This window comes from Citrobacter sp. Cpo069, assembly GCF_030332785.1.
GTDB lineage: Bacteria > Pseudomonadota > Gammaproteobacteria > Enterobacterales > Enterobacteriaceae > Citrobacter > Citrobacter portucalensis.
In genome coordinates this window covers 344,916-401,026 of the sequence record NZ_JAOWHD010000059.1, presented here as the reverse complement: position 1 = coordinate 401,026, position 56,111 = coordinate 344,916, and the positions used below count along the sequence as shown (strand labels likewise).

At 49.6% G+C, this 56,111-nt stretch carries 59 protein-coding genes and 2 pseudogenes (2 of these 61 cut by a window edge); 33 read left to right on the top strand and 28 right to left on the bottom strand.

Features of this window, described 5'->3' with window-relative positions; all coding sequences use genetic code 11:
* On the bottom strand, positions 1-498 hold the beginning of the coding sequence (potA, locus tag OGY08_RS17950) for a spermidine/putrescine ABC transporter ATP-binding protein PotA (protein WP_003832287.1). 639 nt of this gene lie to the left of the window's left edge; 498 of the gene's 1,137 nt are visible here — the first part of the coding sequence; its start codon is at positions 496-498; its stop codon lies off the left edge, out of view.
* 250 nt (positions 499-748) lie between these two features.
* Between potA and pepT the strand changes: the two genes are divergently transcribed.
* A complete protein-coding gene (gene pepT, locus OGY08_RS17945; protein ID WP_048214418.1) occupies positions 749-1,975 on the top strand; it encodes a peptidase T in 1,227 nt (408 codons plus the stop codon).
* Between the two features lie 102 nt (positions 1,976-2,077).
* On the opposite strand, the gene roxA is transcribed toward pepT, so the two are convergent.
* The 9 genes from roxA to rluE all read right to left on the bottom strand — a co-directional run bounded on the left by roxA (position 2,078) and on the right by rluE (position 10,899).
* Positions 2,078-3,199, bottom strand: coding sequence for a [50S ribosomal protein L16]-arginine 3-hydroxylase (roxA, locus tag OGY08_RS17940; RefSeq protein WP_079937922.1), 1,122 nt, complete (start codon positions 3,197-3,199; stop codon positions 2,078-2,080).
* Positions 3,200-3,291: 92 nt separating this feature from the next.
* Positions 3,292-4,755, bottom strand: a complete 1,464-nt coding sequence (gene phoQ / locus OGY08_RS17935) for a two-component system sensor histidine kinase PhoQ (protein WP_003832291.1) — start codon at positions 4,753-4,755, stop codon at positions 3,292-3,294.
* Positions 4,755-5,426, bottom strand: a complete 672-nt coding sequence (phoP, locus tag OGY08_RS17930) for a two-component system response regulator PhoP (protein ID WP_003846709.1) — start codon at positions 5,424-5,426, stop codon at positions 4,755-4,757. Before phoP ends, phoQ begins: the two co-directional genes overlap by 1 nt.
* 195 nt (positions 5,427-5,621) lie before the next feature.
* Complete coding sequence (gene purB, locus OGY08_RS17925; protein ID WP_125362958.1) at positions 5,622-6,992, bottom strand: adenylosuccinate lyase; 1,371 nt, start codon at positions 6,990-6,992, stop codon at positions 5,622-5,624.
* Between the two features lie 3 nt (positions 6,993-6,995).
* Positions 6,996-7,637, bottom strand: a complete 642-nt coding sequence (gene hflD, locus OGY08_RS17920; protein ID WP_003832401.1) for a high frequency lysogenization protein HflD — start codon at positions 7,635-7,637, stop codon at positions 6,996-6,998.
* Positions 7,638-7,671: 34 nt separating this feature from the next.
* Entirely contained in the window at positions 7,672-8,778 is a 1,107-nt protein-coding gene (gene mnmA / locus OGY08_RS17915; RefSeq protein ID WP_125362959.1) for a tRNA 2-thiouridine(34) synthase MnmA, read from the bottom strand.
* 53 nt (positions 8,779-8,831) lie between these two features.
* On the bottom strand, positions 8,832-9,293 hold the full coding sequence (locus OGY08_RS17910) for an NUDIX hydrolase (RefSeq protein WP_125362960.1): 462 nt from the start codon (positions 9,291-9,293) through the stop codon (positions 8,832-8,834).
* Between the two features lie 9 nt (positions 9,294-9,302).
* Complete coding sequence (locus OGY08_RS17905; RefSeq protein ID WP_125362961.1) at positions 9,303-10,241, bottom strand: hypothetical protein; 939 nt, start codon at positions 10,239-10,241, stop codon at positions 9,303-9,305.
* A 34-nt stretch (positions 10,242-10,275) separates the two neighbouring features.
* The gene (gene rluE, locus OGY08_RS17900) at positions 10,276-10,899 is read right to left on the bottom strand and encodes a 23S rRNA pseudouridine(2457) synthase RluE (protein WP_125362962.1); all 624 of its coding nucleotides are present in this window, start codon (positions 10,897-10,899) and stop codon (positions 10,276-10,278) included.
* A gap of 202 nt (positions 10,900-11,101) precedes the next feature.
* On the opposite strand from rluE, the gene icd reads away from it, so the two are divergent.
* The 3 genes from icd (at position 11,102) to OGY08_RS17885 (ending at position 13,625) form a co-directional block, all read left to right on the top strand.
* Positions 11,102-12,352, top strand: a complete 1,251-nt coding sequence (icd, locus tag OGY08_RS17895) for an NADP-dependent isocitrate dehydrogenase (RefSeq protein WP_003841892.1) — start codon at positions 11,102-11,104, stop codon at positions 12,350-12,352.
* Between the two features lie 522 nt (positions 12,353-12,874).
* Complete coding sequence (locus tag OGY08_RS17890; RefSeq protein WP_060683735.1) at positions 12,875-13,360, top strand: outer membrane beta-barrel protein; 486 nt, start codon at positions 12,875-12,877, stop codon at positions 13,358-13,360.
* 10 nt (positions 13,361-13,370) lie between these two features.
* Positions 13,371-13,625 carry a hypothetical protein gene (locus OGY08_RS17885; RefSeq protein ID WP_060682337.1) on the top strand — a complete coding sequence of 85 codons (255 nt, stop codon included), beginning with the start codon at positions 13,371-13,373 and terminating at the stop codon, positions 13,623-13,625.
* Between the two features lie 60 nt (positions 13,626-13,685).
* On the opposite strand, the pseudogene OGY08_RS17880 reads toward OGY08_RS17885, so the two are convergent.
* Positions 13,686-13,808, bottom strand: a pseudogene (locus OGY08_RS17880) (cytochrome b); the annotation flags it as partial.
* 84 nt (positions 13,809-13,892) lie between these two features.
* Complete coding sequence (locus OGY08_RS17875; RefSeq protein ID WP_003832409.1) at positions 13,893-14,165, bottom strand: hypothetical protein; 273 nt, start codon at positions 14,163-14,165, stop codon at positions 13,893-13,895.
* Positions 14,166-14,406: 241 nt separating this feature from the next.
* Here OGY08_RS17875 and pdeG point away from each other — a divergent pair, with 241 nt between their 5' ends.
* Positions 14,407-15,930 carry a cyclic di-3',5'-guanosine monophosphate phosphodiesterase PdeG gene (gene pdeG / locus OGY08_RS17870; RefSeq protein WP_020996464.1) on the top strand — a complete coding sequence of 508 codons (1,524 nt, stop codon included), beginning with the start codon at positions 14,407-14,409 and terminating at the stop codon, positions 15,928-15,930.
* A 169-nt stretch (positions 15,931-16,099) separates the two neighbouring features.
* Positions 16,100-16,297 carry a hypothetical protein gene (locus OGY08_RS17865; RefSeq protein WP_003832412.1) on the top strand — a complete coding sequence of 66 codons (198 nt, stop codon included), beginning with the start codon at positions 16,100-16,102 and terminating at the stop codon, positions 16,295-16,297.
* Positions 16,298-16,413: 116 nt separating this feature from the next.
* Here the strand turns inward: OGY08_RS17865 and OGY08_RS17860 are convergent, their stop codons facing one another.
* Positions 16,414-18,501, bottom strand: a complete 2,088-nt coding sequence (locus tag OGY08_RS17860) for a TonB-dependent receptor (protein ID WP_003832414.1) — start codon at positions 18,499-18,501, stop codon at positions 16,414-16,416.
* A gap of 396 nt (positions 18,502-18,897) precedes the next feature.
* Here OGY08_RS17860 and OGY08_RS17855 point away from each other — a divergent pair, with 396 nt between their 5' ends.
* From OGY08_RS17855 to OGY08_RS17805, 11 genes are all read left to right on the top strand, one after another.
* On the top strand, positions 18,898-20,520 hold the full coding sequence (locus OGY08_RS17855) for an ABC transporter substrate-binding protein (RefSeq protein ID WP_122973783.1): 1,623 nt from the start codon (positions 18,898-18,900) through the stop codon (positions 20,518-20,520).
* The gene (locus OGY08_RS17850) at positions 20,520-21,494 is read left to right on the top strand and encodes an ABC transporter permease (protein ID WP_125362963.1); all 975 of its coding nucleotides are present in this window, start codon (positions 20,520-20,522) and stop codon (positions 21,492-21,494) included. The genes OGY08_RS17855 and OGY08_RS17850 overlap by 1 nt, the downstream gene beginning before the upstream one ends.
* Positions 21,484-22,296, top strand: a complete 813-nt coding sequence (locus tag OGY08_RS17845) for an ABC transporter permease (protein WP_125362964.1) — start codon at positions 21,484-21,486, stop codon at positions 22,294-22,296. Before OGY08_RS17850 ends, OGY08_RS17845 begins: the two co-directional genes overlap by 11 nt.
* Positions 22,290-23,084 (top strand): ATP-binding cassette domain-containing protein, encoded by a 795-nt coding sequence (locus OGY08_RS17840; protein WP_125362965.1) that lies wholly within the window; start codon positions 22,290-22,292, stop codon positions 23,082-23,084. Before OGY08_RS17845 ends, OGY08_RS17840 begins: the two co-directional genes overlap by 7 nt.
* Positions 23,068-23,655, top strand: coding sequence for an ATP-binding cassette domain-containing protein (locus OGY08_RS17835; protein ID WP_008784505.1), 588 nt, complete (start codon positions 23,068-23,070; stop codon positions 23,653-23,655). Before OGY08_RS17840 ends, OGY08_RS17835 begins: the two co-directional genes overlap by 17 nt.
* A gap of 31 nt (positions 23,656-23,686) precedes the next feature.
* Positions 23,687-24,202: a phospholipase D family nuclease gene (locus OGY08_RS17830; RefSeq protein WP_125362966.1), complete on the top strand. Its 516-nt coding sequence runs from the start codon at positions 23,687-23,689 to the stop codon at positions 24,200-24,202.
* A 77-nt stretch (positions 24,203-24,279) separates the two neighbouring features.
* The gene (gene zinT / locus OGY08_RS17825) at positions 24,280-24,930 is read left to right on the top strand and encodes a metal-binding protein ZinT (RefSeq protein ID WP_003832427.1); all 651 of its coding nucleotides are present in this window, start codon (positions 24,280-24,282) and stop codon (positions 24,928-24,930) included.
* A 139-nt stretch (positions 24,931-25,069) separates the two neighbouring features.
* Entirely contained in the window at positions 25,070-25,708 is a 639-nt protein-coding gene (leuE, locus tag OGY08_RS17820) for a leucine efflux protein LeuE (protein ID WP_003832429.1), read from the top strand.
* A 173-nt stretch (positions 25,709-25,881) separates the two neighbouring features.
* Entirely contained in the window at positions 25,882-26,244 is a 363-nt protein-coding gene (yeaR, locus tag OGY08_RS17815) for a DUF1971 domain-containing protein YeaR (RefSeq protein ID WP_003030735.1), read from the top strand.
* 3 nt (positions 26,245-26,247) lie between these two features.
* Complete coding sequence (locus OGY08_RS17810; RefSeq protein WP_003832433.1) at positions 26,248-26,430, top strand: DUF1869 domain-containing protein; 183 nt, start codon at positions 26,248-26,250, stop codon at positions 26,428-26,430.
* 216 nt (positions 26,431-26,646) lie between these two features.
* The gene (locus tag OGY08_RS17805; protein WP_032943096.1) at positions 26,647-27,291 is read left to right on the top strand and encodes a hypothetical protein; all 645 of its coding nucleotides are present in this window, start codon (positions 26,647-26,649) and stop codon (positions 27,289-27,291) included.
* 52 nt (positions 27,292-27,343) lie between these two features.
* Here OGY08_RS17805 and fdhF read toward each other — a convergent pair whose 3' ends face one another.
* On the bottom strand, positions 27,344-29,491 hold the full coding sequence (gene fdhF / locus OGY08_RS17800) for a formate dehydrogenase subunit alpha (RefSeq protein WP_204557702.1): 2,148 nt from the start codon (positions 29,489-29,491) through the stop codon (positions 27,344-27,346).
* A 361-nt stretch (positions 29,492-29,852) separates the two neighbouring features.
* Between fdhF and OGY08_RS17795 the strand changes: the two genes are divergently transcribed.
* Positions 29,853-30,101 (top strand): GlsB/YeaQ/YmgE family stress response membrane protein, encoded by a 249-nt coding sequence (locus OGY08_RS17795; RefSeq protein ID WP_003832440.1) that lies wholly within the window; start codon positions 29,853-29,855, stop codon positions 30,099-30,101.
* Between the two features lie 48 nt (positions 30,102-30,149).
* Here the strand turns inward: OGY08_RS17795 and yoaJ are convergent, their stop codons facing one another.
* The 3 genes from yoaJ to OGY08_RS17780 are packed head-to-tail and all read right to left on the bottom strand — an operon-like array spanning position 30,150 to position 31,398.
* Positions 30,150-30,224 (bottom strand): protein YoaJ, encoded by a 75-nt coding sequence (gene yoaJ / locus OGY08_RS17790; RefSeq protein WP_095533175.1) that lies wholly within the window; start codon positions 30,222-30,224, stop codon positions 30,150-30,152.
* Between the two features lie 2 nt (positions 30,225-30,226).
* Entirely contained in the window at positions 30,227-30,325 is a 99-nt protein-coding gene (locus tag OGY08_RS17785; protein ID WP_032941789.1) for a YoaK family small membrane protein, read from the bottom strand.
* A 47-nt stretch (positions 30,326-30,372) separates the two neighbouring features.
* Positions 30,373-31,398: a sensor domain-containing diguanylate cyclase gene (locus OGY08_RS17780; RefSeq protein WP_057068585.1), complete on the bottom strand. Its 1,026-nt coding sequence runs from the start codon at positions 31,396-31,398 to the stop codon at positions 30,373-30,375.
* 186 nt (positions 31,399-31,584) lie between these two features.
* On the opposite strand from OGY08_RS17780, the gene OGY08_RS17775 reads away from it, so the two are divergent.
* A complete protein-coding gene (locus OGY08_RS17775; protein ID WP_048214378.1) occupies positions 31,585-31,833 on the top strand; it encodes a putative hemolysin in 249 nt (82 codons plus the stop codon).
* A 7-nt stretch (positions 31,834-31,840) separates the two neighbouring features.
* On the opposite strand, the gene OGY08_RS17770 is transcribed toward OGY08_RS17775, so the two are convergent.
* The gene (locus OGY08_RS17770; protein ID WP_003832445.1) at positions 31,841-32,188 is read right to left on the bottom strand and encodes a DUF488 domain-containing protein; all 348 of its coding nucleotides are present in this window, start codon (positions 32,186-32,188) and stop codon (positions 31,841-31,843) included.
* Between the two features lie 198 nt (positions 32,189-32,386).
* Between OGY08_RS17770 and OGY08_RS17765 the strand changes: the two genes are divergently transcribed.
* Positions 32,387-33,094 (top strand): CTP synthase C-terminal region-related (seleno)protein, encoded by a 708-nt coding sequence (locus OGY08_RS17765; RefSeq protein ID WP_020996459.1) that lies wholly within the window; start codon positions 32,387-32,389, stop codon positions 33,092-33,094.
* A 37-nt stretch (positions 33,095-33,131) separates the two neighbouring features.
* Here OGY08_RS17765 and OGY08_RS17760 read toward each other — a convergent pair whose 3' ends face one another.
* Positions 33,132-34,319, bottom strand: a complete 1,188-nt coding sequence (locus OGY08_RS17760; RefSeq protein ID WP_032943103.1) for a CynX/NimT family MFS transporter — start codon at positions 34,317-34,319, stop codon at positions 33,132-33,134.
* Between the two features lie 99 nt (positions 34,320-34,418).
* Here OGY08_RS17760 and OGY08_RS17755 point away from each other — a divergent pair.
* Positions 34,419-35,217, top strand: a pseudogene (locus tag OGY08_RS17755) (AraC family transcriptional regulator).
* Here OGY08_RS17755 and OGY08_RS17750 read toward each other — a convergent pair.
* The 3 genes from OGY08_RS17750 to dgcJ all read right to left on the bottom strand — a co-directional run bounded on the left by OGY08_RS17750 (position 35,194) and on the right by dgcJ (position 37,817).
* Complete coding sequence (locus tag OGY08_RS17750; RefSeq protein WP_003832453.1) at positions 35,194-35,640, bottom strand: DUF441 domain-containing protein; 447 nt, start codon at positions 35,638-35,640, stop codon at positions 35,194-35,196. The pseudogene OGY08_RS17755 and the gene OGY08_RS17750 sit on opposite strands and share 24 nt — an antisense overlap.
* 138 nt (positions 35,641-35,778) lie before the next feature.
* Entirely contained in the window at positions 35,779-36,282 is a 504-nt protein-coding gene (locus tag OGY08_RS17745; protein WP_125362969.1) for a YbaK/prolyl-tRNA synthetase associated domain-containing protein, read from the bottom strand.
* A gap of 44 nt (positions 36,283-36,326) precedes the next feature.
* Complete coding sequence (gene dgcJ / locus OGY08_RS17740; protein ID WP_125362970.1) at positions 36,327-37,817, bottom strand: diguanylate cyclase DgcJ; 1,491 nt, start codon at positions 37,815-37,817, stop codon at positions 36,327-36,329.
* Positions 37,818-37,981: 164 nt separating this feature from the next.
* Between dgcJ and OGY08_RS17735 the strand changes: the two genes are divergently transcribed.
* Positions 37,982-38,752, top strand: coding sequence for a class I SAM-dependent methyltransferase (locus OGY08_RS17735; RefSeq protein ID WP_125362971.1), 771 nt, complete (start codon positions 37,982-37,984; stop codon positions 38,750-38,752).
* Positions 38,753-38,846: 94 nt separating this feature from the next.
* On the opposite strand, the gene OGY08_RS17730 is transcribed toward OGY08_RS17735, so the two are convergent.
* The gene (locus OGY08_RS17730; protein WP_008784519.1) at positions 38,847-40,130 is read right to left on the bottom strand and encodes a YeaH/YhbH family protein; all 1,284 of its coding nucleotides are present in this window, start codon (positions 40,128-40,130) and stop codon (positions 38,847-38,849) included.
* A gap of 120 nt (positions 40,131-40,250) precedes the next feature.
* Complete coding sequence (gene yeaG / locus OGY08_RS17725; RefSeq protein ID WP_003030707.1) at positions 40,251-42,185, bottom strand: protein kinase YeaG; 1,935 nt, start codon at positions 42,183-42,185, stop codon at positions 40,251-40,253.
* Positions 42,186-42,618: 433 nt separating this feature from the next.
* Here yeaG and OGY08_RS17720 point away from each other — a divergent pair, with 433 nt between their 5' ends.
* From OGY08_RS17720 to OGY08_RS17705, 4 genes are all read left to right on the top strand, one after another.
* Entirely contained in the window at positions 42,619-43,365 is a 747-nt protein-coding gene (locus OGY08_RS17720; RefSeq protein ID WP_286566212.1) for a MipA/OmpV family protein, read from the top strand.
* A gap of 581 nt (positions 43,366-43,946) precedes the next feature.
* Positions 43,947-44,189 carry a hypothetical protein gene (locus OGY08_RS17715; protein ID WP_125362973.1) on the top strand — a complete coding sequence of 81 codons (243 nt, stop codon included), beginning with the start codon at positions 43,947-43,949 and terminating at the stop codon, positions 44,187-44,189.
* 10 nt (positions 44,190-44,199) lie between these two features.
* Entirely contained in the window at positions 44,200-44,550 is a 351-nt protein-coding gene (locus tag OGY08_RS17710) for a hypothetical protein (protein WP_125362974.1), read from the top strand.
* A gap of 179 nt (positions 44,551-44,729) precedes the next feature.
* On the top strand, positions 44,730-45,584 hold the full coding sequence (locus OGY08_RS17705) for an aldo/keto reductase (protein WP_125362975.1): 855 nt from the start codon (positions 44,730-44,732) through the stop codon (positions 45,582-45,584).
* Between the two features lie 749 nt (positions 45,585-46,333).
* Here OGY08_RS17705 and OGY08_RS17700 read toward each other — a convergent pair.
* Positions 46,334-47,218: a D-hexose-6-phosphate mutarotase gene (locus OGY08_RS17700; RefSeq protein ID WP_125362976.1), complete on the bottom strand. Its 885-nt coding sequence runs from the start codon at positions 47,216-47,218 to the stop codon at positions 46,334-46,336.
* A 72-nt stretch (positions 47,219-47,290) separates the two neighbouring features.
* Positions 47,291-48,286, bottom strand: a complete 996-nt coding sequence (gene gapA, locus OGY08_RS17695) for a glyceraldehyde-3-phosphate dehydrogenase (RefSeq protein ID WP_003030697.1) — start codon at positions 48,284-48,286, stop codon at positions 47,291-47,293.
* A 341-nt stretch (positions 48,287-48,627) separates the two neighbouring features.
* On the opposite strand from gapA, the gene msrB reads away from it, so the two are divergent.
* Positions 48,628-49,041 (top strand): peptide-methionine (R)-S-oxide reductase MsrB, encoded by a 414-nt coding sequence (gene msrB / locus OGY08_RS17690; protein ID WP_071444721.1) that lies wholly within the window; start codon positions 48,628-48,630, stop codon positions 49,039-49,041.
* A gap of 42 nt (positions 49,042-49,083) precedes the next feature.
* On the top strand, positions 49,084-49,359 hold the full coding sequence (locus tag OGY08_RS17685) for a YeaC family protein (protein ID WP_071444720.1): 276 nt from the start codon (positions 49,084-49,086) through the stop codon (positions 49,357-49,359).
* A gap of 43 nt (positions 49,360-49,402) precedes the next feature.
* On the opposite strand, the gene yajD is transcribed toward OGY08_RS17685, so the two are convergent.
* Entirely contained in the window at positions 49,403-49,747 is a 345-nt protein-coding gene (gene yajD, locus OGY08_RS17680) for an HNH nuclease YajD (RefSeq protein ID WP_003832478.1), read from the bottom strand.
* A gap of 92 nt (positions 49,748-49,839) precedes the next feature.
* Positions 49,840-51,093, bottom strand: coding sequence for a chitinase ChiD (gene chiD / locus OGY08_RS17675; protein WP_020996455.1), 1,254 nt, complete (start codon positions 51,091-51,093; stop codon positions 49,840-49,842).
* A gap of 296 nt (positions 51,094-51,389) precedes the next feature.
* Between chiD and OGY08_RS17670 the strand changes: the two genes are divergently transcribed.
* The 5 genes in view from OGY08_RS17670 to OGY08_RS17650 are tightly spaced (at most 26 nt apart) and all read left to right on the top strand, a layout consistent with a single transcriptional unit that may run on beyond the window.
* A complete protein-coding gene (locus OGY08_RS17670) occupies positions 51,390-52,466 on the top strand; it encodes a zinc-binding dehydrogenase (RefSeq protein WP_003832481.1) in 1,077 nt (358 codons plus the stop codon).
* A gap of 26 nt (positions 52,467-52,492) precedes the next feature.
* Complete coding sequence (locus OGY08_RS17665; protein WP_032943114.1) at positions 52,493-53,872, top strand: MFS transporter; 1,380 nt, start codon at positions 52,493-52,495, stop codon at positions 53,870-53,872.
* A 17-nt stretch (positions 53,873-53,889) separates the two neighbouring features.
* Positions 53,890-54,933, top strand: coding sequence for an NAD(P)-dependent alcohol dehydrogenase (locus tag OGY08_RS17660; RefSeq protein WP_003832485.1), 1,044 nt, complete (start codon positions 53,890-53,892; stop codon positions 54,931-54,933).
* A gap of 24 nt (positions 54,934-54,957) precedes the next feature.
* Positions 54,958-55,794, top strand: coding sequence for a ketose-bisphosphate aldolase (locus tag OGY08_RS17655; RefSeq protein ID WP_003832486.1), 837 nt, complete (start codon positions 54,958-54,960; stop codon positions 55,792-55,794).
* Between the two features lie 4 nt (positions 55,795-55,798).
* Positions 55,799-56,111, top strand: partial view of a sugar kinase gene (locus OGY08_RS17650; protein ID WP_057068373.1) — the start only. Its footprint extends 635 nt past the window's final position; only the first 313 of its 948 coding nucleotides appear in the window; the start codon lies at positions 55,799-55,801; its stop codon lies off the right edge, out of view.

Sequence of the window (56,111 nt, the reverse complement as noted above, 5' to 3'; positions counted from 1 at the left end):
GGGTTTGTTGACCACTGCTCGGGCAATCGCTACGCGCTGCTGCTGTCCGCCGGAAAGTTGATGCGGTTTTCGCTGGGCGAACTCTTCCAGTTGCACCATGCGCAGGGCTTCGGTAACGCGGGGAGAAATGTCGGCTGCGGGCGTTTTTTGCATGCGCAAACCAAAGGCCACATTTTCAAACACAGTCATGTGGGGGAATAGCGCATAGCTTTGGAAGACGGTATTCACGTAGCGATTTTCCGCTGGAACGTGAGTGATGTCCTCGTTGTCCAACAAAATATGACCGGAATCAACCGTTTCCAGACCGGCAATCAGGCGAAGAACGGTTGTTTTACCGCAGCCAGAGGGGCCAAGCAGCGTAAGAAACTCGCCATTATTGATGGTCAAATCCAGGCTGGAAATCACCTCTTTGCCATCGAAACTTTTGCGAATTCCCGCTAATTGCACCAGTGGAGAAAGCGAACGCGGTTGTTTATTCAATTTTTTACTCTGTCCCATGTAAACGCAACGGATGGCTGACCGATGCGGGGTTTGTGGTTAACCACCTTGATGACTCTTAATGAGGGCCGTTATTCTACGGCAAACCATTGTAATCGCCAATCCTTGTTGCGAATTACTGACTTAGCCCTATAGTCAGAGGGGATGTCAGGGCGAAATATTCTCACTTGCGGGGATAAAAGTGACCTGACGCAATATTTGTCTTTTGTTGCTTATTGATAATGTTGTCACAAAAAGTGAGGGTGACTGCATGGATAAACTACTTGAGCGTTTTTTACACTACGTGTCGCTGGACACCCAATCAAAATCGGGCGTGCGGCAGGTACCCAGCACCGAAGGACAGTGGAAATTATTACAACTGCTCAAACAACAGCTCGAAGAGATGGGGCTGGTTAATATTTCACTGAGCGAAAAAGGCACGCTGATGGCAACGTTACCCGCGAACGTTGCTGGCAATATTCCTGCGATCGGCTTTATTTCCCATGTGGATACCTCACCGGATTTCAGCGGTAAAAATGTCAATCCGCAAATCGTTGAAAACTACCGCGGTGGCGATATTGCGTTAGGCATTGGTGATGAAGTTTTATCGCCGGTGATGTTCCCGGTGCTGCATCAACTTCTGGGTCAGACGCTGATCACCACAGACGGTAAAACGTTGCTGGGCGCGGATGATAAAGCAGGCGTGGCGGAAATCATGACCGCACTGGCTGTGCTTATCCAAAAAAATATTCCGCACGGTGATATCCGCGTGGCCTTTACGCCGGACGAAGAAGTGGGTAAAGGGGCGAAGCATTTTGATGTTGCGGCATTCGATGCGCAGTGGGCCTATACCGTTGACGGTGGTGGCGTAGGTGAGTTGGAGTTTGAGAACTTCAACGCCGCGTCGGTTAATATCAAAATTGTTGGCAACAATGTGCATCCCGGCACCGCAAAAGGGGTGATGGTGAATGCGCTGTCGCTGGCAGCGCGTATTCATGCAGAGGTTCCGGCAGATGAAAGCCCGGAAAAGACGGAAGGCTACGAAGGCTTTTATCATCTGGCGAGCATGAAAGGGACGGTCGATCGGGCGGATATGCACTACATTATTCGTGATTTTGACCGTAAGCAGTTTGAAGCGCGTAAACGTAAGATCATGGATATCGCCAAGAAGGTCGGCAAAGGGTTACACCCGGACTGTTATATCGAATTGGTGATTGAAGACAGTTACTACAATATGCGCGAAAAAGTGATTGAGCATCCGCACGTGCTGGATATCGCCCAGCAGGCGATGCGCGATTGTGATATTGAGCCTGTGCTGAAACCGATCCGTGGCGGCACTGACGGCGCACAGCTGTCATTTATGGGATTACCGTGTCCGAATCTGTTCACCGGCGGCTACAACTATCATGGCAAGCATGAGTTTGTAACCCTGGAAGGAATGGAAAAAGCGGTGCAGGTGATTGTGCGTATTGCTGAATTGGCCGCGAAACAAAAATAAAATATGTGTAGTTGCCGGATGGCGCTTTGCTTATCCGGCCTACAATATTTCACTCCAGTAGGCCTGATAAGACGCATTGCGTCGCATCAGGCACAGTCCGCATTACCCTTCGAAGAACCAGTACCCGCTGTTGACCAGCGCGGCAAGCATGGCAAGGAAAGAAGGATCTTCCAGCGCATCCTCAAAGTTCTCAGCCGTCAGCACAATATGACTGGCCAGCGCTTCCAGCGCAGGACGATGCGGCGAATCAATTTTCTCACCGTTAGCGTAGACGTCATCGCCAATGCGCAATACGCGCAACCCGCCCAGACGCACTAACACATCACCTTGTTTCAGGGCATCATAAATTTCGTCTGGCTGATACGGTGGCTCCGGCGGGGCAATATCCAGCTCATGACGAGACTGAGAGATAAATTCGCCAAACCACTGCTGGAAATGTTCTGGCTGATTAATCAGGCCCAGCATCATTTCGCGCAGCTTATCCATCTCCTGCGGCAGAACATCGGCCGGATGATCGCGCGGTGGCAGATCAGGATCGCTGTAATAGGTGCTGCCCAGTTCGCGTTGTAAAACGTAATCGGCGAACCCGCTGATCAGCTCGCGAGTGTTTGGCGCGCGGAAACCAACCGAATAGTTCATCGCGTTTTCTAACGCATAGCCTTCGTGCGGGAATCCTGGCGGAATGTACAGGATATCGCCGGGTTCCAGCTCTTCATCAATGATGGCTTCGAACGGGTCGACCTGAAGGAGATCCGGGTGAGGGCAGTGCTGCTTCAACTGCAGTTTTTCGCCTACGCGCCAGCGACGACGACCGGTTCCCTGAATGATAAATACATCGTACTGATCCAGGTGCGGGCCAACGCCGCCGCCGGGTACAGAGAAAGAAATCATCAGATCGTCGATACGCCAGTCCGGTAATTCACGGAACGGGCGCATCAGCGCGGCGGTAGGTTCGTGCCAGTGGTTGACCGCCTGCACCAGCAGAGACCAGTTGTTCTCGCCAAGATGGTCGTAGCTTTCGAAGGGACCGTGGCTAACCTGCCATTTACCATCCTGATGGCTGACGAGTCGGCTGTCGACTTCGCTTTCCATTGCCAGTCCAGCCAGTTCGTCAGGAGAGATTGGATCAATAAAGTTGTTAAACCCGCGTTTTAAGACCACCGGGCGTTTCTGCCAGTGGCGTTCAAGAAAATCGGGCCAGTTAAGTGTGAGTTGGTATTCCATAGTGAGCATCCCGCAGGCTGGTATCTGCAACCGATTATAACGGATACTTAACCTCAAGCGTGAAGTCAGTACATATTTATTACATGCGACGATTACTCGTCTTTCTGGCCCGGTTGCTGGCGGCCAAAAATAACTTCCATGCGCGCACCACCCAGCAGGCTATCACCAGCAATAATCTGCCCGTCATACTGTTCGGTGATTTCTCGCGCCACCGCCAGACCGACGCCTTGTCCGGGACGTAGCGTATCTACGCGCTGTCCGCGGTCAAACACCACTTCCCGTTTGCTTTGCGGAATACCAGGACCATCATCTTCAACCAGAATATGCAGTTGATCCTCGGACAGTTGCGCCGAAATCTCGACAAACTCCAGACAATATTTACAGGCGTTATCCAAGACGTTGCCCAACACCTCGACAAAGTCATTCTGTTCGCCCACAAAGCTGATCTCAGGTGAGATATCGAGATTAATGTTGACCCCTTTACGCTGATACACTTTATTCAGCGCCGAGGTGAGCTTATCCAGCAACGGCGCGACCGGGTGCAGCTCGCGGCTGAGTAGGGCACTGCTGCCACGCATACTGGCGCGATGCAGGTAATAGCCTATCTGTTGGGAAATACGGCTGATTTGTTCCAGCATGATAGGCTCTGCGTCGCTGACGTTCATTTTTTCATTACGCATTGAGCGCAACGTACTTTGCAGTACCGCCAGTGGCGTTTTCAGGCTATGGGTGAGATCGGTTAACGTGGTGCGGTATTTATCGTAGCGCTCACGTTCGCTTTTTAAAAGCCGATTGAGATTACGAACCAGGCTGGTCAGTTCGCGTGTGGTGGCGGGATTTAGCATCTCACGATGATGTTCCTCAAGCTCACGGACTTCACGCGCCAGTGATTCAATCGGCCGTAGGCTCCACCACGCAGCCACCCATAACAACGGAATGACCAGCAACAGATTGGCGACCAGCACATAAATAAACCAGCTCCAGACCATATACGAGCGCTTTAGCTCTATAGGAATAGTGTCGACAACCACAATGGTCAGTTGCGGCATTCTGGCGGTGGCGGGGTAGACGTTCACCGCCACGGAGTGGGTCATTTCGGCGTCGTCATCATCTTCTCTGACTTCTTTTAACTGCTGCTGAGCGGAGTGATCTTCGCCCAGTAAAGTGCTGGTGGCGTCTACATTGGCTTCAATTTCATGAAAACCGTTCGTTTTTAGCCAGTCCGGTTGGATACTTTTCGTCAGCCAGGGAACATTGCGCTGCGCCCACAACAATTCACCGCTTTCGTTATAGATCAGCGACATTGTTGGGCTTTGCATATCGAGATGTTCAGGCAGCTCGACGTTTATCTTGCCGTTTTCCCACTTTGCCAGGGTATAAAACAGATTACTTTCACCCCGCAGCAGGCGAAACGTTGTCTTATCAAAGCTGACGCTGTAGCCCACCAGAGCAACCATGCCGTAGGCCAGCGAGAGCACCAACACCACGCCTGCGGTTGCCAGTAAAAAGCGCAACCGCAGCGATAGCGGGAAAAAATGACGCAATAGTTTATTCATTAGCGCAGTTCAAAAAGATATCCCTGACCACGCACGGTGGTGATGACGTCGTCCGGATACTGCGCCTGAATTTTCTTACGCAGACGCCCCATTAGAACATCAATGGTGTGACTTTCGCGCAGCTCGGCATCCGGGTAAAGCTGCAGCATGAGCGAATCTTTACTGACCACTTTGCCATTATTACGGATGAGCGTTTCCATAATGGTGTATTCAAACGCAGTGAGCTTGATAACTTCATCATTGACGGATAACTCGCGTCGAGAGAGGTCCACCTGAAAAGGCGGAAGGGAGATAATTTGCGATGCCAGACCGCTGTTGCGGCGCATCAGTGCCTGCATGCGCGCAGCCACTTCTTCGATGTGAAACGGTTTGGTGACGTAATCGTCAGCGCCAGCGCTGAGGACTTCCACCTTGTCCTGCCAGCCTTCGCGTGCGGTTAATACCAGAATCGGCAGCGAAACCTCATTACTGCGCCAGCGGCGGATCAGCGACAAACCATCTTCATCGGGGAGTCCTAAATCAACGATCGCGATATCCGGCAGATGTTCATTCAGATAATAGTCCGCTTCCTTCGCATCTTCTGCATCATCCACCTGATGCCCTAAATCCTGCAACTGAACCTTGAGGTGGTGGCGTAATAAAGCATTATCCTCGACAACCAGTACGCGCATCATCGTTTCTCCCTAAAATAATGGTATGAATAGTTTAACGCTGATTATGTGGCTTTGGGGATAAACATTTAATAAACCGGGGGAAGGGATAATCTCGCAGGCAATAAAAAAGCCGGAAACGCTGATGTATTCCGGCTTACTACGATATGAACGAAATACCGGAACAGGTGCAAGCACGCTCCGGCATCAAACAGATTACTTCAGTTCATCAACCATGGTGATGGCGCGACCGATATAATTGGCAGGCGTCATTGCTTTCAGGCGAGTTTTCTCTTCTTCCGGCAGCGCAAGACCGTCGATAAACTGCTTCATACCTTCGGCGTCAACGCGCTTACCGCGGGTCAGTTCTTTCAGCTTCTCGTACGGCTTCTCAATACCGTAGCGACGCATCACGGTCTGAATCGGCTCTGCCAGAACTTCCCAGTTATGGTCCAGTTCATCCAGCAGATGATCGCGGTTCACTTCCAGTTTGCTCACGCCCTTCAGCGTGGACTGATAGGCGATCAGCGCATAGCCAATACCTACGCCCAGGTTACGCAGAACGGTAGAGTCAGTCAGGTCACGCTGCCAGCGGGAGACCGGCAGTTTGCTCGCCAGGTGCTGCAGAACCGCGTTAGACAGACCCAGGTTACCCTCGGAGTTTTCGAAATCGATGGGGTTAACTTTGTGCGGCATGGTGGAAGAGCCGATTTCACCCGCGATAGTTTTCTGTTTGAAATGGTTCAGCGCCACGTAACCCCAGACATCGCGGTCAAAGTCGATCAGGATGGTGTTGAAACGGGCGATGCAGTCAAACAGCTCGGCAATGTAGTCGTGCGGCTCAATCTGCGTGGTGTACGGGTTCCACTGGATGCCCAGCGAGGTGACAAACTCTTCGCTGAACTGATGCCAGTCAACTTCCGGGTAAGCGGCGACGTGGGCGTTATAGTTACCGACTGCACCATTGATCTTACCAAGAATTTCAACCTGGTTGAGCTGACGATACTGACGCTCCATACGGTAAGCCACGTTAGCCATTTCTTTGCCTAGCGTAGACGGGGTGGCTGGCTGACCGTGGGTACGGGAGAGCAGAGGAATATCGCGATACTGTACAGACAGATCTTTCACCGCGTCGATAAGCTTACGCCAGTACGGCAGAACCACTTCGTCGCGTGCGGTTTTCAGCATCAGCGCGTGAGACAGGTTGTTGATGTCTTCTGAGGTACACGCAAAGTGGATAAATTCGGAAACGTCATGCAGTTCCGGGATATCCGCCACTTTCTCTTTCAGGAAATACTCAACTGCCTTCACATCATGGTTGGTCGTACGCTCAATGGTTTTGATGCGCGCAGCATCTTCTTCATTGAAGTTAGCGACGATCGCATCAAGGAAACCGATTGCGTCGGCAGCAAAAGCAGGAACTTCCTTGATCGCTGCGTGCGCGGCCAGTTTTTGCAGCCAGCGTACTTCAACCTGTACACGGAATTTCAGCAAACCGTATTCGCTGAAAATCCCGCGCAGCGCGCTGACTTTATCGCCGTAGCGTCCATCGACAGGGGAAACGGCGGTCAGTGAGGATAATTCCATAGATCACAACTCCGGGGTTAAATGAGCAAGAATTTGTTTTGCCTGAGTCGTCAGGCGATTACGAGAAAACATGAGTTGCAGACGGCCTCCACCAACCTGATGCCAGAGCACGGCAGCACGGATGCCAGCCAGCAGCGAAGCGCGTACTTTAGCCTGTACCTGTGGACTCTGAAGGATGGCCGGGGAACCCGTGACCTGAATACGCGGGCCGAGTGGGCTGATGACGTCAACATAAATGCCAGCCATCGCACTCATCAACGTTTCTGACTGCAAATCAAAATGGTCCAGCTGGCGCTGCAAGCCGCTAATACGGTCTCCCAGCGTGTCCATAGCGCCCTTGGCCGCTGACAGCTTACGCTCCAGCACCATCAGGCTTAGCGTATAGCGGGTGAGTTCCGCGTTCAATCCCTGACGACTGCTGGCGTTCAGCACGCCAAGCAGCGTTTCAAGGCCAAGACGCAGGTTGGCTTCGCTGCCGCCAAACACGCCCAGCGTAGAGCTGGGATTCATGTCGATGACACTGTTCAGTGAAACGTGTAATGCATCGGCATCACAATGCCCCTGGTGCGCCAGTTCCTGCACCAGGCGTGCCGACTGACAAATGCCTGCCAGGGCGAGGGTGATGTCATAATAATTCTTTGCCACGTTCACTGCTTCCTTGTATCAAATGTGTAAGTAATTATACCGGCAGAGGCAATCGTTGTTCGATAATGCCGCCGCCAAGGCACACTTCGCCATTGTAAAAGACAGCCGACTGACCCGGCGTGACCGCCGCGACTGGCTCGTCGAAAATGACTTCAATACGCTCTGCATCCAGTGCCTTAACGGTGCACGGAATGTCGGTCTGACGATAGCGGGTTTTCACCGTACAGCGCATGGTGCCGGTGAACGGTTCGCGATCGACCCAATGCAGCTGTTGCGCCACCAGGCCAACGGACATCAGACGTGGATGTTCATGCCCCTGAGCGACAACCAGAATGTTGTTCTCAACGTCTTTATCCACCACATACCATGGATCTTCTGTCCCTTCTTTCGTTCCGCCAATACCCAGACCTTTACGCTGACCTAAAGTGTGGTACATCAGCCCCTGGTGCTGGCCAATCTCTTCGCCGTCAACGGTGATGATTTTGCCTGGCTGAGCCGGCAGGTAACGACCAAGAAACTCGCGGAACTTACGTTCGCCAATGAAGCAGATGCCGGTGGAGTCTTTTTTCTTGGCCGTGATCAGACCAAGATCTTCGGCAATTTTACGCACCTGTGGTTTTTCCAGTTCGCCGACCGGGAACAGGCTTTGTGCGATTTGCTCATGGCCGAGCGTATAGAGGAAATAACTCTGGTCTTTATTGCCATCGAGCCCACGCAGCAGGCGGCTTTTGCCGTCGACATCCGCGCGACGCACGTAGTGACCGGTGGCGATGTAATCGGCACCTAAATCTTCGGCGGCAAACTCAAGGAAGGCTTTAAACTTAATTTCTTTATTGCACAGAATATCCGGGTTCGGCGTACGGCCCGCTTTGTACTCTTCAAGGAACAGTTCAAAGACGTTGTCCCAGTATTCTGCGGCAAAGTTGACGGTATGCAGTTCAATGCCGAGTTTTTCACAGACAGCCTGCGCATCCGCAAGGTCGGCGGCTGCTGTGCAGTATTCCTCGCCATCGTCCTCTTCCCAGTTCTTCATGAACAGGCCTTCTACCTGATAGCCCTGTTGTTGTAACAGCCAGGCAGAAACGGAGGAATCGACACCGCCGGACATGCCGACGATCACTTTTTTTGGGCTTTCAGACATAGGAATACTCACGACATTGAACTTCAAGGCGGCATATTCTAGCACGCAGCCCTTTACTTGACACCCTCTGTAAACGGCCAGTTAAATTCGCCGATCATGGCCAGTGGGTAGCGCTGTCCGCTCTGATAACAGCGAATACTCTCCGCAACCAACGGCGAACGCAGGTTTGGCGCAGAGAAAATCTCTTCTGCGCTGACCCAACGACAGCAATCTATATCGCTGTCATGAGGTTCTGTAGCGCACATATTGGCAAGCTCAATAGAGAAAAGAAAACGCAAAAAGGGCGTTCTGTCCGGTGCAATCCATTGATGCATACGAATGAAATGCTGCGGCTGCGCTTTAATGCCCGTTTCTTCCCACAGTTCGCGTGCTGCGGCTTGCACCAACGTTTCATCGGCTTCCAGGTGTCCTGCAGGCTGATTCCACAAGGCTTTGCCATTGATCGTTTCTTCAACGACTAAGAATTTATCTTCTGCATGCACAATGCAGGCGACCGTGATGTGCGGTTTGAACATATTTTCCCCTTATTCCTCAGCAAATCCTTCGGCAACATCTGGCCAGCTAATTTCGCCGCTGGCCTTGTCGATACTAATATAAGCCACAGGAGGCGACGTTTGCGGGTCGGCCCCTCCACGGCACAATGCGGTTTGATGATCCTCGCGCACGATAATCTCAATGGCCTTTTTAGCATTCCAGCTTTCATAAAAAATACATTGGTGGTCGTGACGTAGCCCAAGGGTGGCGACTCTCGTTGCCTTTTCTGTCGACAGCGGGTTGATGTCGTCGCGATAGTGGTCACCGCTGTTTATAGCCTGTAACTGCGACTTTTTTAACCAGCCGCGTATGATTTGGCGATCGGTGGTGTAATAGACCGCTTCCATAAAATCATCGTTGGATTGTTCTTGTACAGAGACGAGGTCGCCGGGCACTAAAAATACGGACGGGCTGCGACACTGTTCGGTTGGCATCGCATAGAACCATGCGCGGGTGTCTCCTGTTACCTGATAGTGGTTTGCGGAGGAGGAGGGTAAGAACCCGCGCTGCGACATCGCTTTATTTGCCCATGTCTGGCAAGACGCGCTTACTGCAAGCGGACTGGATAACGGCGTTAATCCATCTACCGAGACCCAGCCGGTGGCGAAGGTTCCTTTAGCGTCCCGATAACGTACGTAACGATAAGGCTCATCTTTGGAAAGCATGCCCGTGCTTTTGTAGCGCTGTGAACTCCTGAGCACCTCGACGGTGTCGCCATTGACCATGAACGCGGGGAGTTGACACTCTGTTGCTGGTGCAGAATAGAAATGCAGGCGTGAGTCGGTTTTTACTTTGGCAGACTCATAAAGGTAGTTTGCCTCTCCTGCTGCTGTTCCGGCAATCGTCTCACAGTCCAGTTTTGCTGAACAAAACGGTGACACGCCGAGCAGGATGAATGCTACAAAAAGCTGCTTATCCATTTTTTTCATTCTTCCCTGTTAACACTCACGTTAAACCGTACAGTTACGATTTCAGTTCCCGCCACTCGCCGTTAGCAAGATTTTCCAGCGTGTAATCCCCCATGGCATAGCGGATGAGGCGCAGCGTAGGAAATCCAACATGCGCTGTCATACGACGTACCTGACGGTTGCGACCTTCATATAAGGTAACTTTCAACCAGCTGGTGGGAATGTTTTTCCGTTCCCGAATCGGTGGATTTCTCGGCCACAGCCATACGGGTTCCTCCACTACTTCAATGCCTGCGGGTAGAGTGGGGCCATCATTGAGCGTTACTCCGTTACGCAGGGAGTCTAGCGCTTCTGCTGTCGGCTCACCTTCAACCTGGACGTAATAAATTTTCCCGGTACGCTTACCGGGTTGCGTTAACCGCGCCTGCAGAGCGCCGTCATTGGTCAGCACCAAAAGCCCTTCGCTGTCCCGGTCGAGTCGGCCCGCCGCATAAATTCCCGGCACGGGAATAAAATCTTTTAACGTGCTTCTGCCAGCCTCGTCAGTAAATTGTGGCAAAACATCGTAGGGTTTATTGAACAAAACCACGCGTTTTGGCTGGTTTTCTTTACGCTGCTTAGTGACTTGTCGTGAGCTGAATCGCTCAACCCGGTGATTTCTAAAAGAAGTTTTTTGCATGGTATTTTCAGATTATATCAATTGCCGCATTATAGCCTAAGAACGAGTGTCTTTCATGGCGGCGAACAATAGGGTAGTATTGACACGCTCATTACAAATCATTAACAAAAAGTTGCTCTAACGCATCCGTGTAGCAGGACGCAAACGCACATGCAGCGTGATGACAGACGAGCAGAACCAGAAGCGCTCGAAGGAGAGGTGAATGGAAAGCAAAGTAGTTGTTCCGGCGGAAGGTAAGAAGATCACCCTGCAAAACGGCAAACTCAACGTTCCTGAAAATCCGATTATCCCGTTCATTGAAGGCGACGGTATCGGCGTTGATGTAACCCCACCGATGATCAAAGTTGTCGATGCTGCTGTCGAGAAAGCCTATAAAGGCGAGCGTAAAATCTCCTGGATGGAAATCTACACCGGCGAGAAATCCACTCAGGTTTATGGCCAGGACGTCTGGCTGCCTGCTGAAACCTTAGATCTGATTCGTGAATATCGTGTTGCCATTAAAGGCCCTCTGACCACCCCTGTTGGCGGCGGTATTCGCTCTCTGAACGTAGCTCTGCGTCAGGAACTTGACCTGTATGTCTGCCTGCGTCCGGTGCGTTATTATCAGGGCACACCAAGCCCGGTTAAACACCCTGAACTGACCGACATGGTCATCTTCCGCGAAAACTCCGAAGACATCTACGCGGGTATCGAGTGGAAAGCTGACTCTGCCGATGCTGAGAAAGTGATTAAATTCCTGCGCGAAGAGATGGGCGTGAAGAAAATCCGCTTCCCGGAACATTGCGGTATTGGTATCAAACCGTGTTCTGAAGAAGGGACTAAACGTCTGGTACGTGCAGCGATTGAATACGCCATCGCCAACGATCGTGATTCAGTTACCCTGGTACACAAAGGCAACATCATGAAGTTCACCGAAGGCGCGTTCAAAGACTGGGGTTACCAGTTAGCGCGTGAAGAATTCGGTGGTGAACTGATCGACGGCGGTCCATGGGTGAAAATCAAGAACCCGAAAACCGGTAAAGAGATCGTGGTTAAGGACGTTATCGCCGATGCGTTCCTGCAACAGATCCTGCTGCGCCCGGCTGAGTATGACGTGATTGCCTGTATGAACCTGAACGGTGACTACATCTCCGATGCGCTGGCCGCACAGGTTGGTGGTATTGGTATCGCGCCGGGTGCAAACATCGGTGACGAATGCGCTCTGTTCGAAGCTACCCACGGTACTGCACCGAAGTATGCAGGTCAGGATAAAGTGAACCCAGGTTCCATCATTCTGTCTGCTGAAATGATGCTGCGCCATATGGGTTGGACCGAAGCGGCTGATTTAATTGTTAAAGGTATGGAAGGCGCGATCAACGCCAAGACCGTAACTTACGATTTCGAACGTCTGATGGACGGTGCTAAGTTGCTGAAATGTTCAGAGTTTGGTGACGCAATCATCGAAAACATGTAATCCAGATACTGGGTTGTATGAGAACGGGAGCCGAGTGGTTCCCGTTTTTTTTACCTGCAAAATGCTTTCCTGGCGCTCATACTATTAAACTCATTTAAATAGCACTGAAGATCAAATTTTTATCTTTGCCATTACAATTTTATTTTTTGATAAAAAATATCCATGGCTGTCAATATTTCTTTATTTAACTCTATTCGGGCATGAGAACTAACTATAATTGAGTGGTGTTTGTATCTTATTGATTATCAGATGGAAAATAATCATTTTAACAATAAGGAAAATATCGGGAATATGTAAAAGGAAGAAGCGTTTTAAGATTTTTTACTCTAATTTTAAATCCATTTTTATCAGCGTGTTATGACAGTTGATTATTCTGAATATTAGTAATGTCCAAAAAAGAACATTTTCTCCGATTGATGTTTTTTTACCTTTCTGTTTTTCTGTTGGCAACATGCTTGAGAAATAAAATTCAAAGCATGATTCCTTATTATGTGTGTTACTTACTATTAGTTGATGATGAAAATGGTTATTAAAATGCTAAGTTTAAAAACAGGTTTAGTGGCTGTTACATTATGTTTTGCTATGACAGTTTATGCAGGAGAAAGCGTAGTCACCGGCGGTTATGTACATACCCGGACAGATGGACAGAACCTTAATGGTTTTAACGCTAAATATGGTTATACCCCAGATGAGAGTGATTTTGGTGTTATGACATCCTTAACCATTTCAGCAAATGACGATAATGATATAGATCGTGGTTATGGTTCTGCATTAGTCGGCGCAAGTTATAAAGTAAATGATGTGGTAAAACCTTATGTAATGGCGGGTATTGGGAGAGGTGCGATCAAAGCTAATGGTGAAACTGACACTTCTACAGGTTTTGCCTATGGCGCTGGTATTCAGTTTACCCCCATTGCAGGTTTCACTGTTGATGCAGGCTATGAAGGTTCTAAGGTCTTTGGCGCACAAGCTAATAGTATTGTAGTCGGCGCCGGCTGGACATTCTAAGGTTATTTATATGAATAAATTAATGATAATATTGGTTGCGTTTTCTGCTGTTTCATTGATGTCTGGTTGTGTATCAGAAGAACAACGCTTAGCAAAGTGCGAAGCGAAGGGAATTAGCCGTGATGTTTGTTATCACGAAGAAAAAGAATATTGGAATAATTACAGTGCTAATATGAGTCGACTGCAGGCCGCTAATACACAAGCGGATGCTTTCAAAGAGGCTATGAGTGATCACAAGAAACATAAGCATTATGATGACGATTAATATTTAAGAACATGCACATACGGTCTTGAGTGCTTATGTTCTTGATATTTTAATCATCTATTAATTATTCAAATGGTTATGCTCAGGCATCACTCTCAAAAGCGTATTATCCTTCTGTATATAGTGATGAAATAATGCAGCGCCGGCATGGGCTGCAATTAGAAAGTAGCAGATATCGGCGAACTGACTTCCCCCAAAGCCAGAGTTTTTTTTGATAACCATGGCCTTACTTTGGTTTGAGAAAAACGCTTCGTCTGCTGTGTGCGATCATTCTTTTGATGAAAGTTTGTACGGAAATACATGCAGAGCGTTGGCTGCGATGGGATAAACGCCCAGGCCTTCTGTTCTGGCTTTGATTTCCTCGAAAGAGAGTGAAGGGGAGGGTTCTCGTCCGCCCCACAGATTAATGCCTTCAGGAACATCGTCCCGGCTGTACTCCTCGGCGATCTCGATGGTTCCGCCACTATTCAATTCGATGACAACGCTTTTTCCGTCAACAGGAATCAGGTGCCCGTCATTGTCAGTGATAAAGATTTTCATTTGATTACCTCTTATTAGTGCATTCCTATGATAGCAAAATTGGATGAGGTGCAACGCCGGTTTTGTACTGCAAATTTCAGTAATGATTTTATCAATAAATTAGTAAGTTACGTTGTTATTGAGGAAATGTGACTGGGCGCATGGCGGCTTTTGTTTCTGTCTACCATGCTCTGTAGATATAAATTAGAACACGTCAATGCTCATCGCAACGACCGATCGGCTTTCACCACAGGATATGAGAATGCGCAAAGCACTTTTACCGGTAACTGCTGCGGTGTGTCTTTTTTTAATCGGTGTTTTTATTCTTAATATGCAGCTTTGGTATTCATCTTCGATGGAAAACCTCGGGGGGGCCAGATATGCCGCGAAAAATATGGATAACATACTTGATGAAGCTTTCCAGGCAACCCGTACCGCTATGAACATCGCTGAAAAAAAATGCGATTTGGAGGGGCAATACCAACTTGGAACCGAAGCTGCGCTCCGACCCCATTTGCGAACGCTGATCATTATTCGACAGGGGAAGGTTTGGTGTACATCTTTGCCGGGTAATCGGATATTACTTAAGCATATTCCCGTTATAGCTGATACTAATTTACAACTGACTCCCGCAAGCAATACCGAGAATGAAATACCTGTTCTGCTGTATCAAACACGTTTTCACACAGGCCGTATCATCGTCACCATAAGTGGCGTGCATATCCGAGGGGCAATGAATGTCCCGTTAGCGGGAGTAACGTACTCGTTGCTTGTGGGTGACGCAGCACTCGGTTTATTGGGCGATGTAAAAACCGTTACAACAAGCGCACGTGCGTCTGGTCAAGTTAATTCCGCAAAGTATCCGTTCAGTATTATTTATAATAAACCGCCACTGTTTAGTGCAAAAAGACTGGTTACACAGGGTTCAGGGATTCTGGTTTTTATCCTGTTAATGTCTTTTGCAGCCGCTTATGCCATTGATAAGTATCTGAACAAGAACGATACCCCTGAAGAAACGTTGCGCAGGGCGATAGTAAAAGGAGAGATCGTGCCTTTTTATCAACCTATCGTAAATGGTCGCGAGGGGACGTTACGCGGTGTTGAAGTGCTGGCCCGATGGAAACATCCAAAAGCCGGGTATATTTCTCCTGCATCCTTTATACCTGTAGCGGAAAAATCAGGCCTGATAGTGCCACTAACTCAAAGTCTGATGAGGCAGGTCGCTGCGAATATGAACGCCATTGCCAGCAAACTGCCATCCGGCTTCCATGTCGGCATTAACTTCAGCGCATCCCATATCACATCCCCTACATTCGTGCAGGAGTGCCTGCATTACAGGGATAGCTTTAACCGCGATGACCTCAATCTGGTAATCGAAGTTACTGAGCGCGAGCCGTTAGATGTGGATGAAGATCTTGTGCAGAGGCTCAATATCCTGCATGAGAATGGCTTTGTGATTGCGCTGGATGATTTTGGTACGGGCTATTCTGGGCTTTCTTATTTGCATGACCTGCACATTGATTACATTAAAATCGATCAGAGCTTTGTGGGAAGGGTAAATGAGCTTCCCGATTCAACCCGAATTTTGGATTGTGTTCTCGATTTGGCGCGCAAGCTGTCTTTAAGCATCGTTGCTGAAGGGGTTGAAACGAAGGCTCAGCTTGATTATCTCAACAAAAACAACATTGTTTTCCTGCAAGGGTACTATTTCTATAAACCAGTAACCTTCACTGAGTTCGTCATGATTCTGCTGTCAAAGCCTAAAGTGAAGGTTTTTGTCGAATAAATACAAGATAACCTAATTGATGAAAAGTGAGCATGAAATCTGCTTCGGTAGCAAAAATCCGACGATTATCTTTATCGTGAGGCAAATCTCGGATTCTGTTATTTAAAATCTATACCCTTATCGATGTGGTGGTTATTTGTGTTTTCATATACAGCAACTGGATAATGGTATGGCAGATATAACATTCGCGATGGAGCGTGATTCAAGTCACAAAGCGGCGAAAAATAAGTTGGATGTGCGAAGCAAAGCGAAGAACACAAATCGCAATCAGCTTGCGATTGCCGCAGTCCTGTTTTTAGGCGGTATCGTCGGGATTATTGTTTTGGCATTATATCTAATGGTGCAGGAAGGGGTATTTCTGTATTAATTGTTTAAATATTCTTATATGTTAAAATAAGATGATGATTATATCTTGTGTCTTCTCTCAATAATATTCTGCTGGTCGGGGTATTAGTGTGCCCCGACCAACAGGATCTTATAAAATTAGAACTGATAATTTAAAGACACCCAGTAGTTACGACCAGGGTTTACGTATCCGGTAGTGGATTGTGCAGTCTGATAATAATCACCTGCGTAGGTACTATTACGCCCCACCTGGTACAATTTGACCTCACTAAAGTCTTTATCCAGCACGTTATTAACCGCCGTATTAAGCGTCAGATCTTTAGTCAGCTTATAAGACATCCCCATATCGACAACGGTCCAGGCTTTTAAATCAGCGCCTTTATCGTCATAGACGGCCTTTTGTACCGCGCTAAGGTTGTCGTAATTTTCGGTAAAGCGTGGGGCTTTGCCGCGATAACGTGCGCTGAGCCAGGCGTTCATATCTTCCGTTGCCTGCCAGTTCAGACGGGCGTTAGCCATATGTTTTGGGGTGTAACTTAATGGCGCGCCTTTATTGTCACCATCTTTTTGCTTGCTCTGAGTGTAGGTGTAGTTGAGAGATAGGGTCAGCACATCCGACCATAGAGGGAAGGTGCTGGCAAATTCAACGCCATCGGTCCTCGCCTTGCCGCTGTTGGTATAGCTGTTGGTATTATCATCGATAGAATATGAGACAATTTTATTTTTGTATTCGGTATAGAAGCCGGTAATGTTGGCGTTAAGCCCGGCGTCGTTCTCGTAATACAGCCCGGTTTCGTAGCTGATACTTTCCTCAGGTTTGAGGTCCGGGTTACCGACCGTATTCACCGTTCCCTGTGCGGTTACACCGCTGATCCCGTTATGCAACTGGCTTAGTGATGGTGCTTTATAACCTGTCGTTACGCCGCCTTTGAGCGTCCAGGCGTCGGAAACGTCCCAGACCATATAGGCACGCGGGCTGAGATGACCGCCAAAGACATCGTTATGCTCATAGCGTGTTCCTGCGGTTAAGGCCAGCGAGTCGAGAATATGCCATTCATCTTCCGCATAAGCTGCCCACGTTTTTTGATGGAACGTCTCGCCGGTATTGGCCAGTACCACACCATCTTTCATCCGTGCATCCCAGTATTCTCCGCCAAGGGTTAAGAGGTGTGAATCACCTAATGGCGTCAGCAGCACTGAGTCAAGAATGACGTTGGTGTTCTTCAGTTCACGCGCGTCACCGGCCCGGCCTGCGTTCTCTGGTGTGAGTGCGGAAGATACCAATTGTCGGCCTTTGTTTTCGGTTTCATTCCAGCCGAGGGAGGATTTCCAGGTGCCGAACGTTAAGGCTGTATCGTGGCCGAGGGTCACTTTGTTACGCTCATAGCGTAGCGTTTTATCATACCCCCCTGTCAGGTTACCCAACTGCCCGTCATCGTTGTCATAGCGCTGTCTCGCGGAGTCGAGATCTAACCACAGCGTATTGTTCTCATTGGTTTTCCAGTCGAGGCGCGTGCCAATATTATAGTTTTCCGATTCGGTAGGATAAGGTACGCGGGTGGAGGAGGTATCGCTGAGGGAGGTGACGCTGGAACCCTGACGCTGGGTTGTGCTCCCCCGAACCTGCATATCCAGTACGCCCGCAATCAACGGGCCGCTTGACCAGAAGTTGGCGACCGTACTGTTACCCCATTTATTACTCTCTTGCAGGTTAACGCCGGTATTGATGGAAGTGCTCCATTTATCGGTGCTTTTTTTGGTGATGATATTCACCACGCCACCGATTGCGTCGGACCCATAAAGCGTCGACATCGGGCCGCGGATCACCTCAATATGATCGATCGCCGCCAGCGGGGGCATAAAGCTGGTATTCATGGCAGAGAAGCCGTTTGGCGTTACGTCGCTGCTGCCGTTTTGACGAATACCGTCAATCAGGATCAAGGTATAGCTGGCAGGCATGCCACGGATGCTGATCTCCAGACCGCCGGTTTTACCGGTGCTGCTTTCAACATCTACCCCTTCAACGGAACGCAGGGCTTCACCTAAGTCATTATATTTATTGGTTTGTAACTCTTGCTGCGAAATAACAGAGACGCTGGCGGCGGCATTGGTGATTTTCTTTTCATAACCGGAAGCGGTTACCACCATGACATCTTCAGCAAATACCAGGGGGCTGGAAAATCCTAAACAGGACAGAACGACAGAGGCAACAGGTTTTAAACGCATAGTCAAACTTCCTTTGTTAAAAATTCAAAGGCAGTAAGATAATTGATGGAAATGATAATACAAATAATTATCATTACAAATTTACATAACTTGTCACTTCTGGTGTTTTTCTTGAATAAATATACATAAATTGTCATGAGTTTTAGATAAGGAATTAGCAGGAAGGGCCAATAGTCCGCACAGGCAATTATTAGTTCGGGATTAATATTCCTGTGAATAAATGGCGAGGGATTAATCTATTTTCTGAGATTCACATCGTACTCATAACGGAGTATCAGAAAAAAGTATGATAATTTTAGAAAATCGTCATACTTTTCTGCGCCGCATCATTTTTTTCATCATTTCTGTCCGCCATAATCCCTTCCCCAGGAGACTGCTTAACGACGGTAAATCGTTATGCGGCATAAAAATAACGTAAATCTGGATAACATAATGATCAAAGGCAAGCTGGCACTGCTTACGTGCGCATTGACTCTCGCATTAACTTCACCACTTCTTGCCGCGCAAAATGCGAACGAAGGGCAGACGTTAAAACTGGCAATTGGCCCAGAACCAACGGAAGGGTTTGACCCGATGCTGGGCTGGAGTCATGGCAGCTATTTGCTTTTGCATGCACCATTATTAAAACAAAATGCAGATATGAGCTGGGGAAACCTGCTGACGGAAAAAGTAGAGACCAGCGCAGACGGCAAAACCTGGACGTTGACGTTAAAACCTGACCTTAAATTCTCTGATGGTTCCCCGCTAACCGCTGAAGATGTGGTGTTCACCTATAACAAAGCAGCAAAAAGCGGCGGCAAAATCGACATGGGAAACTTCACCCATGCCAGCCTGAAAGATAATCGCACGGTAGAAATTACGCTAAATAGCCCACAGAGCACCTTTGTGAATGTGCTGGGTTCTTTGGGTATTGTTCCGGCGAAACGGTATGACGAAAAAACATTTGCCAAAAATCCGATTGGCGCGGGTCCTTATCGACTGGTGAGTTTTCAGCCGGGACAGCAGTTGATCGTGGAGGCTAACCCCTGGTATGCCGGTAAGAAAAATGATTTCAGTAAGCTGGTGTTTGTCTTCCTTGATGAAGATAACGCTTATGCCGCAGCGCGCAGTGGCCAACTGGGACTCGTACGTATCGCGCCGTCGATGGCGGTCGCTCCTCAGCAGACAAATTTGAAACTTTGGGTACGCGATAGCGTGGAAAACCGGGGCATTGTGTTCCCGATGGTTCCTGCAGGTAAAAAAGACGCCAATGGCTATCCGATTGGGAACGATATCACTGCCGATGTTGCCATCAGGCGCGCCATCAACTATGCCATCGACCGTAAGCAGCTTGCCGATCAGGTCATGGAGGGTCATGCGATTCCTGCGTATAGCGCAGTGCAGGGGCTGCCATGGCAGGGGCAATCCGTTGCGTTCAAAGATGGTGATAGCGAAAAAGCACGTACGATTCTGGAAGAAGCCGGCTGGAAGGTAGGTAAAGATGGCGTGCGAGTGAAAGACGGCAAAGAGGCTCGACTGACTTTATGGTACGCCAGCGGTGACAGTACGCGCCGGGATTTAGCCGAAGCTGTTCGCGCAATGCTGGAGCCGGTGGGTATTCAGATCTCGCTGCAATCAGGAAGCTGGGAAACCGTTGAACGTCACATGCATGCGAACCCGACGTTATTTGGTTGGGGAAGCTTGGATCCGATGGAGCTTTTCCATCATTACAGTAATCAGGCCGCGGGCGTGGAATATTACAACCCAGGCTATTACAGCAATCCTGTTGTTGAACAGCACCTTAAACAGGCTATCGACGCCCCAGACTGGCAAAAGGCGTTGCCTTTCTGGCAACAGGTGGAGTGGGATGGTAAGCAAGGGGCTGGCGTGCAGGGCGATGCTGCCTGGGCATGGCTGCTGAATATTCAGCATACCTACCTGGCAAATCCGTGTATTGATTTAGGCAAAGGCGCACCGGAGATTCACGGTAGCTGGTCACTGCTCAATAATCTGGACGAATGGACCTGGACCTGCCGTTGATGAAGTCTGTTGTGGGCCATTTTCTACGGCTGATAGTGTTATTAGTGCTGGTTGCGGCTGGCACTTTTGTGCTGCTCAGCTTTTCTCCAGTCGATCCGATTCGTGCTTATATCGGCAACGATCTCCTGCATGTGCCGCCGGAGCAATATGCACGCATTGCTGCTCGCTGGGGATTGGACCAGCCGCTATGGGAGCGTTTTGGTCACTGGTTTGTTCGTGTATTGCAGGGCGATCTCGGCTATTCCATGTTGTTTAATGCGCCGGTTGCCAGCGTGATCAAAGAACGCTTTTCCACCTCGTTTGCGCTGCTTGGCGGCGCGTGGCTACTCTCCGGCATATTGGGAACGGCAATGGGATTTGTCGCGGGTCGCTACCTGAATCGCTGGCCGGACAAAGCAATCTGTCGCATCAGCTATCTGCTTTCTTCGCTGCCGACCTTCTGGATTGGCATGTTGCTGCTGGCGTTATTTGCCGTGCGCTGGCCGGTATTTCCGGTCTGCTGCGCGTGGGAGCCGGGCAACAGCGGCGATATGGCGACGCTGACCGAGCGTCTGCGTCATCTGGTGCTTCCCGTTTGCGCGCTCAGTTTGCTGGGGCTGGGACAAATTACGCTTCATACGCGGGAAAGCATCGCCAGCGTAATGAAAAGCGAATTTGTCCGTTTTGCGCATTCCCAGGGAGATAAAGGCTGGTCACTGTTACGCCATCAGGTTCTGCGTCATGCAATTACGCCTGCGCTGTGTTTGCAGTTTGCCTCACTGGGAGAACTGTTGGGAGGTGCACTATTGGCCGAAAAAGTCTTTGCTTACCCAGGACTGGGGCAGGCCACTATTGATGCCGGGTTACGCGGCGATCTGCCGTTACTGATGGGGATTGTGTTGTTCAGTACCATACTGGTGTTCATTGGCAACTCGCTGTCAACCTGGCTTGTCCGTATGTTGAACCGTGCTCTGGAGCGACCTGATGCTCTATAACCCGACGCCGACGCTAATTCGTCTTTTGTTCTCTTTTAGCTGCCTGTTATTCATTGCAGTGTATGGTGCCGCAATGCTGGATAACCCGTTGAGCGTTAATCTGCTTGCCCGTCATCTTCCACCTGATGCGATGTACTGGTTTGGCACCGATAACCTCGGTCGCGATCTGTGGATCCGTTGTTTTCAGGGGGCACTAACCAGTCTGCAAATTGGTATTGGTGCGGCGTTGTGCAGCGGTTTCATTGCGTTAATGATGGCGGCGGTTTCGCGCATACATCCGCGTCTGGATGTGCTTATGCGTCTAATTACTGATGCCATGCTGTCGATGCCGCATCTGCTGTTGCTTATTTTGATCTGTTTTACGCTGGGGGGCGGGAAAAACGGGGTAATCATGGCGGTTGCACTAACGCACTGGCCGCGTCTGGCGCTGATCCTGCGTGCTGAAGCGCAGCGCGTGGCCCACAGTGACTATCTGACGTTGACCTGGCGTCTGGGACACGGCCATTTTTACTGCTGGCGGCATCACTATCTACCGGCGTTATTACCCCAGTGGCTAACGGGAACATTGCTGATGTTTCCCCACTCGGTGTTGCACAGCGCGGCGTTAAGCTTCCTCGGTTTTGGACTGGCGCCGCATGAACCGTCACTGGGCCTGCTGCTGGCGGATGCGCTGCGGTTTATCAGTCATGGTGACTGGTGGTTAGTGCTGTTTCCTGGACTGATGCTGTTCAGTCTGGTGATGTTATTCGATCAGCTCGCAAGGGCGGTGCATCGTTTGTGGTTACGAGGTGACGCATGTTGAGTTTAAGGCAGGTCTCGCTGGACGTGGCGCGTTATCGCTGGTACGGCGCGAAAAACTGGTCTTCGCTGTTGCAGGATATCTCTTTCGACGTAGCGCCTGGTCAGATGGTGGCGCTAGTTGGAGGAAGTGGAGAAGGTAAAAGCCTGTTGCTGCAATGTCTACTCGATCTCTTACCAGACAATTTGCGTTTCAACGGCGTTATTACCCTGGAAGGTAAAACGCTGTGCAGTGATGATATTCGCAAATGTCGTGGCAATACCTTCAGCTACGTCCCGCAAGGTATTCAGGCACTTAACCCGCTGCTATCAATTGAAAAGCATCTGCGCAGGGCATGCCAGCTTTCTGACCAGCAATGGAATGCCGGAAAAATTGAACGATTGCTCCAGCGTAGCCGACTGGAAAGTCGCGTATTAGATGCTTTTCCGCGTCAGCTTTCAGGCGGTATGGCAAAACGTGTTCTGGCTTGTCATGCGTCTCTGAGTCAGGCTCGCTATATTCTGGCGGATGAAATTACCGCCTGGCTTGATGCACCTCTCGCTAATCAACTGCTTGAACAGTTGCGTGAACAATGTGAGCAAGGGGCTGGCGTTTTATGGGTAACACATGACCTCACGCTGGCGGCCCGCCATGCGGATCGTATTGTCGCGCTGCATCAGGGAAGAGTGTCGGATAACGTCAGCCGGGAACAGTTGTTACGCGGAGAGATTAGCGAACACCTGCAACGACAATGGCGGGCGCTGCCTGAAAGAAATCAACTTTTTGGAGAGCGCGATGCTGTGCTGTCGTGATGTAACGATCCGTCAGGGGGAAAAGGTTCTGTGGCAAAATCTGACCTTTTCTCTACGCCCTGGAGAACGTATTGGGATTTGTGCGCCCAGTGGAACTGGCAAAACGACGCTGGGACGCGTGCTGGCGGGCTGGCAGAAACCAACTTCCGGTGACATTCTGATTGATGACCAACCGTTGCCGATGCACCAGTATTGCCCGGTGCAACTGGTGCCACAGCATCCGGAATTAACTTTTAACCCCCGACGCAGCACCGGTGATGCGGTGCATGATGCATGGCGACCGGATGCTGCAATGCTTACCCGTCTTCACATCAATCCAGAGTGGTTAACCCGCCGTCCCGGACAACTTTCTGGTGGTGAACTGGCGCGAATTGCTTTACTTCGCGCGCTGGACCCGCGGACACGTTTTCTTATTGCCGATGAAATTACAGCCCAGCTTGATCCTTCTATTCAACGGGATATCTGGGCGCTGCTGCTTGAAGAATCTCAGCGTCGACCATTGGGTATGCTCATTATCAGTCATCAGCAGGCGCTGCTTGATCAGATCTGCACGCGAGCGCTACTCTCTTAGGTCTCTTTCGCATTTCAGGCAAATAACTAACGTGATCGTAAAAACTATCGCTGTGGCTGCGCTAATGTACGGGGCGGGTGCTTTTGCAGCTCATGCTTCCATTCAGGTGGGTTTTTCACCGGAAGGGTCGGCTCGGGCTTTAGTGCTGGATTCAATTAAGCATGCGCAGCACAGCATCGATATGATGGCTTATTCATTTCAGTCTGCAGATATTGTTCAGGCCCTGGTAAACGCTGAAAAGAGAGGCGTAGTGGTTCGGGCTGTTATCGATAAGAAACGTAACGAGGGCAAGGTTAGCCAGAAGGCCATCGCTTTTGCTGCCGCGAATGGGGTTGATGTGCAACTGGATGGTCACTACCACATCCAGCATGACAAGGTAATGATTATTGATGGCGACACGCTGGAAACCGGTTCATTCAACTTTGCCAAATCCGCAGAATTTGCCAACTCTGAAAATGTGTTAGTTATTCGTGACGAACCTGCCGTTGTTGCGCAGTATCAGGCCCATTTTGACAGCCGTTGGAAAATCGCGCACCAGAGCGGTTAAAAACTTCACAACGCCGTTGATTTAAATGTGATGTTATATTATAACAACTCGCTCACAAATGATTTGAGGGTGAAATTTTGGCTATTCGTTTTAAGAAACTGACAATCGCTCTGGGGATGCTTTTAGTCAGTAGTTCGGTTCTGGCGCATGGTCATCATTCCCATGGTGCGCCAATGAGTGAAGCAGAACAAAAGGCGTCGGAGGGGGTATTTGATGATAACCAGGTGCAGAACAGGGCGCTGACCGACTGGGATGGCATGTGGCAATCTGTTTATCCGTATCTGGTCAGCGGCGAACTTGATCCAGTATTCAAAAAGAAAGCGGAGAAAGATAAAAGCAAAACGGCAGAACAAATCAAAGCGTATTACCGTACAGGCTATGCAACCAACGTAGACACTATCGGTATTGAAAATGGCGTGATGGAGTTTCATACCGGGAATCAGGTTGCATCATGTAAATACGACTACGCCGGATATAAGATCCTGAATTATAAATCAGGCAAGAAAGGTGTACGGTATCTGTTTGAGTGTAAAGCCGCTGACAGCAAAGCGCCTAAATATGTGCAATTTAGCGATCATATTATCGCGCCGCGTAAATCGAGCCACTTCCATATCTTTATGGGAAATACCTCGCAGGCAGCCTTGCTTGAAGAGATGGAAAACTGGCCTACCTATTACCCTTATCAGTTGAAGGGAGAAGAGGTTGTGGATGAGATGCTGCACCATTAATCCGGGCTAAGCTTATCTGTACACACCCGTCACCAGTGGCGGGTTTTTTAATTCATAACCTTCTCTTTCCATCACCCGATGCATTCGTTAGCATATTGTATCGCAGCAAGTGCATGTGTTTTTTCAGGAAGAGGTTAACGTGTTCGCAGAGTATGGAGTTCTGAATTACTGGACGTATCTGGTGGGAGCCATTTTTATCGTGTTGGTACCGGGGCCAAATACGATATTTGTGTTGAAGAACAGCGTCGGTCGGGGAGTGAAGGGTGGTTATCTCGCCGCAAGCGGTGTGTTTATCGGTGATGCCGTGTTGATGTTTTTGGCCTATGCCGGTGTTGCCGCATTGATCAAAACAACGCCCGTTTTGTTCAACATCGTTCGTTATCTCGGCGCTTTTTATCTGCTGTATCTCGGTGCGAAGATCCTGTATGCGACACTGAAATCGAAAGCAAGCGACGCCGCACCTGAGGAAGTCCCGTTTGGCGCTATTTTTAAGCGAGCATTAATTCTAAGCCTGACGAATCCCAAAGCTATTTTGTTTTATGTTTCGTTCTTCGTGCAGTTTATTGATGTCAATGCACCGCACTCAGGGCTGTCATTCTTTATTTTGGCCATTACGCTTGAAGTAGTGAGTTTTTTCTATCTGAGCTTCCTTATTTTCTCCGGCGCGTTCGTGACGCAGTATATTCGCACGAAGAAAAAACTGGCCAAAGTGGGTAATTCCCTAATCGGCCTGATTTTCGTTGGTTTTGCCGCTCGTCTGGCCACGCTTCAGTCGTGATGCTATCGGCCCGCTGGTTGCGGCGGGTCTTCAATATGACGCTTTGCTTTTCATTTGTAATTGTAGGGTTATAACCAATAAATGGTATTTTAAATGTATATTTTGAGGCGTACCCTGTGTACAGCAGCGATTCAATAAGACTCGCTGGTTGTCGACTGGAAAAGGGAAGAAAAATGCTTCAAATTCCACAGAATCATATCCATACACGCTCTACACCATTCTGGAACAAAGAAACCGCGCCTGCCGGAATTTTCGAACGCCACCTTGATAAAGGAACTCGTGCCGGGGTTTATCCACGACTTTCTGTTATGCAGGGGGCGGTCAAATATCTCGGATACGCCGATGAACACAGTCCGGAGCCAGTAGAGGTGATGGTTATTGAAGCCGGTCAGTTTGGCGTTTTTCCACCGGAAAAATGGCATAACATCGAAGTGATGACCGACGACACTTACTTTAATATCGATTTTTTCGTTGCCCCGGAAGTTCTGATGGAGAGCGCAAATCAACGAAAAGTCGTGCGCACCGGCAAGGAGTAAATCATGGGGAAAGCAACCTATACCGTAACAGTGACCAATAACAGCAACGGTGTTTCTGTGGATTATGAAACAGAAGCACCTATGACATTACTGGTGCCGGATGTGGCAGCAGAAGTGGTCAAAGACTTGGTCAATACCGTCCGTTCGTACGATACCGAGAATGAGCACGAAGTCTGCGGATGGTAGGTATTAAATACTCTTACTGATTGAATACACAGAATTTTAATGTACTAACCGCACAGCGTTTTGACGGCGCCGTGCGGTTTTTTATTTGTGTTGAACGTAGTGATGTCCGAAAAAGATTCCTTAAGAATACCTTAAGAAATCCGCATTGAATGCTAATTGTCGATCATTCACAGGCGTTATGATCGCAAAAAAGTAACAATACAGAACATCGCGCTTATGAAACTGAATACCCAAATTACATTCCCCACACTTATTCTAGGACTGGTCATTGTGGCGATTCCGTTCACCGCGAACTGGAATCTTCCGCTGCTTAACGGCACTGTCGTCAGATGGATCGAAAATGGGCAGGCGCTATGGCTACTGTTTGGTGCGGTATTTACCCTTGGCTATATCCGGCCTTTATCACGCCCTGAAGGAGAGAAGCAATTTTGGCTTTGGGCGGCAGCGTGGTGGGTGGTCTTGCTGGGCCGAAGCACCAGTTGGGGACGCGATTACTTCCCTGAGCATCCTAAACTTCTGTTCAGAGCTATCTCAGTTGTATTAATTGCCATGCTTATTCTGCCGGTGCTGCTGTCGAAGCGCTTACGCCAGGATATTGCCCGCCGTGTGCGTAATGAACCGTTACCGCTCTGGCTGTTGGCGATCACCACCTGTGCATTTTTAATCTCTGATACGGTAGAGCATCATCGTCTGCTGGCTCCCATCTTCCTGCACAATGCCCATTATGGCGATCTGATTGAAGAATTGTATGAACTACCGTTTATGGCGGGATTGTTCCTGATGAACCTTGGCTTTATGCAGCGGGATAAGCAGGAGGAAACTGCCTCCATCCGCTTCAGCGAACCTCACCTGGTAAAGTAATGAGATAAGACCTGAGTCTGGGTAACCAGACTCAGGTCGCGATGGTGGGGAATTACGCAATGGCCTCACATAAGCGTGATTTCATGTCGCTATACGATTGAGCAGCATACTTTTCAGCCCATCTCTGATCGCTAATGTGCTCGATATTTACGGCACAATATTTGGTTTCCGGCGTTTTCGAGATTGGATCGAGGTTATCCTGGGTCAACTCGTTGCATGCTCCAATCCACCATTGATAAGTCATATACACCGTTCCGGAATTAATGCGCTCGGATACATCCGCACGGCTGATGACCTTACCCCGACGCGAGCTGACCCACACCAGATCACGATGACGGATACCGAGTTTTTCGGCATCATGGGTATTGATTTGCACATATCCTGGTTCATCAGCCAACGCTTGTAACGCTGCGCAGTTACCGGTCATCGAGCGACAGGAGTAATGCCCAACCTCACGCACGGTACACAGTACCAGCGGATAATTGTCATCCGGAACTTCTGCGGGCGCTCGCCACGGTGCGGCAAACAGTTTGCCTTTGCCGTTGGCGGTATCAAACTGGCTGTGCGCATAAAGGTACGGCGTACCAGGACTATCGAGATCCGGGCATGGCCACTGAACATGCCCCATTTCCCCCATTTTCTCATAGGTCACGCCGTAGAACAGCGGGCACAGCTCGCGCATCTCATCCCAGATTTGCTGGTTATTTTGATACCGCATTGGATAGCCCATTTCGCTGGCCAAAAGGCTGATAATCTCCCAGTCACGCTTTACGTCAGCGGTGGGCTCAATCGCTTTCTCAAAACGCTGGAAGCCGCGATCGGCGCAGGTAAAGACGCCGCCATGTTCGCCCCATGAGGTGGCAGGCAGGAGAACGTCGGCCATTTCCGCTGTCTTAGTCATGAAGATGTCTTGCACGACGATAAAATCGAGCGCGTTAAACCCTTCGCGGACCAGGCCCAGATCGGCTTCAGTTTGCAGCGGATCCTCTCCCATGATGTAGTAGGCTTTTATTTTGCCTTCGAGAGCCAGATGTGGAACTTCAGTGATACGGGTCCCGACCTTGTCATCCATCTGATTAACATCGATGCCCCAGGCGGTGGCGAATTTCTCCCGAACGGCAAAATCGGTCACGTCCTGATACCCTGGGAACTGGTTAGGCAGTACCCCCATATCGCACGCACCCTGCACGTTATTTTGCCCGCGCACCGGACCAACGCCGACGTTAGGGCGACCCAGATTCCCGGTCAACAACGCCAGGCTCGACAAACCGCGAACCACATCAACGGCCTGACCAAACTGGGTGACGCCCATCCCCCACATTACGGTTGCCGATGGTGCTGCGGCAAATGTACGCATTGCCTGACGAACCTGCTGTGCGGGAACGCCGGTCAAATGTTCAACGGCTTCAGGCGCATAGTCCTTAACGGTTTCCCAGTATGTTTCCAGCCCTTCCGCATGCTTTTGCACATACTCGCGATCGTAGAGTTGCTCTTCGATAAGAACATGACCAAAGGCATTAACCAGCGCCATGTTGCAACCGTTTTTCAACTGCAAATGTTGGTCAGCAATACGGGCGGTTTCAATACGACGTGGGTCGCAGACAATGATTTTTGCGCCGTTCTGGCGAGCTTTAATTACCCGGCGGGCTACGATTGGGTGCGAGTCGGCGCAGTTATAACCAAAGATCAGCAGGCATTTTGAGTTTTCAATGTCGCTGATGGAATTGCTCATGGCGCCATTGCCTAACGTTTCTTGTAACCCGGCAACGGAAGGACCGTGACAGACGCGGGCGCAACAATCGACATTATTGGTATGAAGTACGCCACGTGCGAATTTTTGCATCACGTAGTTAGTTTCATTTCCGGTTCCCCGGGAGGAGCCGGTGGTCATGATGGCGCGAGGACCATAGGCTTTTTTGATTTCAGACAGGCGTTTTGCGGTGTAACGAATGGCTTCATCCCAGCTAACGGGCGTGAATTTGCCACCTTTTTCATAACGGATCATCGGGCGAGTCAGACGGGGAGTCAGGAGGCGAGTGTCGTTAAGAAAGTCCCAACCATAATAGCCTTTCAGGCATAACTGATTTTGGTTCGTTACACCCTCTGCGGCTTCGGCGCGGATGATTTTGTTATTTTCGACAACAAGCTTGAGCTTGCACCCGGCCCCACAGTATGGGCAAACACTGGTGATTTTTTTCATCAATAACAGACCTGTTAAATGCTGAAATAGCGCGAATTGTAGACGCAGCCACGCGAAAAGCACCGCGGACTACGATTTGTCGTAGCGACAAGTTGTTTAAGCATAAAGTGTGCCAGAAGTGAAAACCCAGCAATAACGGGGCTGAGGGCAAAAGAGTTAAGCATAATGACTGACGATTCGACATTAATGACGAGGAGCGGCAAAAATTTAGCCTGCCGGTCAGCAGTCATAACCTTATGAAACATCGGAAAAAGATGAAAATATGAAGTGATGACGATCACAAATTTTAATTTTTCAGCGCTATGCTATGCTTTTATACAACGAGTGAATCGTTAATTTAAAAACATAAGTGAGGGTAATTATGGGCATTATTTCATGGGTGGTTTTCGGTCTTATCGCTGGGATTTTGGCTAAATGGATTATGCCGGGTAAAGATGGCGGCGGGTTCTTTATGACCATTATCTTAGGGGTTGTCGGTGCGGTAGTGGGTGGCTGGATCAGTACCTTCTTTGGTTTTGGTAAAGTTGATGGTTTCAACTTCGGCAGTTTCGTCGTAGCGGTTATCGGTGCGATTGTGGTGTTGTTTATCTATAGAAAAATCAAAAGCTAACTAAACATGCAGATAATAGAGGCCACTGATAAGTGGCCTTTATTTTGGTTACCACCACCCCAGTTCCGTGCCCAGAACCACGATGATAGCCACGCCAATCATAATAATCGTTGTTTTTTTCATCGTTATGCTCCCGGCGCAGCGTAGCCGCCAATAAAAAACCAGGATAAGAAAACGACAGCGGAAATGAAAATAATGACAGGGAAAATAATACCGAGTCGCATACGATTATCTACCAGAGTTATTTAAAGACGAGCCAGCATAGCAGGGCTTAATGTACGACAAAAGGGGTTTTATCCTGACGCTTTTTATCCTGATACATTGCGCTGTCTGCAAGATGAAGCGCACAGTTTACATCAGTCTCCAGCGGATCAATTTCCACCACACCCAGACTGGCACCAGGATAAAACAGATGAATGTCACCCAGCTGGTAGTCACCGCAAATCTGCTGTTGTAGCTGATTTTTCACCTGCTGCAGACGCATAAGTTGATCCAGTTCATCTTCCGCTGACAGGCGAACGACTAAAAATTCGTCACCGCCCAGTCGACCGAGAATGTCATTATCATTACATTCACGGAGCAGGCGCTGCCCAATCTGGATCAGGAACTGGTCACCAACCTCGTGGCCAAAGCGGTCATTAATCAGTTTGAAATCATCCAAATCGATATAGGCGACAACTATCTTCTGCCTGAGATGGCGGGCAAGCGAAAAAAGGGTTTCCACATTTTCAAATATTGCGCGCCGATTCGGTAAACCGGTCAGGGCATCGGTGTAGGAGTGAGCAATCAGCGCGGCGTTCGCTTCACGTAACTGAGCAACCAGCGACTCTTTTTGAATCGACTGGGCGATCAGACCGGCAAACAGATGTAATACTTGTTCTCCACGTTGGCTCAATGCCTGCTGGCGGCGGCTGGTAGCGCAAAGTGTACCGTAAAACGTTCCGTCCGGAAGATGAACGGGAGTGCTCAGAAAGGTGGTGATGTCCAGTGCGCGAGCGGCGGTACATTCCGGCCAGCGTGCGGGCACGTTGTCACTGTACAGACAGTTTTCCTCAATAGCGCGTTTGCACAGCGTTTCATCCCACGGCACGGATAGCCCTTCGGGGATCTGCATTTGGCGGCTATTACGTGCATACAGAATATGCTGCAGACGGGCATCCAGATCGACCTTGGTCAGGTAGGTTGATTCCATCTCAGTCACCATCTCCAGCATCTCCAGAAGTTGGCGAACCAGACTCTCAACTGACTGCTCCGTAGCTAAGGACTGTGAGACTCTGGCAAGGATCATGTCCGACATGAGATGTAAATGCTCCTGAGTAATGACTGGGCTGACGTTGCCCGCATGATAGAACATCGAGGTGAAAGATGAAACACGCCATCCAGCTCAGAATGTAAACATAAAATGGATAGCTGGCAGGAAAACATGGAGATAGATGGAAAGTCGGGGTAACCTGCCAGGATAAGGTTTTTAACAGGAGTAAATATGAAACTGGCATCTATTGTTTTGCCCGGCTTGCTGGTGCTGGCGGGGTGTACCACGGAACCAGAAGCGCCTGTGCCACCGAAAGTTGGCATGGCGAATCCAGCATCGGTGTATTGCGAACAAAAGGGCGGCTCGCTGATTGCGGTGCAGACTCCGCAAGGTGTTAAGTCTGACTGCAAACTACCCAACGGGGAAGTAATTGATGAATGGTCACTCTGGCGTAGAGATCATCCGGCAACGGCCAAGTAATACGCGGTCAGCATTGACGTAGCCATTCAGCGAGCACCAGCGCGTGGTTTTGCTGGGTATTCTTCGCCGCATACAGTAGCGTTAAGGTTTGCTGTCGGGCAATCTCTGCGAGGCGCTTTCCTTCCTGCTGCTGTTGGGCCAGCTCTGCGCGATATTGCTCGGAAAAGTGTGAAAAATCGATCAGTTCTGCGTGGAATGCTTTGCGCAATTCAGAGGATGGCGTCAGCGTTTTATTCCATTCGTTGAAAGCAAGGTCAGTCTTTTTTATCCCGCGTGGCCACAACCGGTCGACCAACACGCGATAACCATCGCTTTTTTCTGCCGGGTCATACACGCGTTTACACTGAATCTTCATCTCTTCATCCGCTCCTTTCAGCTACCGCTCAGGTATTTATCATCAACTTTATTACGGTTAAATAAGATCGTAAAACGTGACCATTATAGCATTTTGCCCGCCCTGACTCCCAATTTAAGGGATTGTGATACCACTAAAAAGTCGGTAGGCTGAGGCTCCTTATGCTGTCCCTTATTGTCAGGACACAAGGAAAGCTTAATGGAAATTTCCCCAATTAAAGATACGCTTCGCATTGCGCTGGTGGGCGATTACAGCCCCGATATTGTGGCGCACCAGGCTATTCCCCTTGCTATCGATGATGCTGCCGCCGTCCTGGAGTTGGTGGCTGATTATGACTGGCTAACTACATCTGATATCAACAGCAGTGAGGACTTGATTGGTTATGATGCCATCTGGGTCGTTCCAGGCAGTCCATATCGCCATCTTGAAGGGGCGCTGATAGCGATACGCTACGCGCGTGAAAACAGCATCCCATTCCTGGGGACCTGCGGCGGCTTTCAACATGCAATTCTGGAGTACGCCCGCAACGTGCTGGGCTGGAGCGATGCCGCCCACGCCGAGACTGACACCACGGGTCGGATGGTGATAGCACCATTGACCTGCTCGCTGGTAGAAAAAACGGATGATATTGAGCTGCGGGCCAATACGCTGATTGCCAAAGCCTACGGGCGGGATGTTATCACCGAGGGATATCACTGCAACTATGGCGTATCGGAGGATTTTGCCGCCGAGCTTGAAAGCGGCGATCTTCGGGTGACCGGTTGGGATGAGGCTGGTGATATTCGTGCCATTGAGCTGGTGACGCATCCATTTTATGTTGGCACGCTCTTTCAGCATGAACGCGGAGCGCTGGCGGGAAAACCCGTGCCGTTAGTTCAGGCGATGCTGCGCGCCGCGCGCGGATAAAAAAACGGGCAGGTTGTTCACGAACCTGCCCTGTGCATTATGCGCTCGCGATCTCCCGATTGCGCCCCGCGCACAAACCAAATACCGCCATCAGCATCGCTAACACGGCGACCCCGCCAAGAGGAATCAGCCAGCTATCGTTGAGGTCGTGAATTTTCCCCATCAGTGGTGGTCCGCAGGCCGCCAGTAAATATCCGACAGACTGTGCCATGCCGGACAGGGCAGCAGCCTGATGCGCTGAGCTTGCGCGCAGGCCAATAAAGGTCAAGCCGAGAATCATCGTCGCGCCTGAGCCAAAGCCAAACAGGATGGTCCATAGCAATGCCTGGTCGGGCATTATGGCGAATCCCGCCGCGCCGACGGCGCACATTAATGAAACCAGTGCGGCGATGGCGCGCTGATCCTTAAATCTGTTCAGGACGAGAGGAATCAATAATCCCGGCGCGGCGGTCGCCAGCTGCAGTAAACCATGCAGCGAACCGGCCTGCGCCTCGCTGTAGCCATGGCTGATCAAAATAGCGGGCAGCCAGCCGATGATGACGTAGTAGATAAGCGAATTGATCCCCAGAAACAGCGTCACCTGCCAGGCGAGGCTGGAGCGCCAGATCGCGCGGGAATGCAGAGCGCGCGAGCTGCTCAAGCTGGCATTGGCCATCTGGCGGCATTGGGGTAACCAGATAATCAGTGCCAGTAGCGGAAAGGCCATCAGTACCATCAGCGCACCGCGCCAGCCAAACCCGTTCAACGCCAGCGGTACCACAATGGCGGAACCCAGTGCCGCTGCTGCGCCCATGGTCAGCGAGTATGCGCCAGTGAGTTTCGCCACATGCTGAGCAAAATCACGCTTAATCAGTCCGGGTAAAAGCACATTTCCCAATGCGATTCCGCAACCAATGATAGCGGTGCCGCTAAACAGGAACCCTGGTGAGGGCAGAGAACGTATCGCAATACCCGCGCAAATCAGTAGCATAGCGACAAACAGGCTGCGTTCGATACCCCAACGGCGCGCAACGGCGGCAGCCAGAGGTGAAACCAGTGCGAAAGCCAGCAGTGGCAGGGTGGTCAGAAGCCCCGTCTGGGCGGTGCTCAGACCGTAGTCGGCGCGAATTGCATCCAGCAACGGGGCTGCACCGGTAAAGGTGACGCGCAATGTGGTGGCAATCATCAGGATCCCCGCGATCAGCAACGCTGCGTTCTTGCCACGGGAGGAAGGTGTATTTGTCATTTTTTTCTCATATCGTCAGGCGAGGCGATACCTTAGCGTTTTTACTCAATGGATGAATCAAGCTAAAATGACAGTTTATCGCTTAAATCGGACATTTTTATGTTAGGACTGAGGCTGGATGGATACGAACCCGATCTTCACCACGATCCGGCGGTGGCGTTTTGTATTCAGGCCCGTGAAGATGAACTTTTCAGCCCGCTGCATCAGCACCGTAAAGGCCAGTTGATTCTGGCGTTGCATGGCGCGATCACCTGTGAGGTTGAGAATGCTATGTGGATGGTGCCCCCGCAATATGCGGTGTGGATCCCCGGTGAAATTCCACACAGCAACCACGTTACCGTTGGCGCACAATTGTGCTTTTTGTTTATTGAGCCGCAGGCCGTCGTGATGCCCGATCGTTGCTGCACGCTGAAAATTGCTCCGTTGTGCCGGGAGCTTATTCTGGCGCTGGCATCCAAAACGGATGCCCAACGGCTGGAACCGGCAACCCAGCGGCTGACGCAAGTGTTGTTTGATGAACTGCCGCAGCAACCCCAGGAGCAAATGCAGTTACCGGTTTCCGATCACCCGAAAATTCGCAGAATGGTCGCAACGATGGCGAGAGAGCCCGCACAATGGCAGACGTTGGGGCAATGGGCCAGCGTATTTGCGATGAGTGAACGTAACCTTACTCGCCTGGTCGTCAAAGAAACGGGGTTGAGTTTTCGGCGCTGGCGTCACCAGCTCCAGCTGATTCTGGCGCTGCAGGCGTTAATTGATGGTCGCAATGTACAACAGGTCGCGCAAATGCTCGGGTACGATTCGACCACGGCATTTATCACTATGTTCAAAAAAGGCCTGGGACAGACACCAGGCCGTTACCTGAACGGGCTGGCTACTGCTTCCCAACAATCAATGAGACCAGACCTGCCGCAATAAGCGGCCCCACTGGCACACCGCGAAACAGCGCCACGCCCAGTACCGTGCCCACCAGTAAACCAGCAACAAGCTGAGGCTGGCTGCCCATTAGCGTAACGCCGCGTCCGCCAAGCCAGGAGACAAATACCCCAACGGCAATAGCAACCAGTGATTTCCAGTTCACAAAGGAGTGGATGAGCGTGGAGGGCGGTAGCGTTCCGCTGGCGATCGGCGCCATGACGCCAATGGTCAGAATTATAATCCCGACGGTCAGGCCCTGTTTTTCAATCCAGGGAAAGAAGGTATTCAGAGGGGTAACACGGACAATAATCAGCACCAGAATTGAAACAGCGACAGTGGTGTTGTGGCTGACAAAGCCCAGAGCTGCCAGTCCGAGCAGGATCAGCAGAGTGACATCAAACATCGTAGTTTCCTTGCCAAAAGAAAAAATAAGCCTGCTTACTGTACGCGTAAATGCGTGACCGAACAGGCTTTTTTTAATGATTATAATTTTTTTTGGGCTAACGCACGAAGCGATGTTTTTTACTGCTAACTTGTGCAGTTATTGTTCTCTGCGGAACGGGATTAATTCCGGTTGCGCGATGCGCAGGTAATCTGCGGTATCCATGATCACGGATTTTTCCAGCATTCCGGCATTGAACGCAATTTCATTAAAACGCTCAAACAACAGCGGGTCGGCGACCAGCTTGAGGTTCGGATGAAAACTGAACGGTGGGATAGCGCCAAATACGCAGCCAGTCAGTTCATATACCTCCGCCGGGCTGGCAAGTGACGCTCTCAACCCGCCAATATGGCTGGCCAACAGGCTCAGGTCGGCCTGCTGATCGGCAGAGAGGATCGCCAGAACATGCTGATTGACGCCGTTGCCTTTTACTTTGCAGACCAGCGCTTTTGCACCCTGACCCAGTGCGGTACCGCGAATTTCAGAGACAGCTTCACATTTGCCTACGGCTTCATGGCTGACTACGCGGTAGGTCGCACCGTGTTCTGACAACAGGGAGATTAAACGCTGGTGCGTTGCGTTACCTTTGTTTACTTCCGTCATGACTTACTCCTGGTACAACAATGAAAATCCTGTCAGAAAAATAATTACGCATCGGTGTGTTTTTTCTGTTTGTTCAGGTAGAGCTGTGCATCAGATGCTTTGTAGGCATCATCAATGGTGTCGTTTGGCTGCATATTATAAATCCCGACAGAGAAGCTGATTGATCTATCTTGCGCAATAATTTGTAAGTTATAGCGAATCCTCTCCAGCAGGCGGGGCGTTAATTCACTGGGGTGATCGATGAGGATAATGCAAAACTCATCGCCGCCGAGGCGGATGGCATAGTCGCTTTTGCGAATGGACGTTTGAATAGCTTTGGCCAAAATGGTGATAATGCGATCGCCTTCCTTATGCCCCAACGTATCATTAATAACTTTTAGTTTGTCGCAATCAATGGCGATAAAGGTCACGAGCGTTCCCGTGTTCACCAACTGTTGCAAACGCTGCTCAAGCGCTGGCGTTAAAATTTTACGGTTGTAGAGCCCTGTCATCGCATCACTGACATTTTCCCGTGTGACGTTGTGATACAAACGAAAATGCGTTCTGACCATATTCAACAGCAATATCGTTGCCAGTAGATAGAAGGCGAATATCTTCCAGGACGAGACAATAAAGTACATAACATCAAGTGAGAGGGTGATACGTATACCGCCAGGTATGTCCTTCTCATAGTGAACATAGCGGAACAGATCGGTTTCACTTTTATGAACGAGGATCTCTTTACCTGAACTGGTGTCAGAGACCGTTACGTTAAGATAACGCCAGACGAGAGGGCGGTCGCTGGTATAGAAAATATTCTGTAAATTCTCTTTATTAATATCCACCATCACCACGCCTTTTAGCTTACTGGCATAGTAGACCGGTGTTAAAAAGCTCATCACCTTTTTCTCGGTCAGGTTATCTTCATAAATACTGGAGATCACCGTGCGGCCAGTAAAAATACCGTCAATATCATTCTGGTCGATTCCCAACGTACCTTTTTGCAAAAACGACCAGTTGTGTATCGCAAATTTCCGCGAGTCGATCACATCATAGAAATAAACGTAGTTATTTTTGAGATCGACGTAATATCGAAATTTATACTCCAGCGTCCCTAATCCCTGACCGTAATCTTTCTGCTGGCGATTAACATTGACCGCCCGATCAAAAGAGGGCAGCAGAAAAATGTCATCAAGCTGTTCGCTACATTTTGTTGAGGTTGTCTGCAACGTACCGTGTAATGGCAGATAGTTGCGCTTAGTGAGATTGAGCCCATGAGTGCCGTTAACGCTGTCGAAAGCGTTGCAAAGTACTTTTTGCTGTTCGAGAGAAGCAGGTCCCTGAGGGGATGAAAATGTGCGCATCAGATGGGCTGCGATGCTCTGATTTGTGTACTTATCATAGAGAAACGAGGAGTCGGCTTTCTCATTGATATAGCGCATGTACGCATTCATTGCTTTATCGCTGGCAATGAGCTCATAAACCAAAAAAGAAGACGTCAAAACAATTACGCTGACGGAGATAAAGATCCTGAGCGCTTTATGATGCAATTTCATAATGATTTACAGCCCTGTAAGTCTGATACTTCAGTCTATCACACGGCATACATCCGCTCTAACGCTACGGGAAAGGACATTTTGAAATAAAAATCATTCGCGTACTTCACCTTTAACTCTTAATGTTGTATTTATAATGCAACTTACAGAAAGGAGACAGGCCAATGAGCGCGACTGAAAAAGCGGGTCATACATTTTTAGCCAGCCTGGGCAAAACCCGTCTGCGTCCGGGCGGCGTTGAAGCAACAGAATGGTTGTTTAGCCAGTCACAGCTGACGCCCGGCAGCCAGGTACTTGAAGTGGCGTGCAACATGGCCACGACGGCGATAGAGTTAGTTCAACGCTATGGCTGTACCGTATACGCCATTGATATGGATAAAACCGCACTGTCAAATGCAAGGAATAACGTAGCGGCAAATGGTCTGGAAAATCATATTCATGTGATGGCTGCTAACGCCAACACTCTTCCTTTTGCGGATAACAGTTTCGATGTTGTGATTAACGAAGCCATGCTGACAATGTATGCCGATAAAGCGAAGGCGAAGTTAATTGCCGAATATTATCGCGTGTTGAAGCCCGGTGGGCGTCTGCTCACCCACGACATTATGTTCACCGCCCAGAAACTGGGCGCGGGCGATCAGGGCCAGCTTGTCGATGTGGTGAAATCAAACGTTAGCCCAATGACCAGACAAGGCTGGCGTGATTTGTTTCTTAACTGCGGGTTCGAACAGGTCCTGCAGCAGAATGGCAACATGTCGCTGATGTCGCCGCGCGGATTAGTTCGTGATGAAGGGCTTACGGGGGCGGTAAAAATTGTGTTTAACGGCTTACGCACGAGCGAAAATCGTCGTCGTTTCCTGAAAATGTTTCGCTTCTTCCGTTTGCAACGTCATCAACTCAATTACATTGCTTGCTGCTCTGTAAAGGGAAAATAAAAAGGATAAACGGATGAATATTGATAAGATGAAAAAACAGCACCCGTAAAAAATCAGCCAGAGAAGATAACCTCTGGCTGATTTGTTTAGGTGGTTAACTATTGCTGGTCGTACTTTGTTTATGAAACAGTTCGCGGAATACCGGGTAAATATCATCCTGGTCGCGAATATGTTGCATCGCAAAGTTATCAAAAGTTGATTGCAGATGTTCGTATTCACGCCACAAGGTTTGGTGAGCGCGGCGAGTGATTTCGATATAGCTGTAATAGCGGACCACTGGCAGCAGTTTTTTCGCCAAAATCTCATGACACAGCGGTGAATCATCAGCCCAGTTATCACCGTCCGATGCCTGTGCAGCATAGATGTTCCACTGGGCAGGGTTGTAGCGTTCTTTCACCACTTCATCCATTAACTTCAGCGCACTGGAGACAATGGTTCCCCCGGTTTCCTGAGAGTAGAAGAACTCGTGCTCATCCACTTCTTTCGCCTGGGTATGGTGGCGAATATAAACCACCTCCACGTTCTTATAGGTCCGGCTTAAGAACAGATACAGCAGGATATAAAAACGTTTAGCCATATCTTTGGTCGACTGATCCATCGAACCAGAAACGTCCATCAGGCAGAACATTACCGCCTGGCTGGAAGGGTCGGGGCGTTTTTCATAATTCTTGTAGCGTAAATCAAAGGTGTCGATAAATGGCACGCGTTCGATTTTTGCCCGTAGTTCGGCAATCTCTTTGCGTAACCGTTCCTCTTCCAGCAACTGTGCTGGTTCGCTTTTCGCGATGGTTTCCAGATCCGCTTCGAGAGCATGCAGTTCGCGACGCTTACCCGCTGTCATCGCCGTGCGGCGCGCCAGTGAGTTTTGCAGGGATCGCACCACGCTGATGTTGGCAGGCACACCGTTAGAGGTAAAACCTGCCCGGTGCGTTTTGTACTCCGTTAGCTGACGCTGCTGATTCTGCTTCAGGTTAGGAAGTGCTAAATCTTCGAACAACAGATCGAGATATTCATCTTTAGAGATCTGAAAGACGAACTCATCCTGACCCTCACCATCCTGGCTGGCCTGGCCTTGTCCGCTTCCTGAACCGCCACCGCCGCCCTGTGGGCGTTCAATGCGGTCATTCTGCACAAAATGGTCGTTACCCGGATGCACGCGATGGCGCAGGCCACCACGTCCCTGATGAAACATAGGTTCGCTAATATCATCAGTCGGAATAGAGACAGATTCGCCGCTATCCACATCAGTCACCGAACGCTTGTTAATGGCCTCGGAGATCGACTGTTTAATTTGCGATTTATAACGGCGTAAGAAGCGCTGGCGGTTTACCGTGCTCTTGTTTTTGCCGTTAAGACGCCGGTCAATAAACCAGGTCATAAGCCCCCCGTACTGCCAACTGTTCGCCATGTCTGTAAGTGCCGGATGGCGCTGGCGCTATCCGGCCTACGGAACATTGTTTTGCAAGCCCGGTAAGCGCATGCGCACCGGGCACTTATGTTAAGACGATTTACGTACGCGCAAATACCATTCGCACAGTAAACGCACCTGTTTACGCGTGTAGCCTTTTTCCATCATACGGTCGACAAAATCGTCGTGTTTTTTCTGCTCGTCAGTCGAGGTTTTAGCATTGAACGAAATGACCGGCAGCAGCTCCTCGGTATTGGAGAACATTTTCTTCTCAATGACCGTGCGCAGTTTTTCGTAACTGGTCCAGTTTGGATTGCGACCGCTGTTATTCGCTCTGGCACGCAGAACAAAGTTGACGATCTCGTTACGAAAATCTTTCGGGTTACTGATACCCGCCGGTTTCTCAATTTTCTCCAGTTCTGAGTTCAGTGACTCGCGGTCAAACAGCTGACCGGTATCCGGGTCGCGATACTCCTGATCCTGAATCCAGAAATCCGCATAAGTGACATAACGGTCGAAAATGTTCTGTCCGTATTCGGAATAGGATTCGAGATAAGCCGTCTGGATCTCTTTGCCGATGAATTCAGCATATTTCGGGATCAAATAGCCTTTCAGGAACTCAAGATAACGCTCAGCTTGCTCCTGCGGGAACTGTTCACGTTCGATTTGCTGCTCCAGTACGTAAAACAGATGTACCGGGTTAGCTGCCACTTCGGCATGGTCAAAGTTAAAGACGCGAGAGAGGATCTTAAACGCGAAACGCGTGGAAAGACCGTTCATTCCCTCATCAACCCCGGCGTAATCCCGATACTCCTGATAGGATTTCGCTTTCGGATCGGTATCTTTCAGGCTTTCGCCATCGTAAACGCGCATCTTCGAGTAAATGCTCGAGTTCTCAGGTTCTTTCAGGCGAGAAAGAATGGTAAAGCGAGAGAGCGTTTCCAGTGTGCCCGGTGCGCAAGGCGCATGGGTCAGCTCACTGTGGTTAAGCAGTTTTTCGTAAATTTTGATCTCTTCAGAGATACGCAGGCAATAAGGCACTTTGACGATGTAAACACGGTCAAGGAACGCCTCATTGTTTTTGTTATTACGGAACGTTACCCATTCGGACTCGTTCGAGTGGGCAAGAATAATCCCGTTAAACGGCAGGGCAGAGATACCTTCTGTCCCGTTGTAGTTTCCTTCCTGGGTGGCGGTCAGCAGAGGATGCAGCACTTTAATCGGTGCTTTAAACATCTCAACGAACTCCATAATCCCCTGGTTTGAGCGGCACAGTGCACCCGAATAACCGTAGGCATCAGGATCGTTCTGGGCGTGGTGTTCGAGTTTACGAATATCCACTTTCCCGACCAGCGCAGAAATATCCTGGTTGTTTTCATCACCAGGCTCCGTTTTGGCGATTGCGATCTGCTCCAGAATAGACGGCCAGACTTTGACTACGCGGAATTTTGTAATGTCCCCGCCGAAATCGTGCAGACGTTTCGCAGCCCAGGGCGACATGATCGTACCGAGATAGCGACGCGGGATCCCATACTCTTTTTCCAGGATCTGCGCGTCTTCCTGCGGATTAAACAGGCATAACGGATGATCGTTGACCGGGCTACGTTCGCCATTGGCACTCAGGACATAAATCGGTACTCTCTGCATCAGCGACTTCAGTCGCTCAGCAAGAGATGATTTCCCCCCTCCCACAGGCCCCAGCAGATACAGGATCTGCTTCTTCTCTTCCAGACCCTGAGCCGCATGTTTCAAATAAGAAACAATTTGCTCAATGGCGTCTTCCATGCCGTAAAACTCTTCAAAGGCGGGATAGCGTGCAATTACCCGATTCGAAAAGAGTCGAGAAAGTCGAGGTTCGTGGGCAGTGTCGACCATGACAGGCTCACCAATAGCCATTAATAGCCGCTCTGCCGCGTTGGCATAAGCACTGCGATCTTGCCGACAAGTGGTAAGAAACTCCTGCAGCGTGAACTCTTCGTCCTTGGCAGCTTCATAACGCTGGCGATAGTGATCGAATATATTCATGGTATGCCGTCCTTTCGTTTTTTAGCACATGTTAAGAGCCGTTCATATGAATAGTAGAGGCCCCTGAAGAGGTAAACTGAACGACGTCGTTGCTGAAGAAATAAGCAACTCTCATGCCATTTTAGTGGTCAGGAGATCAACGTATTCGGTGATACACCTTCTAAAATTAAGCGTAGATGGCATTTGCAAAACTTGCCTGTGTGCGCAAATGAATTTCAATGGCATATCAATAACTCATCAGCAAAAAAAGCACATCTTATGTAAAGAATTGGAGCGGGATTCATGCGGTGTTCACCGTCCTGCAAGCAAAATGTCATCACTTGCTGAGAAATTAGGGGGTTACATTCTGGGGCGAATACGTAAAATAGTTGGGCTGAAGCGTATTGGCGGTTACACTTTGACCGCTACACATTTGAATAAGGAATTATGGATTGTGACCAAACTCAAACTTCTGGCACTTGGCGTCCTTGCCGCAACCGCAGTTAGCACCGCACAGGCGGAAAGTCAGTGGACTGTTGGCGCGGGTGTCGGCGTGATTAACAGCCCGTACAAACAGTATGACCGCGATGTTTACCCTGTTCCGGTTGTCACCTATGAAGGCGATAATGTCTGGTTCCACGGCTTGGGTGGCGGTTACTATTTGTGGAATGATACGACAGATAAGCTTTCCATCATGGCGTACTATGATCCGACGCATTTCAAGCCAGGTGATAGCGATAGCCATGCTTTGCGCCAACTCGACAAGCGTAAAAGCAGTATGATGGCTGGCCTTTCGTATGTACATAATACCCAGTATGGTTTCCTGCGTACTGCACTGGCGGGTGATACTCTGGATAACAGCAACGGCTTTATCTGGGATCTGGCCTGGCTCTACCGTTACACTAATGGTGGGCTGACTCTGACGCCGGGTATCGGTGTGCAGTACAGCAGCGAAAACTACAACGACTATTATTATGGCGTGTCCAATCACGAGTCTCGCCGCAGTGGTCTGAAAAGCTACAACGCTGACGATGGATGGGATCCGTACCTGGAGTTGACCGCGCGCTATAACTTCATTGGAAACTGGAACGTATACGGCACTGGCCGTTATGTGCGTTTGAGTGATGAAGTGAAAGACAGCCCGATGGTCGATAAGTCCTGGTCTGGCATCTTCTCGGTGGGTGTAACTTACAAGTTCTGATGCTACTGCGCGTCAAGCACTAGCCCGCATCAGTGCGGGCTTTTTTGTGCGTGACGGAGATGAATATTGATCTAAAACATGAGATTTGATTTTTTGTGCTGTTTTGGCATTCTGTCAGGCGACAACGAATTTTTAACGTATTATTCCTGTCGCTGTTACTAAAAATAAACCTGCTATTTTATTAGCCTGTTATCTATTCATTTTTGAATGAAATATAGTCGTGAAGGTTTAGCAAGTCATTGTCATGAGGTAATGGTTTGTAGCTATACAATGCGTTGATAATACTAGGGTTTACGATCGAGGCAAGCGTTATTTTCTTATTGTTAAGCACAATGAAAATTATTGATAACTCTTTTAGCATGTTTATCTCATGGCGAAAGTTAACTTTCATGTGAAAAAAACAAAAATTAATCGATTGATTTTAATTTTACATCTTCAGGTATTTATCTGAAAAAATTAAAATTGACATTAAATATCCCATTGCAGATATTAATTAAACTTTAAAGTATCGACAGCAACTCTTCATGGCATTAAATATAATTCGCCATGTGGATTTTTTGAGAATAAACCTGGTATATATAATGAAAAAGTTAATCATGATAGCTGTGATGGGCGGGATTCTGGCTGGTTGTTCCACCGAGGCTTCACGCATGAATGCTTGCGAAAGCAAGGGTGTGAGCCGTGATGCCTGTTATGTTGCGGAGCAAAACCGTCAGGCGACAATCAATGCCGCGGCTGAAAAACAGGCCCTGGAAAACGCGCAAAATCTGTATAGCTCTGATGGCACCCATTCCGACCATCACCACAAACACGATAAATACTAAGGTTTAACTCATGAAGAAATTGATTATTATCGCTGCGCTGGTGGCTTCATCTGCTGCGCCTGCTTATGCTATCAGCGAAGCATATCGTCAGCAATTACAGCATGAACACAAAACTCAGGTCAGCGATGCTAATGCCCCGGTGCACGCCAGCAAAACCACACCCGTGCATGTGAATAAACTGGGCGTGGACTTTAAACGTGGTGCTGATGGCATTGCTTATATTAATGGCAAACCTGCGGCAAATGATGAGAATAGTGCTGAAACTCAGTCTTATAGCGCAGGTTTGATTTCCGTCATCGTCTATAACAACGGAAAAATCAACGCTATGAAAGAGGGAAAATATTTGGGTCGGTTGAAATAACCACTTCGTAGATAAGATTTTGTATTTTTTCGGCCCGGGAACATTTGCTGTTCCCGGGCTTTTTATTTCGCTCGCCTTAACGATCGGTTTCCAATCCATAATGGTGCAATTTGTGCACCCTAACAGGACACATGCACGTTGTTTTGCTTTACTGTGGTGCATTAACACAGGAGGGTGCGATGACAGCGAAACAGGTGACGTTTACAAACCAGGTATCGCTTCCTGCTATTGGGCAGGGAACATGGTACATGGGCGAGGATCCATGCCGACGCCGGGATGAAGTGTCTGCGCTGCAGGCCGGACTGGATCTCGGCCTGCGATTGATTGATACCGCAGAAATGTACGCTGATGGTGCAGCGGAAGAGGTGGTGGGTGAAGCATTAACGGGACGGCGTGATAGCGCTTTTTTAGTCTCGAAAGTTTACCCATGGAATGCCGGTGGACAGAAAGCCATTGCCGCCTGCGAAGCGAGCCTGCGTCGACTGAAAACTGATTATCTGGATCTCTATTTGCTGCACTGGATGGGCGATTTTTCATTTGCAGAGACCATCGATGCCATGGAAACACTGATTGCGCAGGGGAAAATCCGCCGTTGGGGCGTCTCAAATCTCGATTATGATGATATGCAGGCGTTATGGCAGGTACCCGGTGGACGAGAGTGTGCAGCTAACCAGGTGCTTTATCATTTAGCCTCGCGCGGTATTGAATATGATTTACTGCCGTGGTGCCAGCAGCAGCAGATGCCGGTCATGGCATACAGTCCGCTGGCTCAGGCGGGACGACTGCGTGGAGATTTGCTTTCTAACTCTGTGGTGAATGACATCGCGCGTGCGCACAATGTTAGCGCTGCGCAGATTTTGCTGGCATGGGTGATTCGTCAGTCGGGTGTAATAGCCATCCCGAAAGCCGCAAGCGTAGCGCATGTCGAACAAAATGCCGCCGCGCTGGGGATAATGCTCTCTGTAGATGAGTTGAAGCAGTTAGATAAGGCGTATCCGGCGCCCAAAGGTAAAACCGCGCTGGATATGGCCTGATTTGCCAAATGCCGATGTTCCCGCAGCTTATCAGGCCTACGGCTGTATGTAGTTTGTAGGCCGGATAAGGCATTAGCCGCATCCGGCACGGTGCGCGGAACTGCCTGATGCGCTGTGCTTATCAGGCCTACGGCTGCATGTAGTTTGTAGGCCGGATAAGGCGTTGGCCGCATCCGGCATGGGGACGTGTAACTGCCTGATGGCGCCGCACTTATCAGGCCTACGGCTGCATGTAGTTTGTAGGCCGGATAAGGCGTCAGCCGCATCCGGCACGGTGCGCGGAACTGCCTGATGCGCTGAGCTTATCAGGGCTACGGCTGCATGTAGTTTGTAGGCCGGATAAGGCGTTAGCCGCATTCGGCATGGGGACGTGTAACTGCCTGATGGCGCTGTGCTTATCAGGCCTGCGGCTGCGTGTAGTTTGTAGGCCGGATAAGGCGTCAGCCGCATCCGGCACGGTGCGCGGAACTGCCTGATGGCGCAGCGCTTATCAGGCCTACGGCTATATGTAGTTTGTAGGCCGGATAAGGCGTTAGCCGCATCCGGCACGATGCGCGGAACTGTCTGATGGTGCTGTGCTTATCAGGCCTATGGCTGCATGTAGTGTGTAGGCCGGATAAGGCGTTGGCCGCATCCGGCACGGTGCGCGGAACTGCCTGATGGCGCTGTGCTTATCAGGCCTACGGCTGCATGTAGTGTGTAGGCCGGATAAGGCGTTAGCCGCATCCGGCATGGTGCGCAGAGCTATGTTAGCGTTTAGCTACACGGATAGTCTGCGCGAGGCGAGATGGTTTTTCTTCGGTGGTTTTCTGCGGAGCGGTCGCGTAAGCCGTTTCTACACAAACAAACGTTTTGTAGCCATCATCCGGCATGTCGCCCATGCTGACGGACAGCGCCGGGCCAGGGTTCCAGCCCACGACATTCAGATGGTGGTGGTGGACAACATCTATATTGCGATTCAACGCATCATCATGAATCACGCTGCACGCTTCCGGATTCAGATAAACGCGATCGGTGCGGTCCGGGAAGGTCTGGATACCATCAGCCAGCACATCTTCTTTAGCATCATTCACTTTATCTATCAGACGATCGCCAAGACCACTGACTTTCACTGCCGCAATGTCACCAACGTTGAAATAGGTATGCAGTGCCGAGGTGGTTTCAAACTCACCATGAGCTTCCAGCTCCATTTCACAGGTGGCTCCCACTTTGAAGCGGGCAAGCAGGCAAAACTCGTGTGGCCAAAGCTGATGCGTTTCAGTGTTGCTCTGCAGTTCAAACGTCAGCACCACGCCATTGTCGTCTTCGTTGTGCGCTTTCAGCGTCCATGGCAGGTTGCGGGCAAAACCATGCGAAGGCAGGCCCTGCTTAGCAGCCGGACCAAACCACGGCCAGCAAATTGGTACGCCGCCACGCAGCGCTACGCCGGTTTTAAACGGGGTATTATTACTTAACCACAGGACTTCCTCTTCACCATTTGGTTTCCAGGAAAGAAGATGTGCGCCCTGCAGCGCGAAAGAAGCTTTAACCTGTGGGTGATCGACAACAAGAACCTCAAGCTCATCAAGCTGACGGCGGGAGAGGACAGGGGTAATTTGTTCGATTACCGGAAGTGCAAAAATTTTATTAATCATTACGCAATCCTTTCTTCAGGCAAAAAAAAGAGCGACCTGAGTCGCTCTTACAGATTACTGTTTCATCTCAACTTATTTGGAGATGTGAGCAATCAGGTCCAGAACTTTGTTGGAGTAGCCGGTTTCGTTGTCGTACCAGGATACCAGTTTCACGAAGTTGTCGTTCAGTGCGATACCAGCTTTAGCATCGAACACGGAAGTGCAAACTTCACCGTTGAAATCGGTAGATACTACGTCGTCTTCGGTGTAACCCAGAACGCCTTTCATCGGGCCTTCGGAAGCAGCTTTGATTGCTTTCTTAATTTCTTCGTAAGAAGCAGCTTTTTCCAGACGAACGGTCAGGTCAACAACGGATACGTTCGGGGTAGGAACGCGGAACGCCATACCAGTCAGTTTGCCGTTCAGTTCTGGCAGTACTTTACCTACAGCTTTAGCTGCACCGGTAGAGGACGGGATGATGTTCTGGGATGCGCCGCGGCCGCCGCGCCAGTCTTTGTGAGACGGGCCATCAACGGTTTTCTGAGTAGCGGTGGTCGCGTGAACAGTAGTCATCAGACCTTCGATGATGCCGAAGTTGTCGTTGATAACTTTAGCCAGCGGAGCCAGGCAGTTAGTGGTGCAGGAAGCGTTAGAAACGATGTCCTGACCTTCGTATTTGTCAAAGTTAGCGCCTTTAACAAACATCGGAGTGTTATCTTTGGACGGACCAGTCAGAACCACTTTTTTCGCGCCAGCAGTGATGTGCTTACGAGCGGTTTCATCTGTCAGGAACAGGCCAGTAGCTTCAGCTACTACGTCAACACCAACTTCGTCCCATTTCAGGTTAGCCGGATCACGTTCAGCGGTAACACGGATTTTTTTACCGTTTACGATCAGATGACCGTCTTTCACTTCAACGGTACCGTTGAAACGGCCGTGAGTGGAGTCATATTTCAGCATGTAAGCCATGTAGTCAGCGTCTAACAGGTCGTTGATTGCAACGATCTCGATGTCAGAGCGTTCTTGAGCAGCACGGAAAACAATGCGACCGATACGGCCAAAACCGTTGATACCTACTTTGATAGTCATATATTCCACCAGCTATTTGTTAGTGAATAAAAGGTTGCCTGTAAAATTACAAAAACCTTACGCAGCGTCAAGCGGAATCGTGTCAATCATTGCGACAAATCAATCTGCTGCCTAAGCTTTGCGCAACTGACTCGCCTCACTCTTCCTTTGGGCTTGAAACCACATGGGGTCGGCGGCCCGAATTTTAAAGGGCAATCAAGATAAAAACGTGATTCTGATCACGAATTGCAGGCTGCCATTTCGCAAGGATCAAGTTTAGAACAAAAGTTCGCACTCCGGTGTTAATGTTTTGTTAGAATCTGTCTCGCGATGTGAGTTTAGATAAAGCGAGATGTGAGCAAATGGCTAATCAACCTTCTCCAGAAGAACTGAAAAAAAATTTAACCGAAATGCAGTTCTACGTAACGCAGAATCACGGGACAGAACCGCCATTTACCGGACGTTTGCTACATAACAAACGTGACGGCATCTACCACTGTTTGATCTGCGACAATTCGCTATTTCGTTCCGAGACAAAATATGACTCAGGCTGCGGCTGGCCCAGCTTTTACGAGCCTGTCAGCGATGAGGCTATCCGTTACATAAAAGATACGTCACACGGCATGCAGCGCATTGAAATCCGCTGCGGAAACTGTGATGCACACCTGGGACACGTCTTCCCGGATGGTCCGAAACCTACCGGTGAACGGTACTGCGTTAACTCAGCGTCTTTGAACTTCACCGATGGTGAAAACGGTGAGCAAACCAAGGGTTGAAGAAACGATTCAGCAAATTATTCTACGGAGAGTGGATTTAACATGAATCTTGATGAGATGATCAACAGCATGACGCCGGAAGTTTATCAGCACTTATCGACTGCCGTTGAACTCGGAAAATGGCCGGATGGCATAGCGCTAACGGCAGAACAAAAAGAGAATAGCTTACAGCTGGTGATGTTATGGCAGGCGCGAAACAATATTGACGCGCAGCATATGACGATTGATACCAACGGTGAGATGGTGATGAAGAGCAAGCAGCAGTTGAAGGTTGAGTTTGGTATTACGCCAGAACCGATTGCGACGTTTAAATCCTGATTACCCGGCCCGGCAAACATCTGTGTCGGGCCTGCAGTTGATGTTATTTCTTGTTCATCATCGCTTTCAGATCGGCGAACGGGTTGTATTTCGCTTCGCCCACGGCCTTTTGCGCATCTTCTCCTGCAACCACCGTTGAACCATACTGGTCCGCTTCCGTATATTTGGAATGCTCGTGATCGTGGCAGTACAGGCACAACATTTCCCAGTTGCTACCATCTTCCGGGTTATTTGAGTGATCGTGATCGATATGGTGTACCGTCAACTCGCGCAAATTTGAATACACGAACTCACGGGAACAGCGTCCGCAGACCCAGGGAAAGAGTTTAAGCGCCTTTTCCCGGTAACCGACTTCCAGACGGGCGTAATTTTTAGGGATAAAAGCCATAAAGCTCATGCCTCCAGTAGAAATGAAGAGCTGCGCCAAAAGCTGGCGCAGCAGAATGCGCTAATCATAACCTATTGTGTCAGGCGTTGGGATCAGTGTTTGATGCCTAACGAATCGGCTAACTGCTTCGCCAACTGATTATTGTCATCTGCGCCGTACTCCCAGAACATAGCGCCTGCCAACCCTTTGCTTTTGATGTAGTCGGCTTTGATCGCCACTGAACGCGGGTTTTCATAGGAGAGGGCAAAGAGTTTTTTTCCATCCGCAGACTGTACCGACAGCCACGGCACTTTCGCTTCATCATCCCAATGTTGGCTAAAGCGTTTTTGCGGATCGTTGATCAACTTCGCCACAATATCGTTGTACTTCACGTAGGTGTCTTTGCTCAGGTCGACGCCCAGTGATTTGAACAACTCAATTTGAGCTGACTCGAAATAGGGTTGGGTAGCCGGGTTTTTCTGCGCGTCAGGTTTGCTCCAGTCAATACCTGGCTCAACGGCGCGTTTTGGTACGCGTCCATAAAAGCCAATGCCCAGATTCATTTGACTCGGTTTCAGACCGGCTGCGAGATAGTTATTGACCACAAAATCGGCGCTGTACTTATCCGCCGCGGCGACCGTCGGCCATTGCGTCGAATCATACAGGTTCGAGTTGAAATACTGGGTGCCGTAAGCCATGTCATAGGTCATCAGGTTGATGTAGTCGAGCGATGGGGCAATGGCTTTTACATCCACCCAGCTTTTCGGACTTTCCGCATTCGCGCCCACGGCGATGGTCAGCAGTTTTTTATGCCCCAATGCGGCGCGCAGTTCTGTTAGCAGCGCGGTGAAGTTAGCGCGGTCAGCCGGTTGACTTTCAACCAGTCCCCAGGCGCCGTTAACCGGATATTCCCAGTCGAGATCGATGCCATCCAGACCATATTTCGCAATTATCTCCTGCGCAGACTGAATAAACACTGCGCGTGTTTCCTTCGTTGCTGCCGCGCCAGAGAATCCACGCGCTCCCCAACCGCCGACGGAAAGCAAAACTTTCAGGTTTGGATTTTGTTTACGCAGCTGTGGAATTTTCAGCAAATCATCCTGCACTTTCTGTGAAAGCCAAATCTGATGCAGTTTGCTGGCGTCTTTTAAGGCGTCATTGGTCTCGTCTTTTTCGTTGTTATAGACAAGGCCAAACGAATAGTTGAGATGGGTTATCTGGCGAACATCCAGTTTATTGATGTCGCCACCGGGACCGGCAGTGACGTCGCCGCCACCATTAAAGTAGCCAACTGACATCAGTGAACTGGCGGAAACAACGCTGGCGCAGAGCAGGGGTAATGCTGCCAACAAAGGCAATAGTTTCATCGGTGTTCCTCTTTGACATTTAAACAAGCAAACACGCCACGGAAATGGCGTGGCGAAAAAAACAGCACCCGCAGGTTAACAGTTTCATAACAGGAAAAATGCGAAGGGGTTCACGCCATTTTAGCGAAGCGGCAGCCACGTTCACTTGGGTTTCAGTTCATCTTTGCATTTATTTGTGATCTTGGTTGTGAAATACAGATCGTAATCTGTGTTTTAAAGATTTAGTGTTGACCTCAAAAATTATATGGATAAGTATGATGGTCACTGATGCAAAACTAAACACAAAGGAAAATTCCATGAAAGCACTGGCGAGATTTGGCAAGGCCTTTGGCGGCTACAAGATGATTGATGTTCCGGAACCGGTATGTGGTCCGGATGACGTTGTGATTGAAATTAAGGCTGCTGCTATCTGCGGCGCTGACATGAAACACTACAATGTCGACAGTGGATCCGAGCAGTTTAATTCGATTCGTGGTCATGAATTTGCGGGTCAAATTGTGCAGGTTGGCGACAAGGTTAAGGACTGGAAGGTGGGACAGCGAGTTGTGTCTGACAACAGCGGGCACGTTTGCGGCGTTTGTCCGGCCTGTGAACAGGGCGATTTTCTTTGTTGTACAGAAAAGGTGAATTTAGGTCTGGACAACAATACCTGGGGCGGTGGGTTTTCTAAATATTGTCTGGTCCCTGGGGAAATCCTCAAAATTCACCGCCATGCTCTGTGGGAAATCCCGGCAGGGGTAGATTATGAAGAGGCGGCTGTACTGGATCCTATCTGCAATGCCTACAAATCTATCGCTCAGCAATCCAAATTTCTTCCAGGCCAGGATGTGGTGGTCTTTGGTACCGGTCCGTTAGGACTCTTTTCTGTTCAAATGGCGCGCATTATGGGGGCCGTTAATATTGTGATGGTCGGGCTGGAAGAGGATGTTGCCGTACGCTTCCCGATCGCCAAAGAGCTGGGCGCGACAGCTGTCGTTAACGGTTCGACCGAAGATGTGGTTGCACGCTGCCAGGAAATCTGCGGTAAAGACAATTTGGGGCTAGTCATCGAATGCTCTGGTGCGAATATCGCCCTTAAACAATCAATCGAAATGCTGCGCCCGAATGGTGAAGTCGTTCGCGTCGGTATGGGCTTTAAACCTCTCGATTTCTCCATCAACGACATCACCGCGTGGAATAAAAGCATCATTGGCCATATGGCCTACGATTCCACATCCTGGCGCAACGCCATACGCCTGCTGGCCAGCGGCGCAATCAACGTTAAACCGATGATTACTCACCGTATCGGCCTGTCGCAATGGCGCGAAGGGTTTGACGCCATGGTCGATAAAACCGCGATTAAAGTCATCATGACTTACGACTTTGATGAATAACATGTCTATTAAAAGGACGTTATCGCATGGAACAAATAGCAAAACCGCACTGCGGCGCCAGGCTGGACAGGCTACCTGACTGCCGTTGGCACACATCGATGTTTGCGATGGTTGCTTTTGGATTACTGGTTTGTTGGAGTAATGCCGTTGGCGGATTAATTCTCGCGCAGTTAAAAGAGCTTGGTTGGACCGATAATTCCACCACCGCCACGTTTTCAGCCATTACGACAGCGGGAATGTTTCTCGGCGCGCTCGGTGGGGGAATTATCGGCGATAAAACCGGACGTAAAAACGCATTTATTTTATATGAAGCGATTCATATTATTTCTATGATCGTTGGCGCGTTTTCACCAAATATGACTTTCCTGATCGCCTGCCGTTTTGTAATGGGAGTTGGATTAGGTGCGCTGTTGGTGACTCTGTTTGCCGGGTTCACCGAATATATGCCAGGCAGGAATCGCGGCACCTGGTCAAGCCGGGTCTCGTTTATCGGTAACTGGTCTTATCCGCTCTGTTCGCTGATCGCGATGGGATTGACGCCGTTGATCAGCGCCGAATGGAACTGGCGCGTGCAGTTGATGATCCCGGCCGTACTGTCGCTGGTGGCGACCGTTATTGCCTGGCGTAGTTTCCCGGAGTCGCCTCGTTGGCTGGAATCCCGCGGACGCTACGCCGAAGCTGAAAAGGTGATGCGGGCCATTGAAGAAGGAGTTGTTCAGCAGACCGGCAAGCCACTGCCGCCTGTGGTATTTGAAGATGACGGCAAAGCCCCGCGCACGGTTCCTTACTCGGCCTTATTAACGGGTGTGTTACTGAAGCGCGTTATTTTAGGTTCCTTTGTCCTGATTGCCATGAACGTCGTCCAGTACACCTTAATTAATTGGCTACCGACAATATTTATGACTCAGGGCATTAATCTGAAAGACTCCATTGTCTTAAATACCATGAGTATGTTCGGCGCGCCGTTTGGAATTTTTATAGCCATGCTGGTAATGGATAAAATTCCCAGAAAGACAATGGGTGTGGGATTATTAGTGTTAATTGCCGTGCTGGGATATATCTATTCACTGCAAACCAGCATGCTACTGATTACGCTAATTGGTTTCTTCCTGATTACTTTTGTCTATATGTACGTTTGCTACGCCTCGGCAGTCTATGTTCCGGAGATATGGCCGACTGAAGCGAAACTTCGCGGTTCTGGTCTGGCGAATGCGGTAGGGCGTATCAGCGGTATCGCCGCGCCTTATGCAGTCGCGGTATTGCTTAACGGTTATGGAGTGACGGGTGTATTTGTACTGCTGGGTGCGGTCTCCATTATTGTCGCTGTCGCCATTGCTACCATCGGAATTGAAACCAAAGGCGTCTCTGTCGAAAGCCTCGGTATTGATGCAGTTACCAGCAAATAATATTGATGGGAAATAAAATGAAAAATTCAAAAGCGATATTAAAAACGCCGGGCACGATGAAAATTATTGCCGCCGATATCCCGGTACCCAAAGAGCATGAAGTACTGATCAAAATTGAATACGTAGGTATTTGCGGTTCAGATGTTCACGGTTTCGAATCAGGTCCCTTTATTCCGCCAAAAGACCCGAACCAGGAAATTGGCCTCGGACATGAATGTGCCGGTACGGTGGTGGCGGTAGGAAATCGCGTCAGTAAATTTAAACCGGGCGACCGGGTGAACATTGAACCCGGCGTGCCGTGCGGTCACTGCCGCTACTGTCTGGAGGGCAAATACAACATCTGTCCTGATGTCGACTTTATGGCCACGCAGCCTAATTATCGCGGCGCGCTAACCCACTATCTGTGCCATCCGGAGAGCTTCACTTACAAGTTGCCCGATAATATGGACACCATGGAAGGCGCGCTGGTAGAGCCTGCGGCGGTAGGGATGCATGCCGCAATGCTGGCGGACGTTAAACCGGGCAAGAAAATCGTCATTTTGGGGGCGGGCTGTATTGGTTTAATGACCCTGCAAGCCTGTAAATGTTTGGGTGCTACCGACATCGCCGTTGTTGATGTCCTGGAAAAGCGTCTGGCCATGGCCGAGCAGCTTGGTGCGACGACTGTGATCAACGGGGCGAAAGAGGACACCGTTGCCCGCTGTCAGCAGTTCTCCGGCGATATGGGGGCTGACATTGTTTTTGAAACTGCCGGCTCGGCGATCACCGTTAAGCAGGCTCCGTACCTGGTGATGCGCGGCGGGAAAATCATGATCGTTGGGACAGTTCCCGGTGATTCGGCGATTAATTTCCTCAAAATTAACCGCGAAGTCTCCATTCAGACTGTTTTCCGCTACGCCAACCGCTATCCGGTCACTATTGAAGCCATTTCCTCCGGGCGTTTCGATGTCAAGTCGATGGTGACGCATATTTATGATTATGAAGATGTTCAGCGCGCGTTTGATGAGTCAGTCAACAACAAACGCGAAATTATCAAAGGCGTTATTAAAGTTAATCATTAATTTATTGAAAAGGGAGAAACAACTATGCTGGCAGATATTAAATATTGGGAAAATGATGCCCAGAATAAACATTATGCGATTGCCCACTTTAACGTGTGGAATGCGGAAATGTTAATGGGGGTGATGGATGCGGCGGAAGAGTCTAAATCGCCGGTAATTATTTCATTCGGCACCGGCTTTGTGGGTAATACATCTTTTGAAGATTTTTCGCATATGATGGTTTCGATGGCGAAAAAAGCCTCAGTGCCGGTTATTACCCATTGGGACCACGGGCGCAGTATGGAAATTATCCATAACGCCTGGACTCACGGCATGAATTCACTGATGCGCGATGCCTCCGCTTTTGATTTCGAAGAGAATATTCGCCTGACTAAAGAGGCGGTGGACTTCTTCCATCCGTTGGGTATTCCGGTTGAGGCGGAGCTGGGCCACGTGGGGAATGAAACGGTTTATGAAGAAGCGCTGGCGGGCTATCACTATACCGACCCGAGCCAGGCGGCGGAATTTGTCGAGCGTACCGGCTGCGATTCTCTGGCGGTGGCGATTGGTAACCAGCACGGCGTTTATACCTCTGAGCCGAAACTGAATTTCGATGTGGTCAAACGCGTGCGCGAGGCGGTATCCGTTCCGCTGGTGCTGCACGGCGCGTCCGGCATTAGCGATGCGGATATCAAAAAAGCCATTTCATTAGGTATTTCGAAAATCAATATTCATACCGAACTGTGCCAGGCGGCAATGGCGGCGGTGCAGGAGAACCAGAATCAGCCGTTCCTGCACGTTGAGCGTGAAGTTCGCAAAGCGGTAAAAGAGCGCGCGCTGGAGAAAATCAAACTGTTTGGCTCTGACGGTAAAGCGGAATGACAATATGGATAATATCGAGGTTATTTGTATAGGGGCGGCAATTGTTGATATTCCCTTGCAACCAGTGAGTAAAAATATCTTTGATGTTGACTCTTATCCATTAGAACGAATAGCAATGACCACGGGAGGTGACGCTATTAATGAGGCGACGATTATTTCTCGCCTTGGCCATCGCACGGCGTTAATGAGTCGGATAGGTAATGATGCAGCCGGTTATTTTATTGTCGACCACTGCCATCGGGAGAATATTGATATTAAAAGCCTGAAGCAGGATGTTGATATTGATACTTCCATTAACGTGGGTTTAGTCACCGCTG

What these genes read in the sequence shown, in the direction of transcription:
- pepT (WP_048214418.1), top strand. Translation starts at nt 749, where the DNA reads ATGGATAAACTACTTGAGCGTTTTTTACACTACGTGTCGCTGGACACC.
- roxA (WP_079937922.1), bottom strand. Translation starts at nt 3,199, where the DNA reads ATGGAATACCAACTCACACTTAACTGGCCCGATTTTCTTGAACGCCAC.
- phoQ (WP_003832291.1), bottom strand. Translation starts at nt 4,755, where the DNA reads ATGAATAAACTATTGCGTCATTTTTTCCCGCTATCGCTGCGGTTGCGC.
- phoP (WP_003846709.1), bottom strand. Translation starts at nt 5,426, where the DNA reads ATGCGCGTACTGGTTGTCGAGGATAATGCTTTATTACGCCACCACCTC.
- purB (WP_125362958.1), bottom strand. Translation starts at nt 6,992, where the DNA reads ATGGAATTATCCTCACTGACCGCCGTTTCCCCTGTCGATGGACGCTAC.
- mnmA (WP_125362959.1), bottom strand. Translation starts at nt 8,778, where the DNA reads ATGTCTGAAAGCCCAAAAAAAGTGATCGTCGGCATGTCCGGCGGTGTC.
- OGY08_RS17910 (WP_125362960.1), bottom strand. Translation starts at nt 9,293, where the DNA reads ATGTTCAAACCGCACATCACGGTCGCCTGCATTGTGCATGCAGAAGAT.
- OGY08_RS17905 (WP_125362961.1), bottom strand. Translation starts at nt 10,241, where the DNA reads ATGAAAAAAATGGATAAGCAGCTTTTTGTAGCATTCATCCTGCTCGGC.
- rluE (WP_125362962.1), bottom strand. Translation starts at nt 10,899, where the DNA reads ATGCAAAAAACTTCTTTTAGAAATCACCGGGTTGAGCGATTCAGCTCA.
- icd (WP_003841892.1), top strand. Translation starts at nt 11,102, where the DNA reads ATGGAAAGCAAAGTAGTTGTTCCGGCGGAAGGTAAGAAGATCACCCTG.
- OGY08_RS17890 (WP_060683735.1), top strand. Translation starts at nt 12,875, where the DNA reads ATGGTTATTAAAATGCTAAGTTTAAAAACAGGTTTAGTGGCTGTTACA.
- OGY08_RS17885 (WP_060682337.1), top strand. Translation starts at nt 13,371, where the DNA reads ATGAATAAATTAATGATAATATTGGTTGCGTTTTCTGCTGTTTCATTG.
- OGY08_RS17875 (WP_003832409.1), bottom strand. Translation starts at nt 14,165, where the DNA reads ATGAAAATCTTTATCACTGACAATGACGGGCACCTGATTCCTGTTGAC.
- pdeG (WP_020996464.1), top strand. Translation starts at nt 14,407, where the DNA reads ATGCGCAAAGCACTTTTACCGGTAACTGCTGCGGTGTGTCTTTTTTTA.
- OGY08_RS17865 (WP_003832412.1), top strand. Translation starts at nt 16,100, where the DNA reads ATGGCAGATATAACATTCGCGATGGAGCGTGATTCAAGTCACAAAGCG.
- OGY08_RS17860 (WP_003832414.1), bottom strand. Translation starts at nt 18,501, where the DNA reads ATGCGTTTAAAACCTGTTGCCTCTGTCGTTCTGTCCTGTTTAGGATTT.
- OGY08_RS17855 (WP_122973783.1), top strand. Translation starts at nt 18,898, where the DNA reads ATGCGGCATAAAAATAACGTAAATCTGGATAACATAATGATCAAAGGC.
- OGY08_RS17850 (WP_125362963.1), top strand. Translation starts at nt 20,520, where the DNA reads ATGAAGTCTGTTGTGGGCCATTTTCTACGGCTGATAGTGTTATTAGTG.
- OGY08_RS17845 (WP_125362964.1), top strand. Translation starts at nt 21,484, where the DNA reads ATGCTCTATAACCCGACGCCGACGCTAATTCGTCTTTTGTTCTCTTTT.
- OGY08_RS17840 (WP_125362965.1), top strand. Translation starts at nt 22,290, where the DNA reads ATGTTGAGTTTAAGGCAGGTCTCGCTGGACGTGGCGCGTTATCGCTGG.
- OGY08_RS17835 (WP_008784505.1), top strand. Translation starts at nt 23,068, where the DNA reads ATGCTGTGCTGTCGTGATGTAACGATCCGTCAGGGGGAAAAGGTTCTG.
- yeaR (WP_003030735.1), top strand. Translation starts at nt 25,882, where the DNA reads ATGCTTCAAATTCCACAGAATCATATCCATACACGCTCTACACCATTC.
- OGY08_RS17810 (WP_003832433.1), top strand. Translation starts at nt 26,248, where the DNA reads ATGGGGAAAGCAACCTATACCGTAACAGTGACCAATAACAGCAACGGT.
- OGY08_RS17805 (WP_032943096.1), top strand. Translation starts at nt 26,647, where the DNA reads ATGAAACTGAATACCCAAATTACATTCCCCACACTTATTCTAGGACTG.
- fdhF (WP_204557702.1), bottom strand. Translation starts at nt 29,491, where the DNA reads ATGAAAAAAATCACCAGTGTTTGCCCATACTGTGGGGCCGGGTGCAAG.
- OGY08_RS17795 (WP_003832440.1), top strand. Translation starts at nt 29,853, where the DNA reads ATGGGCATTATTTCATGGGTGGTTTTCGGTCTTATCGCTGGGATTTTG.
- OGY08_RS17785 (WP_032941789.1), bottom strand. Translation starts at nt 30,325, where the DNA reads ATGCGACTCGGTATTATTTTCCCTGTCATTATTTTCATTTCCGCTGTC.
- OGY08_RS17780 (WP_057068585.1), bottom strand. Translation starts at nt 31,398, where the DNA reads ATGTCGGACATGATCCTTGCCAGAGTCTCACAGTCCTTAGCTACGGAG.
- OGY08_RS17775 (WP_048214378.1), top strand. Translation starts at nt 31,585, where the DNA reads ATGAAACTGGCATCTATTGTTTTGCCCGGCTTGCTGGTGCTGGCGGGG.
- OGY08_RS17770 (WP_003832445.1), bottom strand. Translation starts at nt 32,188, where the DNA reads ATGAAGATTCAGTGTAAACGCGTGTATGACCCGGCAGAAAAAAGCGAT.
- OGY08_RS17765 (WP_020996459.1), top strand. Translation starts at nt 32,387, where the DNA reads ATGGAAATTTCCCCAATTAAAGATACGCTTCGCATTGCGCTGGTGGGC.
- OGY08_RS17760 (WP_032943103.1), bottom strand. Translation starts at nt 34,319, where the DNA reads ATGACAAATACACCTTCCTCCCGTGGCAAGAACGCAGCGTTGCTGATC.
- OGY08_RS17750 (WP_003832453.1), bottom strand. Translation starts at nt 35,640, where the DNA reads ATGTTTGATGTCACTCTGCTGATCCTGCTCGGACTGGCAGCTCTGGGC.
- OGY08_RS17745 (WP_125362969.1), bottom strand. Translation starts at nt 36,282, where the DNA reads ATGACGGAAGTAAACAAAGGTAACGCAACGCACCAGCGTTTAATCTCC.
- dgcJ (WP_125362970.1), bottom strand. Translation starts at nt 37,817, where the DNA reads ATGAAATTGCATCATAAAGCGCTCAGGATCTTTATCTCCGTCAGCGTA.
- OGY08_RS17735 (WP_125362971.1), top strand. Translation starts at nt 37,982, where the DNA reads ATGAGCGCGACTGAAAAAGCGGGTCATACATTTTTAGCCAGCCTGGGC.
- OGY08_RS17730 (WP_008784519.1), bottom strand. Translation starts at nt 40,130, where the DNA reads ATGACCTGGTTTATTGACCGGCGTCTTAACGGCAAAAACAAGAGCACG.
- yeaG (WP_003030707.1), bottom strand. Translation starts at nt 42,185, where the DNA reads ATGAATATATTCGATCACTATCGCCAGCGTTATGAAGCTGCCAAGGAC.
- OGY08_RS17715 (WP_125362973.1), top strand. Translation starts at nt 43,947, where the DNA reads ATGAAAAAGTTAATCATGATAGCTGTGATGGGCGGGATTCTGGCTGGT.
- OGY08_RS17710 (WP_125362974.1), top strand. Translation starts at nt 44,200, where the DNA reads ATGAAGAAATTGATTATTATCGCTGCGCTGGTGGCTTCATCTGCTGCG.
- OGY08_RS17705 (WP_125362975.1), top strand. Translation starts at nt 44,730, where the DNA reads ATGACAGCGAAACAGGTGACGTTTACAAACCAGGTATCGCTTCCTGCT.
- OGY08_RS17700 (WP_125362976.1), bottom strand. Translation starts at nt 47,218, where the DNA reads ATGATTAATAAAATTTTTGCACTTCCGGTAATCGAACAAATTACCCCT.
- gapA (WP_003030697.1), bottom strand. Translation starts at nt 48,286, where the DNA reads ATGACTATCAAAGTAGGTATCAACGGTTTTGGCCGTATCGGTCGCATT.
- msrB (WP_071444721.1), top strand. Translation starts at nt 48,628, where the DNA reads ATGGCTAATCAACCTTCTCCAGAAGAACTGAAAAAAAATTTAACCGAA.
- OGY08_RS17685 (WP_071444720.1), top strand. Translation starts at nt 49,084, where the DNA reads ATGAATCTTGATGAGATGATCAACAGCATGACGCCGGAAGTTTATCAG.
- yajD (WP_003832478.1), bottom strand. Translation starts at nt 49,747, where the DNA reads ATGGCTTTTATCCCTAAAAATTACGCCCGTCTGGAAGTCGGTTACCGG.
- chiD (WP_020996455.1), bottom strand. Translation starts at nt 51,093, where the DNA reads ATGAAACTATTGCCTTTGTTGGCAGCATTACCCCTGCTCTGCGCCAGC.
- OGY08_RS17670 (WP_003832481.1), top strand. Translation starts at nt 51,390, where the DNA reads ATGAAAGCACTGGCGAGATTTGGCAAGGCCTTTGGCGGCTACAAGATG.
- OGY08_RS17665 (WP_032943114.1), top strand. Translation starts at nt 52,493, where the DNA reads ATGGAACAAATAGCAAAACCGCACTGCGGCGCCAGGCTGGACAGGCTA.
- OGY08_RS17660 (WP_003832485.1), top strand. Translation starts at nt 53,890, where the DNA reads ATGAAAAATTCAAAAGCGATATTAAAAACGCCGGGCACGATGAAAATT.
- OGY08_RS17655 (WP_003832486.1), top strand. Translation starts at nt 54,958, where the DNA reads ATGCTGGCAGATATTAAATATTGGGAAAATGATGCCCAGAATAAACAT.